Origin of the sequence: Pseudomonas viridiflava (genome assembly GCF_003702045.1) — a bacterium.
Taxonomy (GTDB): domain Bacteria; phylum Pseudomonadota; class Gammaproteobacteria; order Pseudomonadales; family Pseudomonadaceae; genus Aquipseudomonas; species Aquipseudomonas viridiflava_C.
On record NZ_RBTP01000037.1, the window covers coordinates 1 to 57,671 of the forward strand.

Here is a 57,671-nt window from a genome sequence, read left to right on the forward strand (position 1 = left end):
GGTCAGTTCAATGGTCATTTCCGGAACTTGTGGCGGAACTTCCGGTACTTGCGGCTCGGCATTTTGCATGTACCACCACACGGCACCGTGAATAAGTACCGACGCTGCGATCAACACGAACACGTGCGATTTTTTCAGGCCGCCAGGTCGCGAAGTATTGGCCTTGAAGGGAATGCTCTGCCACACCGTCGGACTTTCCTCCGGCGGTGGAGCAGGAACCGCTTTCATTATTACCGCATCATTCATTAACGCTCCCTCGGGTAGTTGAAGGGCAATAAAAGTCCGTTCAAACATTGGCGAATGTTCGAATGATGGAGACCTGTACATTCTGCTAAACACACGACACCGCGGAGCCTGCGGGAGGCGCAGGTTCGATTGGGTAAGTCGCGACTTCACTCAGGGCGATGGCATAGCAAATCCTTGCTTATTAGTTGTGTCCACGCCAAGCAAACTTGATGCTTGATAACAATCTGGCTTTGCAACCCGTGTGCCAAAACTGACGGGTGTGATGCCTACATGCCTCGTTCCAGAGCGGATGTCGCATTCCTGTACCTTTTTTTCGATTGAAGGTTGTTTCGGTTGGAATGGCCTTCAAATGAACAGTGTCTGTACCCATCTAGAGGGCGAAGTACACCCCTCTGAGTCGTCAGACGAATTGAAAAATACATGACCAGTCGGTCATAAAATCACATGCACCAAGACTGTATGGTTCGATTCAAGTTGGTGCGTTAGTTTGTTATTTGTTCACGAAAAGATGCTCCGGTTGTTAAAGGATTGCAGGTCGATCTAAATATAAAGCTCACCACTGGATCGTAGAGTGGCTAAGTGATGTTGGCTGAAATAAAGGGTCGAGCAATACGTGAGGTGGCGAGAATTTCCGTTATTAGTTGATGGATGGCACACAGCACTCCGCAGCCCTAACCGATAAGGCAGAACCAGGTTGTTCAGTTATTCAACCAAAGCTGACGCGTTGTGTTTTGGATCAGTCGGACGGGTACGTCGGTATGGTCAAACATGAAGCCATGACAGCGGACGAGCTCATTGCGAGCGTAGCCATTTGAAGCCGTGATAGGCGTTGCGGTGGTCTGGCATGAGCTGGATGCGGCATGGATAGACTCCTTTCCTGGCAAGGCACACGACTTGTGGTCTGGCGTTGCACTGTTAGTGGACGACTCAGCGTCCGAAAACTGCACGTTGGTGCGTATGGGCACCCCCTTTGTGCAGCACATGCCACTGGTTCATGGCACGACTGTTCCACTTGGAAGATCTGTGCCAATTGTGTCTTTTTGTATCATGAAGATTACAAAGGCCCGGAAACGCTCGGCTGAGCGGCGCTTGTCACTTGGATCGAACCCTCAGCGCTCAGGCGCGTCCACTTTCTTTGGCAAGACAAAAGAGGTGGCCGACATGACAACCGATTTCATCCTGACAAACGAAGTGCCCAAGGAAGATCCTGCCAGTCCGCAGCTAGGCCAGTACGACCGCGAAGCCGATCCGGTGCTGAATATGAATGCAAACAGGCCAGGAGCAGGGCCGGCGCACGGCGACGAGGTGCTGGAGCGCACTCAAGAGGACGAAGCTTACGAAGATGATGAGCCCGAAGTGTATTCGGATGATCCGGATATCGTGGCGGATGAGGGCGGGGGCGTCTCGCCGGGCTAATTGAAGCTGTGCAGCTCAAGCGCCCCTATGACGAGACGTTGAGCTGTTGGCGGTGAAGGCTGGAATTACCAGAACGCAGCTGGCGCGCTGAGCGCCTTGCTGAACACCTCGATGGCGCGTTCGACATCGGCGTGCGTGGTATAGCGACCCAGGCTGACGCGCACGCTGGCCAGTGCTTTGTAGGTTTCAAGCCCCAAGGCAAGCAGGACGTGGGACGGTGCATTGCTTGCCGAGTTACAGGCCGATGTTGAAGACAGCGCGAGGGCGTGCGACAGCTGCGCACTGGTGAATCCGCTGCGCGTGATGCACAGATTCAAAGTGTGCGGAATGCGATGGTCGGGGCAGCCGTTAAGTTGTACGTCGGGCAGGGCCAATAGCCCCTCACGCAGGTGACTGCTCAATTCTGCAATACGACGGTTTTCCGCATCGGCTTTGCCCACCGCCAGCGCAAAGGCTTCGCCCATGCCGACAATCTGATGCGTCGCCAGCGTACCGGAGCGGAACCCGCCCTCATGGCCACCGCCGTGGATCTGCGCCTGCAACAACGAATGCGCACGCGGGCCTACATACAGCGCACCGATACCTTTCGGACCGTACGCCTTGTGAGCCGAGAACGACATCAGATCGACTGCCAGGCTCGCCAGATCCACGTTGACCTTGCCGACTGCCTGCGCCGCGTCTACGTGAAACAGTGCCCCATGTTCACGCACCAGCGTGCCGATGCTCGCGATATCCGTCAGCGTGCCCAGCTCGTTGTTCACCAGCATCAACGACACCAGCAGCGTGTCCTCACGCAACGCCGCCTGCACGGCCTGCGGCTGGATCAGGCCATTGGCGTCAGGTTGCAGCCAAGTCACAGGAAAGCCTTGGCGCTCCAGGGTTTTCACCGTATCGATCACGGCCTTGTGTTCAATGGCGCTGGTAATGATGTGCCGGCGCTGCGCCGTGCTGTCGTGCGCAATGCCTTTGATCGCCAGATTGTTGGATTCGGTCGCGCCTGACGTCCAGATCACGGTATCGGCAGGCGCGCCTACGGCGTCCGCCACCTGACGCCGCGCCTGCTCGACGGCCTGCCGCGCCACCTGACCATAACCATGCCCGCTGGACGCCGGATTACCGAAATGCCCTTCGCGCCCCATACAGGCAACCATCGCTTCAATGACCTGCTCATCGACAGGCGTGGTGGCGGCGTAATCCAGATAAAGGGCAGTCGTGGTCATGGGCAATTCGCTTGGTTATCGGGTCAAGGTTGATGATTGAAAGATTACCGACGCCGACGCGAAAAATTTTTGATATTTGTACGGACTGACTGGCTGTAGGTGAAAAATAATTCGGCTTTAAGCTATTTTTGGTGATTAAAATTTTACAAGTCGATTGGCGGAGGTTAGTTTTATGCCAATTAGCGCGTAAATACCGGTCGTACTGCGGCGCACATGTGACGCGGAGCGTCACGGATGCATGCCCACGTTCTGCGTGGTAACGCCGCCCAGGATGCTCCGCGTCCGATACAGAGCCCGCCCCCGAACCACAGGACCCCACATGGACAAGTTCGACCGAGCCATCCTCGACAGCCTGCAAACTGACTGCACGCGCTCTGTCGCGGACATCGCCGAACGCATCGGCCTGGGCAGCACTGCCTGCTGGCGACGCATTCAGAAACTTGAAGAGACCGGCATCATCGACCGCCGTGTCGCCTTGCTCAATCCGCAGCGCCTCAACGTTTCCGTCAGCGTCTTCGCCGCCATCCGCACCAACCAGCACAACGCCGCCTGGCTTGAACAATTCCACACTGCCGTGGGCGATCTGCCCGAAGTGGTCGAGTGCTATCGCATGGCGGGCGACACCGACTACCTGCTGCGCATTGTCGTTGCCGACATTGCGGGGTACGACGCGGTGTACAAGCAACTGATCAGTATCCCCGGCATCACCGACGTCAGCTCCAGCTTCGCAATGGAGCAGATCAAATTCACCACAGGGCTGCCCCTGCGGTACGCGTCATTTGGTGGGTGAGGCTGACCCGTTTTCGCACGCATCTCTGTCATGGCGGATAAATGCAAACGAACCAATGGGGTCGGGTTCCGTCACATCAGGAGTCGATGTTGGCCGAGTGCAGCGTCGCAGCTTCAGAAATCCGACGCGACGCGCCTGCCTTTCGTACATCACAGCATCCAGAACCTCGCTCGACGAGTCGGCGTTTTCGGCGTCGAGGCGTCAGGAGCCAGGGATGCACGCCTGCTGCCCTGTTCATGATCATTATTTAGAAGAGAACTCCTATGCGCCCGCAGACCTCATTCATATTCGACCTGGACGGGACGCTGACAGACAGCGTTTATCAAAACGTGGCGGCCTGGAAGGAAGCGCTCGACTCGGAAGACATCCCGCTCGCCATGTGGCGCATCCACCGCAAGATCGGCATGAGCGGCGGCCTGATGCTGAAATCCCTGTCCCGTGAAACCGGCCTGGACATCAGCAAGGAACAGGCCGAGCGCCTCAGCGAAAAGCATGCCCGTGCCTACGAGCGGCTTCAGGGCCAAATCATCGCGCTGCCCGGTGCCGTCAAGCTTCTCGAAACCCTCACCCAAGAGGGCCTGCAATGGTGCATAGCCACCAGCGGCGGCGTCGATACGGCCACGATCAACCTCAAGGCGCTTGGACTAGAAGCCGACAAAATCAACATCATCACCCGCGACGACGTCCACTACGGCAAGCCTGACCCGGACCTGTTCCTGGCCGCCGCGAAACACATGAAGGTGCCCATCGACGAGTGTCTGGTAATCGGCGACGCCATCTGGGACATGCTCGCCGCCCGACGCTGCAAGGCAACAGGCATCGGCCTGCTCTCCGGCGGCTACGACATTGGTGAGCTGGAACGGGCAGGAGCGTTGAGGGTGTACGAGGACGCTCAGGATCTGCTTGAGCATCTGGACGAGATTGCTTCGAGGCCGTGATGGCGGCGCATACAGGCACCCGCTCGTCGCTTACCTCTTGGTCGATACCGGGAACGACCCGCTGCGCTTGTGCGTCAGACCTGTATCGACTCACTTAAAGGAGCATCGCAATGGACAAGACCATCACCGTGGACCAACTGGCGACCACCGACCTTGATTCAATCAACGAAATCTGGCTCGGCGGTACTCATACCCAGTTATGCCTGTGGCGCGGCCAACAGGTCGTCACCCACGACATGCTCAGCGAAGGCACCCACGATCAAAATGCCCGCCGCCTGTGCTTGCAGTTGGTGAACCCGGACGACAAGGCTGCCGTGGCCAGCGTCGAGGTAATCGTGCGTGAGCGGCTGGAGGGGAGAGAGGGTGAGTTTTATCCGGCTGAGGATGTGGATACTTATCAGTAGTTGCCCTGATACAAGCTCATGTCAAAGCTTGCCGACAACCTCACAGTTCACTGTGGCAGGCGCCGGCGGCCTGGCAAATCGAAATGTCGACAGGCTGCCTCACACAGAACGCATCCATCAGCAACTTGCATGTTGTGATGAGGGTTGGCTTGATCAAAAAATACACAGCAATCAGCTTTTCAGTGAATTCTGCAGGTCTTGATACCAAAGGCCTGTGTCGTAAGCGATGGTGACTATCGACCAGTCCGCGTACTCGGCAACATGAGCCAAACGTCTTGCCACTGCCAGGCATGCGGCTGCGGTATTACCCACGAAGGTGCCATTCTGCAGGTAGAACCAACGCTGAGCCTCTAACATCTCGGTTAACTCCACATGATTACGGTTGTGTACTAAAGACCAGTCAATGAAAGGCGGCGGGACGCCAACTGCCATGCCCTCAAAACGGTGCTCCGAGAAGATCCCCCCTTTGGAATCACATCCTGAGGGTTCGACCATTATCGTCGAAACGTCGAATCCTTGATCCATCAAGCCGAGCGTGATGCCGGTAAAACTGGCTCCGGTTCCGGCGCAGCCGATGAAAAGCAGTTTCTTGCCTGCACGGCTTTCGCGTAACTGATGTGCGAGTTCTGGTGCCGTCTGATAACGATGGGCGTCAATACCTGCATGATTTCCGAACTGGTCAGTATAGAAATATGATTTTCCCAGAGCCGCCTGATGCTCCAGATGAAAGCTCACGACCTCTTTGGGTGAAGAGCCCGCAGCCAGCATGCTCTTGCCGATCAACTTTGCGCCGAAACACTCCAGTAGGTTTCGCTTGGTCTCGCTGAAACTCAAGCCCACGGCCAGTTCTATTGGAATGCCATGCTTATGGCAGGCTGCGATAAGCCCGAAGCCAAAATTCCCGCCCGTCTTTTCAATGACGGTCGTCACGCCAGGTAAAATTTCTCCGCGACGCAATGCCATCCGAATAATGAAGTCGGCTGCCCGGAACTTGTGACTGCCGCCAGGATTATTCATCTCCATCTTGGTAAAAATACGATCACCGCTTTTGACCAGCCCGCTCATGGGCCCGACTCCTTGGGACGCGAACCCTTTGCAGCGATGCTGTTCAGCGAAGCGCAGGTGACGACCAACAATCCCAAGGAAAGCACCATGCAAATAAAATTGGTGCCGTCCCAGCCGACGTAGACAAGCAGTAGTGAGGGAGAAAAAGCCCCCAGCGTTGCGCAGGTGGCGATAGCCAAATCGTTCTTTCCTTGAACCAGAAAAGCGTGCGGGTTGTTTGCCAGAGATTCTGTAAGCAGCGCACCTCCTCCGACATAGGTCAGGTTCCAGCCCAGCCCTAGAATGATCAATGAGAGAGTCATCGCTGTGTAGGTGCCTGAACCAATATTGATCGCCGCACAGAGGGTGAGCATTACCAGCCCGGAGCAGATTGTAAGTTTGATGCCAAGCTTCTGAATGATCGCGCCAGTTATGAATGAGGGGGCGAACATGGCGATCACATGCCACTGGATGGCTAGCCTGACGTCCGAGAATTCGTGGTGCATATGCTTCATGTGCATAGATGCCTGAATCATCAGCACATTCATGATCCCGTATCCTAAAGCTGCCACGGTCATGGCAATCACTATTACGCGGCCTAAGGGCTTATTCTTTTCTTCAGCTTCAGACCTATGACTTATGTAAGGCGTTGAAGGGTCGCTGGGCAGGCAGAGCGTTATTACAGCCGAGATGAGCGCGAGGCCTATGAAAGCCGCGTAACACAGTGAGAAGGCTTGAAAGCCGTTCAGATCCCTTAGTCGCTCAGTCAGCGCTGGTCCCGCTACCGCCGCGATTACGCCTCCCGCTACGACCAAGGACAGCGCTCTGGGTTTGAGCTTCTGATCAAGGTTGTCAGTTGCCGCGAACCGGTTGAAATTGGCAAACGCTATGTAAACACCTAGCGAGGAATGACTGATGATCAACAAGAAAAAACTGTTTTCCTGAACTCCCCAATAGCCAACCACCCCGGACAGCGCCAACGGGATCGTACCCAGCAGAAAACATCTTTTTCTGCCCAAGCGGCTCATCAGCCACGAAGCAGGGTACGTCGCCATCAATAAGAACAGAAACTGAAAACCGTAGGGAACCGTTGAAAGAGTGATTGCTGGCGCGAGGATCGAACCGACAATTGCGGCCATAGTCACTGACATCACGGCAGTCGTGAGGTTAATGGACTGGGCGGCAAAGTATAGATAGGTCCTGCGTGGTAATCCGGAAGTCATAAGTCGCGCTCATGGTAGTGCGATGTATCGATTACAGCATCGGGAAACTCACAGATCAGGCGCTCTTTTCCTTTGCCCAACCGCTTACGGCGGATCTTTAAATTCCCGATCCTTTGCGGCCTGTCCAGATGGGTCCCGCCGCACGGGATCTGAATACCTTCGTAACTCCACATGCGTGCGTCTTCGAACCCTTGGACGGCGTTATGTCCGATCGCCTGATTTAGGCTTATTAGATAGTTTGCCTGCGATTCGATTGTATGGATTTCGTCGGCACTGAAAGGGTCTTCAACCAAAAAATCAAAGCGGGCAGAGTCTTCCTTGATATGGCAACCGGTGGTCCATTGTTTTAGCTCTTCACGCACGCCCGTTGCTGCCGCATAGAGGAAGTGACTGGCGCTATGTGCCAGTGTCAGACGCTCTCTGCGCAAGGCATCTATCCTGATTCGGACGCGCATGCCTTCAGCAAGGATGTCCAGTAAATGCAAGTCGGCCGGGTGGATAACATGAAGAATAATCCCGCCCAGTTTGCCGCCTTTGAAACCCTGCAAGTGGATAGGCGTGCCGTAGAGTTTTTTTGCACCTACAAATCGCAGGGTTCCCGCAGGACATTCTATCGTGCCGGAGTCCGCCTCCTGACCTCCACCCTCCGGATACGCGACGGTAGCGTCGAGTTCTACCGCTCCAGAGTGAATACGAACGATATTGACGATTGATGACATAAGGTATTGATCGTTGTAATACAATTTTTGTGTGCTGCGCAGCATTTCAAAGTTGTCTTCCATACCGCTCACTCTGGTAGTTGTACTTGTAGCGATGTCTTCACCTGAACTCGAGCGCCAGATGGAACATCTCTGGTAATAACGCAGCCTGGGCCAATGAACGCCCCATCACCCACGCTCACGTTGCCGAGTACATTGGCGAAAGCACCTATTTGTAAGTGGTTGCCGATTTTGGGATGGCGAGGTACTGCGCCGTTGCTGCTGATACCGCGAGCGCCCAGGATGACCCCTCCGAGGATGTAACAGTCATTACCGATGACAGTCGTTTCACCGATCACCGTGCCTACGCCGTGATCAATCACGAATCTGGAACCTATGCGGCTACGAAAATCGATTTCTGCGCCTGACAGCATCTTTCCGCGTCGGGAGATACTTGCGGCGAGCGACTGTGCCGCAGAGTGACAGGCATTGGGTCGGTGGTTCATATGTACCCAATGTGCAACTCGATAATGCAGAACGGCTGCATATGAGGTGTAATTTTTTGCAATATATAAAGGGTCGCCTCCCGCAGCTGGATCTTTTTGTGAGAATACTAGTAGGTCTTCGTAGGACTTTTCGGCAATGTAGTTAACAGAGTCGGTTTGTTGCAGCTCTTTAAGTTCTTCGACCGAGCAGCATTCCAGCAAGGCTGAAGTGACCAGGTTTTTAACGTAAAGCAAGGCTTCCTGGTCGTAATGGCGGAGGGTTCTATGAACCAGCGTGGACAGTGTTTCCATACCGTATTGCCTTAATATCCGTACTATGTTGTAACGTTTGTTTTCGAGCAGTGAATTGCCCCATGTGCACGATGAATATTCACACTTGCACGATCTGAGCGGGCACACAGTCGACACGTTTTTTCATCAACTGTTAGACTCATTTTCCTAACAGTTCTGTGGCCCCGTCATGCTTCCCGATAGCTTTTACGACACCCTCAAACAACGCCTTAAGGCTGGCGACTGGTCGTCTGGAGAGCGTTTGCCTTCAATCCGGAAACTGGCTTCCAGCGCCGGAGTGAGCTACCACAACGTGGTCTCGGCCTATGGGCGTCTGGTGAGTGAAGGTCTATTGGCTTCGCAGCCTGGGCGCGGTTATTTCGTCGCTCATGGCGGAGGGCCGGGTAGCGTATGGCGAGAGCCTGAATGCACAGAGGGTGATCCGCTGTTCAAACTGCTGCAGGCAGGCCCGACCTACACGAAGCTAGGCTGCGGGTGGCTGCCTCCTGCATGGCGGGATACGGCGCTGTTGGCCAAAGCCATTCGTAGAACGGCGCGTCTGGAGCAGAGTTCTCTAGCTGAGTACGGCGACATTCATGGATTCCTGCCATTACGAAAACAGCTTTGCGTGCTGTTGAAAAACCTTACCCGTATAGAGATCCGGCCTGACCAAATATTGACCACGCTGGGTGCCACGCAGGGCCTCGATCTGATCGCTCGTTTACTCATCGAGCCGGGCGATCATGTTTTCGTCGACGAACCGGGAAACGGTAACCTGATCAAACTGATTCAGCTTGCTGGCGGTCATGCGGTAGGCGTTCGAAGGACCCGCGAGGGCCCGGATATCGAGGAAATGGAGCGCTATCTGCTCAAACATTCGGTCAGAGCGTTTTTCTGCAACAGTACTTTTCACAATCCTACTGGCGGCAACATCAGCCCGCACAATGCTTTCAAAGTTCTACGTCTGGCCGTCGAGCACGATTTCTTTGTAGTGGAAGACGACGTCTACGGTGATTTCAGCCCGACAACTCGGCAGACATTTGCAGAGTTGGATAACCTGGATCGTGTCATCTACATCGGCAGCTTTTCCAAGTGCCTGTCGGCATCACTGCGTGTGGGCTACATCGCCTGCGCGCAAGTATTGATTGAGCCACTGGTGCGTTTGAAGCTGTTGACCTGCGTCGCCGTACCTGCTTTTTGCGAGCGGTTCGTGAACACCATTCTGGCCGACGGCACTTACGCTGGGCACATGAAGAACGTCCAGCAGAAACTCGTGACCCAGCAGGCTTTGACGCAACGTTGCCTGCTCGGGCGCGGCTGGCAGTTCGAAATAGCACCGGAGGGCGGCATGTTCGTATGGGCACGCCACCCGGAAATTTCTGATACGCAGGATTTCGTAAGCAAACTCGAAAAGCAGAAAATCCTGTTGATGCCGGGCTCGTCGTTCTCAGTGACGCGAGATTACCGCGCATTCGTTCGCCTCAACTGTTCGCATTTTTCAGCGACGTTTGAGAGTCATTTCTCGGTGTGATGCGTTGCTACCCTGATCGAGTGGGGGCGAGATGCGTATGGCACGTTCTAATAGCTCATTACACATCAAACAGTTACCTGTTTTATTGTAGTCATCATGTGTCGCTTTGACAGTGTTCGTTATGCCTGCCAATGATTCCTTCTAAATAAATCTTCACCCCTCCTCATAAAAAACTGATGTCTGATTAATAAGCTCAGTAAAAAATATTGGTCAGCCATCAATGATGGCCAATTCCAATTAGCGTGTTTTGCTATTGCGGATGGCTAATCAAGCAGTGTGCGTTTAAGTGGAGAAGTGAAAGATGACTTATACCGTAAAACAATACGGCTGGATTCGTGACGTACCGGATCATCGTGATCATTTATACGCAGCCCCCGCAGAACAGCTGTCCTCGCTGCCGCGACATGTGGACCTTCGTCCTCATTGTCCCAAGGTCTACGACCAAGGTCAGTTGGGCAGCTGCACGGCAAACGGGATCGCAGCCGCCATTCAGTTCGACCGTATGAAGCAAAAGCTTGTCCCGGCTTTTGCGCCTTCCAGGCTGTTTATCTATTACAACGAACGCGTCATTGAGCACACGGTGGAATCGGACAGCGGGGCGATGATTCGCCACGGCATCAAAAGCGTTGCCGAACAAGGCGACTGCGATGAAGCCGAATGGCCGTACGACATCACCAAGTTCACCGTCAAACCAACCAAAGCCTGTTATGCCCACGCCAAACGATACAAAGCAGTCTCCTACCAGAAAGTTGCCCAGAACCTGAACCAGATGAAAGGCTGTCTGGCCGATGGATACCCCTTCGTCATAGGCTTCGGCGTCTATGAGAGTCTTGAAAGCGAGGAAGTTGCCAAGACCGGTGTTGTGCCGATGCCCGCGCCTCATGAAAAACTGCTGGGTGGCCATTGTGTGCTTACGGTGGGCTACGACGATGCGAAGCAGGTCTTCATCCTGCGCAACTCGTGGGGCGCCAAATGGGGTATGCATGGTTACTTCACCATGCCGTACAGCTACCTGATGGACCCTAATCTGGCGTCGGACTTCTGGACGATCAGGGTTGTGGCGGGATAAGCACGTGCGACGGGGTGTGCAGGTTTCCACTCTGCACACCTGAGTGATGTGAACGCATACGCCGCACCCGCCTAGAATCAATCGGCGCCCGAACCTTGCATCGCACATGAGTGCGGCTTGAGCACTATAAATAGGCGACAGACAGCTTATCTACGTCCGGCTGGCTGCACGGAGGTTGGCCGGGTTCTTCTAAAATACTTTTTAAAGACTACGAAACTAGACTTCGAAACCTCTGTCTATGATGTCACTAGGCCATAGGTTGCATTCTTCCGAGCCTGGCAAGGAGTCTATCGCATCCATACTTCAATATTTTCATAAGCGAGATTGATAGAGCGCACGCATTCAGTGCATGCGGCGCGAGCCAACTACATCTTTTACGACGCTGCTCGTAAGGACTGTTCATGAAGTTCAAGGCTGTTCTGTTAGGTTCCATCCTGATTGCCGCTACGCTGTCTAACGCGTTTGCAGATTCGTGCAGCTCCAATATTTATGGCGGCTATAACTGCACTTACGATGACGGCACGACTTCCAAAAGCAGCTTCAACAATTCCGGTGGGCAAAACACCGTTTACAGCGACGGTCGTACCTCCAGAAGTGCCAGTAACAATTCGGGTGGCTTGAACACGACGTTCAGCGACGGATCGTCATCCAGAAGCACCGCGAATAACTCGGGCGGTCAGAACACCAGCTACAGCGACGGCTCCTCGTCCCGAAGTTCCTCCAACTACTCGGGTGGGCAAAACACCTCGTACAGCGACGGCAGCTCCTCGCGAAGCCGTTCAAATATATACGGTGGGCAGACGACGACTAACAACGGGCGGTGAGTGGTTGGAGCTGACCAAAGTTCTTTTTCAACTGCATGAGAGGGCGGGCGCAAGCGTAATCAGCTTGTGCTTGCCGTCGGCTCTGCAATCAAAATTACCGGTCAATATGGCCAGGCTCGTCCTGCGTCATTTTCTCCCACCTGTATTTGCTCAAGACCAGAGCACTCGTCCAAAACACAAGCGGCTGACGTCTCTCTGGCTATGAAGAGCGATTGATATATCGTGTTGAGCCGTCGATCCGCCCAACACAGCAAGGACGCCAATGCTCATTTCACTCGTATCAAGGAATCAGCTACACACCCCTGACCCAATTGAGCTTATCGCCCCCTGGTGGAGTTTTACGAAAACGGTCTTGGCTGCGACAGTTCTTTCTTTGGTCCGTGACGGGCTGATCGGATTGGACGAACCGATCCTTGATCAGCCTTTCACACTACGCCAGCTGTTGCGGCATGAGGCAGGCCTGGCGGATTACGGGGAGCTTGCGGAGTATCACGCCGCCGTTGCGAACAGCGAGCACGCCTGGTCGGCCGATGAAATGATGCAGCGTCTTGATGGTACTCGGCTTCGATACAGCCCCGGAGCCGGTTGGCATTACTCGAACGTTGGCTACATGCTCATCGGTAGGCTCATTGAGCGGCTCACTGATCTGACGCTTGATGACGCGGTGATTCAACGGGCGCTTTCACCTTTGGGTCTATCGAACGTTCGCTTTGCTAAAACCCCTTCAGACTTACAAGCGACCCGTCCTGGAAGTGCCGCGCATTATGACCCCGCCTGGGTTTATCACGGCCTGTTGATCGGCCCAATCTCGCAAGCAGCACTGTTTTTGGATCGCCTCTTCTGCGCAGACTTGCTTTCCACAGGCCTGCTTCAGGAAATGCAGACTGCACGAACTTTAGGCGGCCCGATTCCCGGACGCCCCTGGATCACGCCGGGCTATGGCCTGGGTGTGATGCAGGGCGAGATTGACGGCGGGTACTCCCTATGTGGGCATACAGGTTGCGGGCCAGGCAGCGTCATTGCGGTCTACCGCATCTGCGACGGTGACCGGTCGGCTTGCTGCGCAGCGTTTGACGAAGGTGCCAGTCAAGGAGCTGTCGAAACGATCGTTGTTGAGCAACTGCTGCGGGCTTTGCGACAAGAATGTTGAGTCGCAAGCCAATACAAGCATGCGATTAATGAGCAAGGTTGAGTGTATTTACGCCTCACCGCGAAACGAATTCCAGGCTTGGAGGCAAAAATTGAAAATTTACATCACAGGCGCTTCATGTGCAGGCGTCACCACGCTGGGTAACACACTCGTCTCTTTACTGCGCATTCGCCATCTTGATATCGATGACTTTTATTGGATGCCTACCGATCCCCCATATACAACCAAGCGTCCGCCCGAGGAGCGCGTGGTTTTGATCCAGCAAAGCTTAGGTGATGACAATTGGGTGCTGACTGGCTCTTGCATGGGGTGGGGGGACCCGTTGATTAACGAGGCCGACCTGATTGTATTTGTCGTTACACCAACCCCGGTCCGTCTTGAGCGACTGGCCGTGCGTGAAAAGGAGCGCTTTGGAGATCGGATCGCGCCAGGTGGCGACATGCACGAGATCCATGTCGCCTTCAGGGATTGGGCATCGCAGTATGACGTCCCAACTTTCTCTGGACGCAATAGGGGGTGGCACGAAGATTGGCTGTTGAAGCAGAAGGCTCCAGTGATGAGAGTGGATGGGCTGAACAGTGCCAGCGAGGTAGCGGCGGATGTCATGCAAAGACTATTGCAGGTAAGGCAATAACAAAAATTTGGCCTAACTATGCCTAGGCACGTGGCCTAGTCTCGATATTTGAGGCCGATTGAGGCGCGGCAATTTCGGAACTCAATACTTCCCTGCCTATAAGGCCAGCACACACGATCTTTCATGCTGCGCGCTTGCCGCACGACCGTTAACTTTACTTTTTTCGGTGCCTCTTTCTCTTGGTAAGGAGCAGAGTTAATTTGAAAGGCAACGACATTGTCTGCGCCTCTAGGAACAAAATTCTGATCATTGAAGACGTTTTGCTTATCTCTACTGGCTGGTAAGGATATTCCCGATGAGGCCCGAAGCCACGATGATTCGGAGCCTTGCGTCGTGGGCATGCCCGTTGCGCGAGTCAGGTCCACATCTCTTTCAGTTCGGCTCATCGTCTGGCTTTTAGCTGAATCGACGTTGGGAACTCGGCTTATCAACTGAAGCGCACCTACCGTGGTGATACTTCCTATCACCAGACACGTGGTCGTCCAAAAAGCACTATGTTTGGGGTGTCTTCGGGTGATGCGCGCTGGAGCATCACTAGCGTCAGCTTTCATCCATTCTCCGGTTCGTCCTTGGGGAGCTAAAATCTTCCCTCTCCTATGGAATCAGCCCGCACGAGGCGGGCTAGGGGATGCAACATGTTTCTTGGTCGGATTGAATCATACCGCACCGATGCGAGGTGGCAGGTTTTGGCGCTAAAGCACTAGCCCATCTTCACGCCCCTGCGCTGCCAGGCAACTGAGGCGTTGGGCCTGTTGCACCCGTCCAAGGATAGCCGTTTTCGACCCACCGCTTTCAGATCCAATGGTACGGAGCAAAAAGTAGCTAACGGGCTTGAGGGTGAAAAAAAGAGAGTGCCCTGCTAACCTCGCCACCAAAGTCGGTGGCCGTTAAATCTGTCGGGCACCTTTTAATATTACACCGCCAAGAAAACGTAATCAGAAACATCACCTAGCAAGGGATTACAGCTATGAAGATGCGGTGCCCCAACTGTGGCCATATCCCCGTCAAGCTCTCGCCTACCCATAAGTGCTCCGAATGTGGCGTCTTTTCTCATGAGTGGCTGATTTATGACTGGGAAAGCTTTGCCTCCGCCAGACGAGGGCACCTCAAGTTCAATATTCTAATACTCAGCGTGCTGGTCATTAATGTCGTCGCCTTGGTGACGTTTGAATCCAGCAACGTCTTTTTCTGGGCGCTAAACGTGCTATCGATCCCGGCCGCGATCAGTTTATCTATGTGCCGTAGTGACCTTCGAGGTGAGGCGGAGTACGAAGGGCATGACAGTAACGCTGTTTCACCTTGGTTTGCATCGTTCATGTGACTCTGGACGGTACGGCCGCTGCTGGCTGAAAAAAGATCAGGCCTGCAGAGGCGCTGATGCTTTGCCTTCAGATCCTGCTGAATGACGCTTTTTACGTATTCATGGCCTCAACGTAACTTGCCTTCAGGGAGTGGCAGCTGATAATGCTTTTGTTGGTTGGGTGCTGCGAGCTAAAACGCCAGAATCAAAAAAGCCCGCACAAATGGTTGGCTCTCTACAAATTTTTTCGGACCGTCCGAAACAATCCAAACCAGGCGTCGTTTGAACTGGGTCGTCAGAGGCCCGGTTTATAAGGGCTCTGCTGACAGCCCCTCAGTCAGGCATACACGTGGGCATACAGGGCCACGGCTGCTTGAGGCTAAAAGATCCCGAGAATAATTTCTAAGGATTCGCTCCTGGATGATCGTGCCAGTCACAGACGCCACAGCTGAGATAGGAGTCGCCCTCAGGCGGGATATTGATATCGAAGTGCTTGCGGACGTCACGTGACTTACAGATCGGACACAGGTCCGTTTGATCCTGCTGCTCCCGCTTAAGTACCTGCATCATATGACCTACAACAGTCTGACAAGTGTGGATAGCTATCGACGAGGCCGTTCTGCTCGCGCTCTTCGTATGGGTCAACCAGTTCGATAGTTGCCAAGCCTCCTTGGAGAGGTTCTTCAAATGTTGACGCAATTCCTTGTTGCTTCCGCCCCCACACAGGTGATTCATCAGCAGGTCAATCCATGCGATGAAATTGGCATCTTGTGGGCGATCTACTTCTTGGGGGATTTCGCTCAAACGCCTTATGGCACCTATCAATGAGATCAGAGCCTCGCGCAAGAGCATGCCGACAGCCTGGAAATCTTCTGCTTCGACGGCAGCATCGTGGCGAGCATCGGCCTGGTCCATGCGTCTAAACACTTCGTCAAACGGTGTTGGATCTGAGCTATCAATTCGATCAGGCCGGCTCCTTAATCTCATCATCAGCCCAATATGAAAGGAGATGGTGTAGTCGAGTGTAGGGAAGTGCTTCTGGGAATAAAGATTCGTGAGGTTTGTGATAACCCACCAGCGATCCTTGTCGGTCGTCACGTCCCAGATTTCATAAATACCCCCCAGCACGATTTCCTTTTTGATTCGCTCTACGTGCTGAACGATCTCATCCGGAGCTTGCCCCTCGACATAATTAGCGATGTCTCGCTCAGCATGAAGGTCACTCTCAACGCTATAACGCGAAAGCTCGTCGGCCGGTACGGGATGGGATGGGATGGGATGGTGCAATCCCCTTCAACAGGTAAATCTCGTTCGTCACTCACTATTGCTTTCCTTGCAGGTCGCCCGTTCTTTCAACCTCAATAGCACCGCTATCGCGCGAGCGCTAGCAGAAAACCGTGAGGTGGTAGGCTGAGTTCAAAACCTGCTGGGACCCTGGAGATTTACTGACCATACGGGGCATGAAACCCGCGTGGATTTGGTAGCTGCTGATCGGTTGACGTTGGTTGACAGTTGACGGGTTGACGGCAGCAGATCAGTAGCTGAAGGAATGAACATTTGGGTTCACCACCTGATTGGATGAGTTCACCGGGTTCACCAGTTCACTAAGCTGTGGAAACGTCGGCTAATCAAGATGCGCGGGTTCCCTGCCCCGTATGCAGCGGAAGTCCTCAGGGTCCCCCGGCTTATGCCGGATTCAATTCGCTGATGGGGCTCACTTCACGGGGAGTTTCTATGTATTTGATGTAACAATACGGAACTGTGTAACGCTGTCGCTGCCTCTGGGCCGTACGGGCAATGGGCCGCTATCGACCAGAAGCAGGCGTCAAGAGGCAGTCTGCGCAGATCCCGTGGTGTAGTCAGCTTCGGTAAATCTCGACTTGGAACATGCGGATCACGGCCGTCTTGGCAAACCGCCCGACCGGCGTGAGGCCGGTCTTTGTACGCAACGCCTCACGGCGCGAGCGTACCGGGAGCCAGCGACTACCAACGCCTGCGATGCGGATGGCCAACTTCCACGTCTCGCTATGACGGCTGAGCAGCGCGTCGCTTAAGGGGCCGCTCTAGTGCGTGACGCGTAGAGGTTTTTCGGAATACGACGCTGCATGATCAATCCAGCGCCCGCAAGCGGGTGGTGAAATCACTCACCTACTCAGGCGACAGGCAGTTCAACTCACCGAAGGTTTCCAGGTGCTGAATCATGACTTCGTGACTGCCGGGCTGACGCGCCAGGATGCGGTGGCAGGTGGTCTCAATGATCAGTCGGGCCATGTGCGGGTTCTCGACGGCCGAGGCGTCAAAGGCCAACGCGATCGAGGACGCCAGTTCGGGGGCCGTGCCCTCAAGGCGTTCATTTGCCGGGCGGTGATGGGTAACGACACGGGGGACCTCCTGGAATGCGGTCGGCAGAAAACCATACGCGGGAATAATGGTAGACCAGTCCCTGCACTTCTGGCGTCCATCAGTCGCAAAAAAGCCCACCTCGGTGGGCTTTTTTGTGGGGGGGCATTTAACGAATGTCCCGATACGTACATCAGAATGATCTGAGTGAAACTCACCACAGCAATCCCAACAACCAGCAGCGTTAACCTCAAATTGAGCGCTGATTTACGCGAGCCATGAGTTGTTCGGCGGTTTCCTTGCGTTCGGAGTAACGGTCGACCAGAAACTCCTGACGGTCGCGCAGCAGCACGGTGAACTTCACCAGTTCTTCCATCACGTCGACGACGCGGTCGTAAAACGCCGACGGCTTCATCCGGCCTGCTTCATCGAACTCCATGTATGCCTTTGGGACCGAAGACTGATTGGGGATGGTGAACATGCGCATCCACCGCCCCAGCACACGCAATTGATTGACAACATTGAAAGACTGCGAGCCGCCGCAGACCTGCATTACTGCAAGTGTCTTGCCCTGCGTAGGGCGGACGGCTCCAAGCTCCAAGGGTATCCAGTCGATCTGGGCCTTGAACACGGCAGACATTGCACCGTGTCGTTCCGGAGAGCACCAGACCTGACCTTCCGACCACAACACCAGCTCGCGCAGTTCCTTTACCTTAGGATGATCTACTGGGGCGTCGTCGGGTAGGGGCAATCCTGAGGGATTGAAGATGCGCGTTTCCGCGCCCAGGTGTTCAAGCAGACGCGCCGCCTCTTCAACCAACAGGCGGCTGAAAGATCGCTCGCGAGTCGACCCATAAAGCAGCAGGATGCGCGGCTTGTGATTAATCGACTCGGAAGAGATTTGCGTGCTGTTGAACAGCGAAAAATCTAGGTTAGGGAGTTGCTCTGACATATGTCCTCCTGTCAAAGAGCGCCGACGCGGTCGAGCTCGGATTTGAGCTCATCGCGGCTGAGGCTATCAAAGGGAAGAGCGAGAAACGCATTGCAGCGTCGTTCAATGCGCGCAAGAGTGGCCCTGAACGCAGCGTCAACCGTTGATTCGTCGCCTACCACGTCGGAGGGATCCTCCAGACCCCAGTGGGATTTGAGCGCCGAGCCGAAATAAACCGGGCAGGCTTCACCGGCCGCTCTGTCGCAGACGGTAATGACGATATCCGGCAGGTCATCCTCAAAGGCATCATTCCCCTTGCTGTATAAACCCTCGGTGGAAATGCCTGCTTGCTGCAAAGTGGTCAGACTACGCGGCAGCACTTGCCCCTTGGGAAAGCTTCCAGAGCTCACCGCCACGAACCCCTCCAGCGCTAAGTGGTTGAACATTGCTTCTGAAAGGATGCTACGGCAGCTGTTGGCCGTACACATGAACAGGACTCGCATAGGTTGCTCCGTCAGCTTATTGATTGGTGCCGCCAAAAGTGTGGCCAGCAGAGGTCAGTAACAGGCCACATCACTCACAGGACGACCTTCCATGTTGAGAAGGCGTGAAATGTTGTCCTGCAGCCAAATAGCGTTGGCTTGCAAAGTCGTCTCCAGCATCTCTTTCACCCATGCGGGTAGATCAGGATTTAAACGGTAGTAGACCCACTGCCCCTGACGGCGATCCAGCAGCAGCCCGCTGCTGCGCAGTTGCGCAAGATGGCGGCTGACCTTTGGCTGGCTATCCGCGAGAGCGCACATCAATTCACAGACGCAGAGCTCCCCATGACTGGCAATCAGCAAGGTGGCACGGGCGCGCGTTTCATCGGCCAGGCTTTTGAACACTTCATGGGGGGAGATCATGGCGGCACCATCTACATACGAATAAACAAATATACGGATATCCATATGTTAAAGGCAAGCCTGGCATTGGCATTGGCAGCCGTCCGCCATCTGCGAGCTCGGCTCATCAACAGCCCGGCTCACTTCAGCGGCCCCTGCCTGGCCCACGTAATAAAGGTCATCGATGTCGCCTTAGGTGCGGCCTGCAGGGATATGACACGTAATAAGAAAACTTATAACTCTATGATTTATAAGTTAAAAAAACCTCCTTGTAATTAGTTGCTCTCGAGTTTGATTTTGATACCGAATGGATCTCTTCACTTAGTAATCCCCGAAAAGGTGGTCCTCCCCCTAGGGCCGATTGGGTTGGCGCGAAGGACAGCAAACGGCCAATCTTCCCGTCGCGAGCGGCCACTTTGGGCCTGGTCTTGATTTATCGCCCTGCTACGATTGACCACAAGCAGGCCTTCGCGAAAGGCAGCAATCGGCCAAAAGCAGCCACTCAAGGGCGTCTAAGAAAGTTGGTGAAATTCCCCTATGCGTGGCAATCCCCTCAGTGATTCCCGCATGAAGCCGCCCTCTTGTCTAGCACCTAGTCTGAAAGCTTATGTGCAATCCGGCCAATACGCTGGCAAAAGGCCTTGCCGGGTCGGAGCATAACTCTGTTGTCGGCGCGGAAATCGCGTCCCAGAGCTGTCCGCGCTGCCTGCAAGAGAATTTTTCCCACCAATTGGCAGTGTTTATCCACCAATTGGTGTCTATTTATAGTTATGAAGCAGAGCAATGATCACATCAAGCACTCCTGAAAACTGGAATGATCTCCAAAACGAGGTAGGCTGCCTGCTAGAAGAGTGCGGATTCTCGGTGGAGATTTGGAGCGCAGCGGTAAACTTGTCCAGCAGCACTTTGTTAGCCGTATTCGTGCCTTTGTGCTATATCAACGCACGCATCATGTGTGAACAAGTCTGTACACTGAATCATTGAGTATTCATCTAGCTGATGAACAAATAATCTCGCATTTTCTCTTGGATCTCTAGAAATTTGAAACATATCGCCGTGATCCTCAGCGATGAAGCTCAGATCGGTTCGCTCAACAATTTCGTCCTTAACACCCGCATGTCGATAACGAACAGACTCAAGATACACCACTCCACCACTATGCGTAATCTTGATTGAGTGAAAGTCGGGTTTTAGATAGCCTGGGTATTTTTTCTTCAGATCAGGAAGAATTTCCACACCTCCGTCCGCCCCGACACGAGGCACAACAAACCCGACAGATTCTTCCATTACGCCCCGAATGGCTTCTCTAATGGGAATCTGAAAAAACTCTCTGTTTGGCTTATAACGATATTCATCGAATCTTTTGTGAAGTCGTTTTTCAATTAACTTACAATCAGTAAGAAACTCATCATAAACAACTATAAAGTCGTCTGGAACTCCTGTACCTCTCAACCCCTTTGTACGTTCACCAGATGATTTCTTGGTTAATCCAATTTTTACTAGCCCCTGCATTGCAGGGTTAATCATTACATAAACAAAACCTGTACTCATACTATTCCCTAGCTAACACCCGAATTAAGCCGCGCCGCTAAGCGGTGTCGGCTTGAATGAATTGTTAGAACTCAGCTGCACGTTTGGGGTACACGTGGTGGCCAAGAGTCCCAGTGCGCTCCACTACTACTGAGTCGCCCACTTTGAGTTGATGCGTAGCGAAGAACTCCCTAACCCACGCTCGTTTACGAAAGATTTTCTTGTCATCTGCGATGTCAGTCAATACGGGGGCGCCGCTGCCTGAGTGAACCTCAAGCAGTTGCGAGGCGCGATTTGCTTCCGAGCTGCCACCGACAGAAGCGGCGGGAAACAGCTCCATTATGCTTGTCAGGTACAGATGATCGTTGTTGAGGTTGCCCTGAGTAAGCTCGATGGTTCCGTAGCGCAAATTTCCCCCTGAGTTCTAACGTTCGGTTGCCGTGCGGTAGGCATAGGTCCGCTGAGGTCGAGCGACTACTCTTTTCTAATCCCTGCTCTTGACTAACGGCTGCTTGCTTTGGGTCGATTAGCGACGGTCTGATCTCGACCGTCGCTATGCACCTCAAACCTCAGTCTGTTCCGCCATCTCCAGAGCGTCATCGACCTCAATACCCAGATATCGAACGGTGCTCTCCAGCTTCGTATGGCCGAGCAGCAGTTGAACCGCCCGCAGGTTCTTTGTCCTGCGATAGATCAGTGACGCCTTCGTACGTCTCATGGTATGAGTACCATACATGGCTGGATCAAGCCCAACGGTCTCCACCCAGCCTTTGACGATGCGAGCGTACTGCCGAGTGGATAGATGGTCTGAGTTATGCAGTCGGCTCGGGAAAAGGCAGTCCTCGCTGCGTAGCTGGGCCTGACGTATCCAGGCCGCGAGAGCGGACCGTGTTTGTTCAGTAATCTCGAATTGCACAGGCCGCTGCGTTTTCTGCTGCATAACCATGGCTCGTGATGATACGTGCTCGCCATGAGCGACGTCGCGCACGCGGAGCTTGGTTAAGTCGCAAGCCCGAAGCTTGCTATCGATAGCCAGATCGAAGAGAGCCAGATCTCGAGTTCTTTCTGCAATTTGAAGCCTTACTCGGATAGCCCAGATATCTCTCAGTTGTAGCGGGGGTTTCTGTCCAACCAATTTCCCTTTGTTCCAGGGCTGACGGCTGCGGGTAGCGATAATGCTCATGACATGTCCTCCACATGTGGAAGGACAAGGATGGCTAACCAAAGCAACGGCCGCTAACCGACCCAAAGCAGACGTTGAGGGCCCTAGTTATGCGCCGCTCAGAAAACGATTTCGCACCATGCTTCAACGGCCTGTACTCGTAATGTCAGACCAGACTCGAAGCGCATGACAAGATGATGATTTGGTTGGATATTATCTGTGAGGTAGAAGGTTTGTGTTTCAGCAATGGACTCTACCGCTCCAATCGAATGAAGAACATTATCGTCACTGTCAGTCGAGTTTTCATCCCGCCCACTCGCTGAAAAGTAGTCAACCTCATGGAAGCTGATAGTAATCTTGCGTGCTTCTTCAGTCGGCACCCAAGAGTCACTCCGTCGAGTAAAGCTAACTACAGCCGACCGATCCAAGATGTCGTAACTGATGGCGCTGGCTTGGTAGAAGTTATGCAGATCGTATGCACGGCTGTGAATCTCAACCTCGATATGCCCGAATACGAAACCCTGGAATTGCATGGGTTAGCCCTAATGATCTACCGGTAGGCATGCATCGTACTGCATCATCGCGATGACCGCTTCTGGCCTAAAGCACCCGGTCATGAGTCGGGTGTTGGCAGCGCAGGGCAAGCTGCAGCTCTTAAGACCTTGAGTGACCAGCAACTTATAGGCGCTAAAGGTTATCTATCTGTTGATTGAGGAGGCAGGCGCAAAGGCTCATAGATCTTGAAGCGCTTGCGCGCTGTGGCATCTCCATAAAGTCATCAATCATCTGGGGCATCGGTCAGCAAAGTCTCTAGGGAGTTGCTGGCATGGGGTCTCGGGGCGTAGCCCTGAGCAGGGCGGTAGGCATCGTAAGGAAGTGAAACGACTGCAGCGAGGCCGGTTGTGAGGACGCCATTTATGGCGGGAGTACAAACCCTACCCTGTCCCAGTTCTTATCTACCAAATGGTTGCCGCCGTTGTGGACGATTTTGATCAGAGAAGTTGTCTGGACGTAGGTGCTGGATTTCTTGGTCCTTGATGAATAAAAGCATCGTTGAGGAGGGGGCAGGGGAATCGTCCAATGACTCGATAAACACAAGAATCAGGCGCCATCGGCCTAACAAAATTGATCATCAAAATATTTTGCGAAGTGAGCGCGGTAATTTTCAGAAAACACCGCAACACGACGCTGTACAAAGCACGGCGTTGGCTGTGATGGTGTCGGTATTGTGAAGTGCGCGCAGTTGCCGTTGGTGACTGTGCCTGGATCACTCGGGTAAAGAAGAGAACAACATCTGGGAGCACAGGGAAAGGTAGATCCGGTGATGCTGAGGGAGGCATTCGGTAGGCAAATCTGGATACGTCATCCATATCTGGAGTAAACGCTATGAGTGAAAGCTGGCTGAAGAAAATGTGGTCGCTCGCACTGCGACGGAAATCTGCAGAAGCGATGAACGGGCGTAAGCCGTTTACCAGGTGCGGAACCCTCATGGTCTATGCGGGAGAGCTCAAGCTGATACCTGAACTCATTCCGGAGTCAAAACCTGCCAGAAGCTCCACGCCGCCCGATTCAGATTGAGTGCAGCATCTCAGGGTGGCTGAACGCCTGTCAGTAAAAGTGGAACGCCTTAACTGATACGCACTTTGGGTCGCCGGTACGCAGGGCTAGCTGCTCAGACTACCTTCCTGATCAAACAGCGCTCTGGCTGAGGGGCCATAGGTCGCGATGACATTCTCGACGGTATCCCGGTCGTTACAGTTCAAACTGCGGGTCAGGTCGAAGAGGGTGTTTCGCTCGGCTTTCCACAAGCTGATGATTTCAGCATTCGGCTGGGCTTTCTTCCGCTCGTAGAAAATCGACTCGGAACGGAGCGCTATTAAGCAACCCAATGCGTCCTGAGCGATTTCCAGTCTATGAGCATCTGATGGTTGGATCATCGTTGAGACCTCCTTCTGATCAGTATCAGTACGTCGCGTGGTAGTTTCTGGATTTTTGAATGCTTCGTAATCGATGCTCATCGGGGCTGTCGCTCGGCTGGTGTGGAATGCGTCGACTGTCAGCTGGGAGGCATCCCGCGATCCAGGATACGTTTTTGACAGGTGCTGCTGTTAGCTGAAGAATGGCTGCATGCAAAAAACAGAATCTGAACCCTTGGGTGTTGAGGAGTATGAAGCATTCGAGCTTATGGCTCGGGAGCTCCACGCCCATTTTTTAAGCGAGCGGAAAAATTTTGTGGTGCGAGTGCCCCTAAATTTAGTGAGCTATTTGGTCACTGGGATTTTGCGGAAATCACGGTTGCCGAAAATTCAGCTTGAATGTGCCATAGCGGAATTAGAATTTGCTGTCGAGGCCAGGACATTTCGCCGTTACATCAGCGGTCATACCCGGATGACATGGAGGACGTTTCAGCGATTGGTTTTCTGGGCGCTGGGGCAGCAATGGATCAGCGCGTGGATGTGCCGCGATTTGATGTCAAAAGCCCATCTATGCGAGGTCGCTCAAATCAGTGCACGCGAGCTATTGAACGAACGTAAGCGCCTCGTATCAGCGACAGAAATACACAGAGAGGAAATGGTTATGCGCTTTTATGAAAATCTAGCACTCAAGGACTTGGAAAGAGAAGAAGAAGCACTCCTCTCTATTCGAAGAAGCGATGAAGCGAGGGAGCTCGCACGCTCCCTGGGATTGGATATAGCTGATTAGCCTCAGGCCAGCTTGACCACCAGCGCTTCGGCCCTGTTGTAGTAACCCTCCAGCGTGTTTATCTCGAAATGCCCGGTGACACTGGCAAGCTCGATCAAACTCTGTAGCTTGCGTAGCAAGCCATCAAGTCGCTTAATCGCGCCATGACTTACAGTTGGGATAGCTGCCGCGATCGAGCTAATGCCATTACCAATCAGGCTCTAGCTCTGTGCTGAGGTGAATGCCCATGATCCTGGCCTTACGGTACCTCAACGGCTCTGCATTGATCTCCAAAGCAACGAGACGATTTGCCGCGACCACTAGACTGTTGAATCGCCCGTTGTGAATAGCTACATACGCAACCAGTCTCTTGCCAGACGCCTGCATTGAGCCGATGCAGAGAGGTGCTGCCTTCCCGTCTAGGAGTAGCGGGTCAACGTATAGGTAGCATTCCAATGTCGGATATTTGAACGCTTGGGGATATCGGATGGAGCCGTGCAGCTTCATCGAAGCATGCTCTGAATAATGGTCACCGATTAGCCTGGTATCGGCATGCGTAGCCATGCCAAAGGACCACGACATATCCCATTGCCAAATCCGGGCTTGTACGGTTATTCGATCAATGACTGCATGGCTTCGACCAGCCATAGCATTCCTCCTCTCGAGCTGGACTGAACTCTGCCATGAACTTATACCTGCTGCTTACGGTGAACCGGGTCTATTCAGATGTTCAGCCAGATACATGGTTAATGCCATTGCGTCCTGCGGTTTAGCCGATGCAGATCGATACCTTTCTGCCATCGCACTGACGACAAGCTGAGCCCCATTTCGAAGCTTTCCCGTGGTTTTCGCCTTCACAAGCGCTCTGTGAACATCCGTCCGATATTCTGTGGGGATTCCGGACATATCCAGCTCATTGGAAGCAAGATGCGACGTTTGGGTTTCAGTTAGTAGTTTAGGTTGAGGTTTAGTGTTAAGCCGAACTTGGTCCGATACGGTATCGATACCGCATCCGTGGGGTATCGATATCTCTTCCAAACCTGGGTCTGAGCGCGGACGGAGGGCCTCATTAATCCAGCGTTGCTGATCCACCGTCAGTCTTTCTTTAAAGTCGCGCAAGAAATCGTCAAGCCACTCGCTCGGAATCCGCCGAATTTCTTCAAGCGCTCTCGCTCTCAGCTTTGGCCCCGTCACCTGAGTAGCGGTGTGGTGATCCCACCAGATACGTACCCAAACGACGTATCTGACGTGATCATATCTAGCCAGGCCTTCATCTTGTAGTCGATGAATGACCTGTAACCATTGCTCTGCCGTCCAGCCAATTTCAGCTCCTGCAATGCGGGGCACGAGTGGGTATACGCCCGTGATATTGCTGTCAGGAGCTGTGAGAAGGTGCAGCAACGCAACTTTGTCCTCAGTGGTGCAATTCAGCAGGCGCGGGGAGCGCCAAAAATTCTGATCCCTGATGGTTCGTTGTCTGCCCATACTCACGGCTCCTGGTGCAAACGTACGGGGATGACGTAAGGGACGATCATTGTCGCGCCTCCACCTGCGCTTTCTTGGTTGGCCTCCCTGTGTGTTTTGGTTTTGATGAGGCATTTGTCATGGCGGGGCGAGGAGGACTTTCGGTATTGCCGGTGCGCATCCACGCTCTTAAGTCACCTAGCCTCCATCGCAGCCTTGATAGGCCTGGTACAGGCTCAAGCCCGGGCAACTTGCGCTGACGGACCGTAAGCACGCTGAATCCCGTCAACGCAGCAACTTCAGACACGCCGATCAGGACATCGTCGCCAAGCTTCTGTATTTTTTGGATGGTTTCATAATCTACTGGCATCGGGTTATCGCTCGATTGATCTGTTCGACACAGATTTCGTCAGTTGAGCGGTTGGCAGCTAGGACATCTTTTTAACAGATGGGTTGTGAGGGCGGGAGCGGGAGCCGTGGGGTGCTTTGAAAAACGACCGTTCAGACGTGCGTAATTGCACGTTACCTGATCACCTTTCCACGTCTGTCAAGCTGGTCATATGCACCCACGTTGTATAACTTGATTTGCGGCAATGATCGGCAGAAGTCGGCCAGAAGTGGCCGTTAATCAGCGCATGTCCCCAATTTATACAGAACTGTGCGTGGCCTCTGAAGCTAGCGAAAGGCTATCGATTGCTGAATGTGCCCACTAGACAAAAAATTCGACAGTCAGGGCCAAAATCGCAGCAGTACCAAAAGACGTGCGAACAGATCTGTCTCCTGCTCGGCCTTGGGCTCTATGGTTTTGAAGGACTGCTTCACTTGCCGTTGATAGGATTACGTTCGTCTCTTGCATTTTCAACTGCTACCATTACGGGATTACCGTACCCTTAATTCCTGTAAGGAGGCACGGGCACAATATTTTCCCCCTATCCCGAGCCTCGCGTCGTCGCAATAGCCACGGATTAGGCCTATTTTGCAGAGAATCGGATAATAGAAATGGCTAGCGCCGAACAGCTTAAAGCGCTCGTAAAGTCCCACATCGAGCGGGATGACAGTCAATTCTATTCTGTGGCGATGCAGGTTGCTGCCCGTGAGGCAAAATCGGGGCATGGTAAGCTCGCTACCGATCTGCGCGACATGATTGACGCTGCGAAGAGCAGCGTCAGCCTTGAGGGTCGACGCAACAATCCCGTTCCCCTAGCCAAGCCACGCGGTGAGATGGCTGGCTTGCTCGGCGTCTCCTATCCTAAGGACCGCTTCGTCGATATGGTTCTCGACCAGGTTGCTTCGGACCAACTGCGACGTGTTCTCAAGGAGCAGCGCATGTTCGCTAGGCTTCGGGAGCATGGTCTGTCACCCCGCCGTAAAGTTCTTTTGGTCGGCCCTCCAGGTACCGGCAAAACAATGACCGCTGCTGCCCTTGCTGGCGAGCTTGGAATTCCTCTGTTCCTGGTACGACTTGATACGCTCATCACCAAGTTTATGGGCGAGACAGCAGCGAAGCTTCGACAGGTCTTTGATGCCATGGTTGATATCCGCGGCGTTTATTTCTTTGACGAATTCGATGCCATTGGTTCCCAGCGAGGAATGCCCAATGATGTAGGTGAGATTCGCAGGGTCTTGAACAGCTTTTTGATGATGATCGAGGAGGATCAGTCGAACAGCCTTATCATCGCAGCGACCAATCACCCCGAAATTCTGGATTACGCTCTGTTTCGTCGTTTCGATGACGTGATCGAATATCATCTGCCAACGGCCGAACAGGCCTCCAGCCTGATTCGCACACGGCTGGGAAGTTTTGCACCGAAGCCCTTTTCAGCCAAAAAAGCTGGGGAGCAGGCTGTCGGGTTGAGTTATGCCGAAATTCGCCGTGCCGTTGATGATGCAATTAAAGATGCCATCATGCATGACGAAGATCGCGTCAAAGGACAGACGCTGGGCAAGGCATTGATGGATCGCCGGCTGCTCAGCCAAAAATTGGCAAAACAGCGAAGCAGTGAATCATGCCGGATAAACGAGACCACCAGCGTTCCCACCTAATTCTTCAACAAACATCAGAGCTTAAGCCCTACAAAGCGCACACACCTAACGGGGGCACCAAGCCGAAAATTCCTAACCTGCCGAGGCAGAAGCACGGGAAGGCATTGCAGAACCAACTGCAAGGGCTGAAGTCTGTTGCTGACTTGGCTAGGGCATTTCAGGAGCAGGCAGGAGTTGAAAGCGGTCTTGGGCTGCAAATTCAATTTGTCGGCCAGCCTGATGTGGAGATGGCTTTCCAAAGTTTGGCTGATGAGCGACAGAAAATTGAGCTACTTAGCATTTGCCAGGAAGGCGAGCAGACGATTGCCAACGTCTTTGTCCCCGATGGAAAACTCGTACATTTCGAAAAGATTGTGCGTGAATATTTGGAGGAGAAAAAAGACAAAAATGACAAACCCCTCGATCACCGCAATCTCATAAATACCATTGAGTCTATACGCAGTGCCGAATTGAAGGCGCTCTGGACGGATGACCCAGATCTGTTGCCTCAGGATAAAAATGAGGAGTTTTGGTGGGAGGTTTGGCTGCCGGTTCGAGGGGATCGCCAAACAGTCGTTGAGGATTTCCAGAAAATCGTTGAGCTTTGCGGATGCGAGGTTAACGATGATCAGGCCAACTTCCCGGAGCGGACGGTGGTGTTGATGCGAGGCTCTCAGCGGCAATTATCTGGCTCGGTCCTTGGGCTCAACTGTGTTGCAGAGCTGCGCCGTGCTAAGGAAACCGCAGACAGCTTTGATGATCTAGCAGGTGAAGATCAACTTGAATGGGCCAATGAGCTATTGGAGCGAACAGATTTTGCACCAGCGCGTAAGAGTGTTCCGCGCATTTGTCTGCTGGACTCTGGTGTAAACCGCGCCCATCCTCTGATCAGCCCTCTGATGAAGGAGGTCGATACTCACTCTGTTGATCCTGAGTGGGGAAGGCATGATGTCGAGAACCACGGCACGGGTATGGCTGCGCTTGCGGCCTACGGCGATCTAACGGACTGTCTAGAATCCTCAGACCGAATTAGTATTATGCATCGGCTCGAATCGGTGAAGCTCTTACCGAATCACGGTGGTAACCCTGGAAGTGCAAATTTGCATGCTTCGCTTTTTGCTGAAGCTGTGTCCCGGCCGGAAATCAGCCATAGTCATCGCACCCGAATCTTTAACTCCGCGGTGAGTGCTGAAGATTACCGGGATCGAGGTCGTCCATCCTCATGGTCATCTAAGCTCGACAGCTTGGCGTCCGATGCGGATAACGAAGGTGAGTTCCCCCGCCTTTTCGTTCAGTCGGCCGGTAATATCAGGGATAACAATGCGTGGTTCGAGTACCCTGCAAGCCTCAGTTCGAATCTCATCCACGATCCAGGGCAGGCTTGGAATGCGCTAACGGTGGGGGCATGCACTCGGAAAGTTGATGCAGGTCCGACCGATTACGCCCCCATTGCCGAAGAAGGTGGTCTAAGTCCTTTCACCACTACCTCAGCAACTTGGGACAGTGTTTGGCCGTTTAAGCCAGACGTTGTGTTCGAAGGTGGCAATGCCGCAAAGGATCGGTATGGCGCCGCTGGAATGGCCAGCTTAAGCCTACTGACAGCGCGTAATGAATTCGAAGCAAGGCGATTTTGCACCTTCAACGCAACTAGCGCAGCGTCAGCTCTTTGCTCGCGAATGGCAGCGCAGATTTTGGTTCAGTACCCTTCTCTTTGGCCGGAAACATTGCGAGCGCTAATCGTGCATTCTGCTGAGTGGACGGAAGCGATGCGAGGAATGTACCTGCGCGGTCGTTTTCCTTCGAAAGCAGATTACGTTAGCCTCATAAGACATGCGGGGTGGGGTGAGCCCTCTCTAGATCGTGCGCTATGGAGCGCAAGCAACTCCCTTACGTTGGTGATTGAGGATCAGCTCCACCCTTACCAAAAGAGTAACGGTAAGATCGGAACCCGTGAGATGAATCTCCACAACATCCCTTGGCCAAAGGATGAGCTTGAAGCTCTTCAAGACACTGAAGTGGAAATGCGTGTCACCCTTTCTTACTTTATAGAGCCCAATCCATCAGCACGAGGGTCAGTCTCCAAGTTTCACTACCCTTCCCACCGGCTTCGCTTTGATGTAAAGCGCCCGCTAGAGAGCATCAGCGATTTCGTCGCGCGTGTGAATGCAGCGGCAGAACAGGGGAATGATGGTCCTAAACCCAAGGATCCGGATTGGCTTATAGGAGAGGGGAACAGAAATAAGGGTTCGCTACACCAGGACGTGTGGAAAGGCTCCGCCGCAGACTTGGCGAGTAGAGGCGTGCTAGCAGTCTATCCGGGCATGGGATGGTGGAGAACTCGCCAGAGTTTGAAGCGATATGACCTACCTGCTCGCTATAGCTTGATTATCTCTATTAGGACTCCGGAAACGGATGTCGACCTTTACGCAGCGATCGAGCAGAAACTAGTTGTTGAGGTGTAGCACACCTCAAAAGTGGTGCAGAGCGGAGATGTCGCGTGGGCAGGTTCGGCTCGACTTTACGCTTATAATCACCAATGACAGCAATGGGCTCTCTTCTGCCGGGTGAGTTCCTTAACTGTAATGGTCAAGTCCGATGCAAACGACTGGCCAAGTCGAGTGCAAATGATGGCCCGTCTGTGGAGTTAACCACCGACGGGTGTGGTTCGATCAAGCTAGCTTTGCTGCGAGCTCTTCGGCAGTGATGTTGTAGTAACGCTTCAGCATGTTTACCTCCCTATGTCCCGTCACGCTGGCAAGCTCGATCAAATTCGGCAGCTTGGTTGCCAGCCGACAGGTCGCTTCATGCCGTAGATCGTGAAAGCGCAGATTGATCAGGAAGTCTTCCTGAGGCGTTACCTGCGCAGCCCCGCAATCGACCAAGTATTTCAGCCTCGCACGCTCCAGACCTCGCACAAAGGCCTTCTTGAGCGCATCAGCGGTGGTGGGGAAGACGCGACCGCACAGCGAACGCGGCAAGCCCTTCAGAAGCTGGATGGCCTTCGGCGAAAGCGGCACGGTTCTGGGCAGTCCGTTCTTGGTCGCCGGGAGGTGCGCGGTTCTACGTTCCAGGTTCACATGCTTCCAGCGCAGCTCGAAAATCTCGCCACGGCGCATGGCGGTCTCAATCGCCAATTGGACGATGGGCCGTATCCAGGGATTGTGTGATGCATCGGCGTAGGTCCCATCAGCACGTCGCTCGCGAAGCTCTAGCGCGCCGAGCATGTATTGCTCTTCAATTGGATCGAGCCGTCGAGAGCGCTCGTCGTTGTAGCTGGGGCGGCTGACCATCCTGACTGGATTCTCGGCCAGATGAATGCCCCACTCACGGCGAGCGACTTCAATCACGCATTGAAACAACGCAAGCTCACGCTTGACCGTGTTGCCTTTGCGGATCTTCAGGCGCTCGTCACGGTAGCGGGCAAAATCTGAAGAGGTGAGGGTGGCAACGATGCGTGTCGCCAGCGGATGACGCTTGAGCGCTTCTAGGCGTTTGACTTCCGAATACGCGCCTTTGTGCTTAGGGGCTATCTCGGAGATGTAGCGATCAATGAGTTGATGAAAGGCGGTGCGTTCAGCCTCGACGCGAGAGACAAAGATGCCCCGGTCGATTTCGCTTTCGATCATGCGTGCCCAGGCTTGGGCATCGGATTTAGTTTCGAAGGTTTTGCGCTGGGCTGGATAGCCCTTACGACGAATTTGCGCTTCCCACTGATACTCGCCGCGATTCCTGATTGTTGCCATTTCGACCATTCCCGCCACACCTGAGTGTGGCAAATTTGTGGCAAAAACGACTTTCAGGACTAGGACAGGTTTCTGGCAGTGGAGCTAACCCCTTGTAATACAGGGGATAGAAGATGGTGCACCAGGCGGGATTCGAACCCACGACCCCTGCCTTCGGAGGGCAGTACTCTATCCAGCTGAGCTACTGGTGCAACGCGGGCGCCATGATACTCATCTGATGGGCGGGCGTCCATGCTGGCGAGCGGCTGTTGTCGATTTCGCACGCTTTACCCATCGTCCCCACTCAAACCCCAGAAAACCTTCAACCTGCCTCATTACACCGTTCTTTTTTTTGAACAGCCTATTGTCCTTTAACCCCGCAGTCCCTAGGATTCGTTTGAGATTTCAAACGCTCTTGTTCGGTCTTCGTGCTTTTTTCGCGACGCGCATCGCTCAGGCCGATGGAATGTTTTCCCGGCGATGACTTCCAAATGGGGTGCATCGATATTCATTTGTTCGCTCCGCCCTTGTGCGGTGCTGTTTAGGAGGCCGACATGCAGCTCAAAGATTCCAAACTGTTCCGCCAGCAAGCCTACATCAACGGCCAGTGGCTGGATGCGGACGGTGGCCAGTCGATCAAGGTCAACAACCCTGCTACTAACGAGATCCTCGGGACTGTGCCGAAAATGGGTGCGGCCGAGACGCGTCGTGCGATTGAGGCGGCTGACAAGGCGCTGCCGGCCTGGCGTGCGTTGACCGCCAAGGAGCGGGGCAACAAGTTGCGTCGCTGGTTTGAGCTGATGATCGAGAACCAGGATGACCTGGGTCTGTTGATGACGCTGGAGCAGGGCAAGCCGCTGGCCGAGGCCAAGGGCGAGATCGCTTACGCCGCTTCCTTTATTGAGTGGTTTGCCGAAGAAGCCAAGCGCGTCTACGGCGACGTGATTCCCGGTCACCAGCCAGACAAGCGCCTGATTGTGCTCAAGCAGCCGATTGGCGTGACGGCTGCCATTACGCCGTGGAACTTCCCGGCCGCGATGATCACCCGTAAAGCCGGTCCTGCTCTGGCAGCGGGTTGCACGATGGTGCTCAAGCCTGCTTCGCAAACGCCTTATTCGGCATTGGCGTTGGCTGAACTGGCCGAGCGTGCGGGTATCCCGGCTGGCGTGTTCAGTGTGGTAACCGGCAGCGCTGGCGATATCGGCAGCGAGCTGACGGGCAACCCGATCGTGCGCAAGCTGTCCTTCACCGGTTCGACCGACATTGGCCGTCAGTTGATGGCTGAGTGCGCCAAGGACATCAAGAAAGTTTCGCTGGAGCTGGGCGGCAACGCGCCGTTCATCGTGTTCGACGATGCCGACCTGGATAAGGCGGTTGAAGGCGCGATGATTTCCAAGTACCGCAATAACGGCCAGACGTGCGTCTGCGCCAACCGCATCTACGTGCAGGACGAGGTGTATGACGCGTTTGCCGAGAAGCTCAAGGTTGCCGTGGGCAAGCTCAAGATCGGTAACGGTCTGGAAGAGGGCATCACCACTGGTCCGCTGATCGACGACAAGGCCGTAGCCAAGGTCAAGGAACACATTGCCGATGCCGTGAGCAAAGGCGCGACCGTCCTGTCCGGCGGCAACAGCATGGAAGGCTCGTTCTTCGAACCGACGATTCTGGTCAACGTGTCGAAAGATGCAGCCGTTGCGAAGGAAGAAACCTTCGGTCCGCTGGCACCGCTGTTCCGCTTCAAAGATGAAGCCGAAGTGATCGCGATGGCCAACGACACCGAGTTCGGTCTGGCGTCGTACTTCTATGCTCAGAACATGAGCCGCGTGTTCCGTGTGGCCGAGGCGCTGGAGTACGGCATGGTGGGTATCAACACCGGCCTGATCTCCAACGAACTGGCACCGTTCGGCGGCATCAAGTCCTCGGGCCTGGGCCGTGAAGGCTCCAAGTACGGCATCGAAGATTATCTGGAAATCAAATACCTCTGCCTGTCGGTCTGATCCAGACTGCCTGACCAGAGTGATTGCAGCCGATGGCGCGCGAGAGCGACGTGTCATCGGCTTTTGCGGCACCCGAAACTTATTGGTGGCTTGAAGGCTGCAGCAGTCGATCATCGTATGCTGTTGCGGTTTGCCCAGACCACTTGATCCTTGAGCTACGTCGACCGATGAGCGGCGAATGAGGAATACATGAGCAAGACAAACGACTCCCTGATGCAACGCCGCCATGCTGCCGTCCCGCGTGGCGTGGGTCAGATTCACCCGATCTTCGCTGCTTCGGCGAAGAACGCCACCGTGACCGACGTTGAAGGTCGTGAGTTCATCGACTTCGCGGGCGGTATTGCAGTACTGAACACCGGTCACCTGCACCCGAAAATCGTTGCCGCCGTGCAGGAACAGCTGACCAAGCTGACCCACACCTGCTTCCAGGTGCTGGCTTACGAGCCGTATGTTGAGCTGTGCGAGAAGATCAACGCCAAGGTGCCGGGTGATTTCGAGAAGAAAACCCTGCTGGTCACCACCGGCTCCGAAGCGGTTGAAAACGCCGTCAAGGTTGCCCGTGCTGCCACTGGCCGTGCTGGCGTGATCGCGTTCACCGGCGCTTACCACGGCCGCACCATGATGACCCTGGGTCTGACCGGCAAGGTCGTGCCGTACTCGGCGGGCATGGGCCTGATGCCAGGCGGTATCTTCCGCGCGCTGTACCCGTGCGAGCTGCACGGCGTGAGCGTTGACGATTCCATCGCCAGCATCGAGCGCATCTTCAAGAACGACGCCGAGCCGAAAGACATCGCGGCCATCATCATCGAGCCTGTGCAGGGCGAAGGTGGTTTCTACGTGGCGCCGAAGGCCTTCATGCTGCGTCTGCGCGAGCTGTGCGACAAGCACGGCATCCTGCTGATCGCTGACGAAGTGCAGACCGGCGCTGGCCGTACCGGCACTTTCTTCGCGATGGAGCAGATGGGCGTTGCAGCCGACCTGACCACCTTCGCCAAGTCCATCGCAGGCGGCTTCCCGCTGGCGGGCGTGTGCGGCAAGGCCGAGTACATGGATGCCATCGCGCCGGGCGGTCTGGGCGGCACCTACGCCGGTAGCCCGGTGGCCTGTGCGGCCGCGCTGGCGGTGCTGGATATCTTCGAAGAAGAGAACCTGCTGGAGCGCTGCAAGTCGGTGGGCGAGCGTCTGGTCACTGGCCTGAAAGCCATCCAGGCCAAGCACCCGGTTATCGGCGAAGTCCGTGCGCTGGGCGCGATGATCGCGCTGGAGCTGTTCGAAGACGGCGACTCGCACAAGCCGAACGCGGCGGCCGTGGCTCAGGTTGTGGCCAAGGCGCGTGACAAGGGGCTGATCCTGCTGTCGTGCGGCACCTACGGCAACGTTCTGCGCGTACTGGTTCCGCTGACCGCCGAAGACGAACTGCTGACCAAAGGTCTGGCGATTCTCGAAGAGTGTTTCGCTGAAATTGCCTGATCCACTGTGCGGTCGCAGATTGGTTGATTTGTGACCAAACAGACAAAAAAAGCCCGTTTCGACGGGTTTTTTTTCGTCTGGACGAAGGTATTTCACTGTTTTGGCTATATCCGGACGAAGGCTTTGGCTAAGGTGAACGCATCGATGTCGGAGAGTCCTGATGACTGCTGTAGTTTTGCCCGCGGTACCTCGCGTATTGATTGCTGAGTCTGATCCGTGGGTTCGCGAAACACTCAGCGAGCTGGTTTTGAGTGTGCGTGCTGATGTCGAACTGGAGATGTGTACCGACGGTAGGCAAGCCATCGAATGGATGAAGAAACACCTGCCGGATCTGGTCATCGCTGCCCGTGAATTGCCCGCCATCGATGGGTTGAGCCTGTTGCGCGGCATTCGCAACCTGCGCCGTCAGCCACCGATTCCGTTCATTTTGATCAGCAACCGTAGCGATGCAGCCAGCGTGCGTGAAGTCCTGCCGCTCGCGCCGACGGCTTATCTCACCAAACCCCTCGACACCGTGGGCCTGAAGCAGCGTCTGGAAGGGCTGTTGCTGGGTCGTCGTGCGTCTGCGCCGGGCGACATGCCTGCACTGACGCCAGGCCTCACGCTCATGAAATTTCTGGAAAAGCGCCGCGACGTGGCCGATGGCGCGCCGCTGTTTGTCGACGTGCCCAACGCCATTCAGCTCAGCCAAGGGGCAACGGGCCTTGATGCGACGCTGCTGGAGCAGGAGTTGCGCAACGACCCGCACATTACAGCGGTGCTGATCGCGGCGGCGAATACGGCGGCCCAGCATTTGGGAAAGCCCGTGCAGACGTTGGGCGGCGCGATGGCGGTACTCGGCGCGCCGCAGACCGCAACCATCGCGTCGGGTCTGGCCAAAAAGCGTATGGCGGTGCTGACCAGCGACGCGCTGTTGGCCAAGGCCAGTCAGTTCTGGACCTTGTCGCAACGCACAGCGGATTACGCACGCATTCTGGGCGGCATGCTGGAGCTGGATGTCGAGCGCTGTTTCTGCGCCGCAATGCTGCAATCGCTAGGAGATCTGGCGGTGTTGGGGTGTTTGCAGGAATGGCTGCTGGCGGGCGGGGAGCTGAATGAGCAGGCCATTGATCTGGCGCTGGAGCAGTATTCGGCCTCTTTCGGTTCTGCGCTGCGCACTCGTTGGCGTCTGCCGCTTGAGCTGCGCGAGCTGATTGCCGCGGTGTATCAGTACAACACCGGCATCTACAAGCGCGAGGTGTTGGCGATGAATCTGGCGGGGCAGATGGCTCAGTTGGGCGAGGAGGAGAGCGTCACTCAGTTGCTCAAGACCAAATCGGCCAAGCTGTTGAAGCTCAGCGTCGGGGATTTGCAGCGGTTGCGCAAAAAACTGACGGGCGTGACCGATCCGAGTTTGTTGGCGCCTTTGGTGGTGGAATCTGAGGAGGGTGAAGAAGAGGGTGTTGAGGATGACGGGCCTGATCTTCTGGACCTGACACCTGAGCCGCCAGCGGCTGAAGAACCGGAGCCCGAGTCCGAGCCGACGATCGAGGATGTGCCGAAGGCCTAATGTACGTGGCGTACTGCTGGATGAACGCAAGATCCAGAGCAAGCTCACTCTTATCAATACAACACATAATCCGCTGAATAGACACTTTTCGTGGGAGCGGACCGGGCGGCGTTCCGTTTGTCCGCGAATGCTGCACTTCGTCCACTGCATCTTCATCGGATGGACTGGCCTTTTCGCGGACAAGTCCGCTCCCACCAAGCTTGCTGCGCGACAGCACTACGCCGAAGACAGGGTGGGGTCCACCACAGTCCAATCACCGCGAATATTCAAGCTGTTGTCAGCCAGACCCGTCAGCAAAGGAGCCGTTTGATGCCCACCCTCGACCTGCAACATCTCTACAAAAAAGCCTGGCTGTTCGCGTCTCACGCTCATGTCGGGCAGACGATGGCCAGCTCGGATCTGCCTTACACCACCCACGTGGCGATGGTGGCCAATGAGCTGATCTTCGCCCACCGCGAAGAGCCCGTGGGTGCATTCGAGATCGCCCTGCCTGCTGCGTTGTTGCATGACGTGGTGGAAGACACCGATGTGACGACGTCGCAGTTGCAAGAGGTGTTTGGCGAACAGGTTGCATCGACTGTCGCCTGCCTGAGCAAGAACCTGATCGTGCCGTTTTCCGAAGCGCGTTATTTTCAGGGTATTGCCGAGCATTCTCGCGAAGCGGCGGCGGTCAAACTGTGCGACCGCATCACCAATTTGCAGTCAGCACCAGCCAAATGGACACACGCCAAGCGAGCGTCCTATCTGGTCGAGTCTGAGCAGATCCTGAATGCACTGGGTCATGCGAACGGCTACCTGAGGCAGCGGCTCAGCGACGCCATGACGCGCTACCAGGCCCTGTATGTGGAGGGCTTTGAGGCGGTGTGACACCCAAAATCGGAACGGGGAGCGTCCCGGGCTGCATGCCGATGCGCAGCATCGGCACGATCAGATCACGCATGCAGCCTCAATGACTGTGACTGCGGCCCACATGCGAGGGTTCGCCTTCGGGTGAGGCGACGGCGCCGGTCACTTCCAGCCTTTCCAGAATTGCGCAGTGATCGGCCGCGCCGCTGCCGCAACGCTGGCGCAAGTCGAGCAGTTGCTGCTGCAGGGCTTGCAGGCTGGCGACACGAGCGTTGACGTGTTCTATGTGCTCATCAATCAGCGCATTCACGCTTTCGCACTGGTCTTGCGGGCTGTCGCGCAGGTTCAGCAGGCTGCGGATTTCTTCCAGCGTCATGTCCAGGCTGCGGCAGTTGCGGATGAATGACAGCCGCTCCACATGGGCCTGGGTATACAGGCGGTAATTGCCATCGCTGCGCGCAGGCGCGGGCAACAATCTTTCGCGTTCGTAATAACGGACGGTTTCAACCTGGGTGTCCGTCAACTTCGCCAATTCACCGATCTTCATGGGCTTCATCTCGTGTTAGCGCTTGACCCTATAGTGGCTACAGGGTGTTCACTTGGCAACACGCAGAATCCAGGAGCGCGCCAAATGGGCCCCATCAGCAAAACTACGCAGACACACGGTCATGCCGAGCATGAAGACACGCACGCAGAACACGCGCATTCCTGCTGTTCCAGCAAGGCGGCGCCTGCCGTGGTAAAGCTTGACACCCCCTCGTCAGCCGATGCGCGGCTGAGCAGTTTCCGTATTGAAGCGATGGACTGCCCGACCGAGCAGACCCTGATCCAGAACAAGCTGGGCAAGCTGGCGGGCGTGCAGAAACTGGAATTCAACCTGATCAATCGCATCCTCGGTGTCTGGCATGACCTGCCTTCTACCGACCCGATTCGCGACGCCATCGGTTCGCTTGGCATGCAGGCCGACCTGATCGAAGAGGGTGCTGATTCAGGCGCTGTTGCTGCACCTGCGCCGAAGAAACACTGGTGGCCACTGGCGCTGTCTGGCGTCGCGGCGCTGGCTGCCGAAGTCGTGCATATTGCTTCGCTGGGTCCGACTTGGGTCGTCGCGCTGCTGGCGCTGGTGTCGATCTTCAGTTGTGGCCTTACGACCTACAAGAAGGGCTGGATTGCGCTCAAGAACTTCAACCTGAACATCAATGCGCTGATGAGTATTGCGGTGACCGGCGCTGTGCTGATCGGCCAATGGCCTGAAGCGGCGATGGTGATGTTCCTGTTTACCGTGGCCGAGCTGATTGAAGCCAAGTCGCTGGACCGTGCGCGTAATGCGATCAGCGGCCTGATGCAGTTGACGCCGGAGCTGGCAACGGTTCGTCAGGCAGATGGAAGTTGGCTGGAAGTGGACGCCAAAAAAGTCGAGCTGGATGCCATCGTCCGTGTAAAACCGGGCGAGCGTATCGGGCTGGACGGTGAGGTCGTGTCCGGGCAATCGACCATTGATCAGGCCTCGATTACCGGGGAAAGTCTGCCGGTCGAGAAGGCCGTGGGCGACAAGGTGTTCGCGGGCACCATCAATCAGGCGGGCTCGCTGGAGTACCGCGTTACGGCAGCGGCGAATAACTCGACGCTGGCGCGCATCATTCATGCCGTAGAGGCCGCACAAGGCTCGCGTGCGCCGACTCAGCGTTTTGTCGATAGCTTTTCGCGCATCTATACGCCGGTGGTGTTCGTGGTGGCGTTGGCGGTCGCGCTGATTGCTCCCTTGTTCTTCGGTGGCGCGTGGTTCGACTGGATCTACCGGGCGCTGGTGCTGCTGGTCGTCGCGTGCCCGTGTGCGCTGGTGATCTCCACCCCTGTGACCATCGTCAGCGGCCTCGCGGCTGCGGCGCGTAAAGGCATCCTGATCAAGGGTGGCGTGTATTTGGAAATGGGCGAGAAGCTGGATTACCTGGCCCTCGACAAGACCGGCACCCTGACCCACGGCAAGCCGGTGCAGACTGACTATGTGACGTTGCACGCTGAGGCAGCCGACACCGCCCCGGCCATCGCCGCGAGCCTTGCAGGCCGCTCCGATCACCCGGTTTCCCAAGCCATTGCCAAGGCGGCCGAAACCGGTGCTGCCGTGCATGAAGTGCTGAACTTCGAAGCCTTGGGCGGGCGTGGCGTGAAGGGCGAGATCAATGGTTGCCTGTACCATTTGGGCAATCATCGTCTGGTGGAAGAGTTGGGGCTGTGCTCGCCTGAACTGGAAGCCCGTCTGGACGCGCTGGAAATGCAGGGCAAGAGCGTGGTGTTGCTGCTCGACTCAACCGGACCGCTGGCGCTGTTTGCGGTTGCCGATACGGTCAAGGAAAGCAGTCGTCAGGCCATCGCCGAGCTGCACGAACTGGGTATCAAGACGCTGATGCTGACTGGCGACAACCCGCATACCGCCAAGGCGATTGCTGATCAGGTAGGCATCGATCAGGCGCAGGGCAACCTGCTGCCAGCGGACAAGCTGGCGGCGATTGAAGGGCTGTATGCGCAGAACCATCGCGTCGGGATGGTCGGCGACGGCATCAACGATGCGCCTGCACTGGCGCGTGCCGAGATTGGTTTTGCGATGGCAGCGGCGGGGACCGATACGGCGATTGAAACGGCGGATGTCGCCCTGATGGACGATGATCTGCGCAAGATCCCGGCCTTTATTCGCCTGTCTCGCCGGACCTCGACGGTGCTCAAGCAGAACATCGTACTGGCGATTGTCACCAAGGTGCTGTTCATCGGCATCACCTTCGCCGGGCTGGCGACCATGTGGATGGCGGTGTTTGCCGACATGGGGGTCAGTTTGCTGGTGGTGTTCAACGGGTTGCGATTGCTCAAGAAGTGAGCAACTTTCAAAACTGAACCACGCAGGAACGAGGGAATGATCAAGCTTTTCGGGGGCAGTCTCATTCGTGGGAGCGGACTTGTCCGCGAAGGGGGCGGTACAGTCAGGCGAGAGGTGGCGTCTGAGCACAAGCCTTCGTGGACAAGTCCACTCCCACATTCGTGTCGGTTCTACCGTTTACCCATTCACCGACCAAACCGCTCCCGTCCCCAGGCGATGAAGGTTTCGAGCAGCGGCCTGAGCACGTGGCGGGTCGGTTCGGCCAGGTCCGGGCGGTAGTGGAAGGGGGCGAACTCTTCCATGTAGGTGCTTTGCGCCAGCTCCAGTTGAACGGCGTGGATGTTGTTCGCCGGGTCGCCGTAATGGCGGGTGATGTGCCCGCCCTTGAAGCGACCGTTCAGCACATGGCTGTAATCCTTGGCCGCTGCGCAGACTTGCTCCAGTCTGCTGGCCAGTTCCGCGTCGCAGCTGGCGCCGTTGAAGGTGCCGAGGTTGAAGTCCGGCAGGCGACCGTCGAACAGGTGCGGGACATGGCCGCGAATCGAGTGGGCGTCGAACAGCAGCGCGTAACCGAACTCGTCGCGCAGGCGTTGCAGCTCCTGCTCCAGTGTCCGGTGATAAGGCGCCCAGATCTGCTCCAGATACTTCGCCCGTTCCTCGGCGCCCGGCGTCTGGCCTTCCTTGAACAGCGGCACGCCATCAAACAGGATCGACGGAAACAGCCCCGTGGTCGCACCGGCATACATCGGTTTGTCGTCGGCAGGACGATTGAGGTCAATTACAAAGCGCGAATACTCGGCCGCCAGCGTGCTGGCGCCCAGTTCGGCCGCGAAGTCGTACAAACGCGGAATGTGCCAGTCGGTGTCGGGCAGGCTCAGCGCTTCGTCCACCAGCCCGGCTTCCACCGCAGAGGTGAGCTTGAGGCCTGCGTGGGGCATGCTGATCAGCAGCGGAACATGGCCGCGAGTGAATGTCAGAACGTTGTCCACAATCTTCTCCTTTAAACCAGTGATTCGACGCCATGACGCACGATGCGTTTGTCCAGATCACCGCCCAGCCAGTAGGCCAGATCAGCCGGTCGCTCGATGTCCCAGGCGACGAAGTCCGCCGTCTTGCCGACTTCCAGTGAACCGTGTGTATCGCCCATGCCAAGCGCTTTGGCCGCATTGAGCGTGACGCCTGCCAGTGCTTCTTCAGGCGTCAGACGAAACAGTGTGCAGGCCATGTTGAGCATCAGGCGCAGCGACAGGCCGGGCGAGGTGCCGGGGTTCATGTCGGTGGAAATCGCGATGGGCACGCCGTGTTTGCGTAGCGCCTCCATCGGCGGCAGTTGCGTCTCACGCAAGAAGTAATAGGCGCCCGGCAACAGCACCGCGACGGTTCCCGCCGCAGCCATAGCGACAGCGTCGTCTTCGCTCATGAACTCCAGATGGTCCGCCGACAGGGCCTTGTAGCGCGCCGCCAGGCTTGAACCGCCCAGCGACGAGAGCTGTTCGGCATGCAGCTTCACCGGCAGACCAAGCTGGCCCGCGGTGATGAACACCTGCTCGACCTGCGCCGGAGAAAACGCCAGGTACTCGCAAAACGCGTCCACGGCATCCACCAGCCCTTCGGCGGCCAGCGCCGGGAGCATTTCGGTGCAGATATGGTGGATGTAATCGTCGGCGCGATTGGCGTATTCAGGCGGCAGCGCATGGGCAGCCAGGCAAGTGCTGCGCACGGTGACCGGCTGGGTATTGCCCAGCCGGCGAATCACGCGCAGCAACTTGCGTTCGTTTTCCAGATCCAGCCCATAGCCGGACTTCATCTCTACGGTGGTCACGCCATCCTTGAGCAGGTGCCGCAACCGACGTTCAGCGCTGATGTACAGCTCGTCTTCGGTCGCCGCACGGGTGGCGCGTACGGTGCTGGCGATGCCGCCGCCTGCGGCCGCGATGTCGGCGTAACTCACGCCTTGCAGCCGCTGCTCGAATTCGCCGCTGCGGTTGCCGCCGAATACGGTATGGGTGTGGCAGTCGATCAGACCGGGCGTGACCCATGCCCCGCCCAGGTCGACGCAACTCTCAGCGTCCTGCTCTGCCAGTTGCGCCTGAGGCCCGATCCATTCGATGCACGCTCCGGAAGTCACGATGGCGGCATCCTCGATGATCGAGTACTTGCCGTGGGCCATTGTTGCAATGTGACAGTTCTTCCAGAGCGTTTTCATCCGGGCCTCCTCAGGCTAAGGGACAGGTTTTAGCGATTTGGGTTTGACCCATAGACGGTAGGCGATGACCAGCAGCACGATCCACACCGCGCCGACGATCAGCGCGGCACGGTTGTCCGGGAAGTACCCCAGCACGCCGAAGATAAACAGCATGAAGACGATGGCGGCGACTGGCGCAAACGGCCAGAACGGCACCGGAAATTTCAGTTGGGCGGCTTCTTCGCGGCTCATGGCGCGGCGCATGGCGACTTGAGTCAAGAGGATCATCAACCAGACCCAGACCGTGGCGAAGGTGGCCAGCGAAGCGATCAGCAGGAACACGTTTTTCGGGATCAGGTAGTTGAGTAGCACACCGCCCAGCAACGTCACGCCCATCACCAGCACCGTCATCCACGGTACGCCCTGACGCGAAAGGCGTGCAAAACTGGCCGGTGCCTGACCGTCGCGAGCCAGGCCGTACATCATGCGGCCTGCGCCGAAAATATCGCTGTTGATGGCCGACACGGCGGCAGAAATCACCACGATGTTGAGGATGGTCGCAGCCGACGCGATGCCCAGATTGTCGAAAATCTGCACGAACGGGCTGCCCTGTGTGCCGATTTGCGGCCACGGGTAGATGGACATCAGCACGAACAGCGTCAATACGTAAAACAGCAGGATGCGCAGTGGCACCGCATTGATCGCACGAGGCAGCGTGCGTTGTGGGTCTTTCGCTTCACCGGCGGTGATACCGATGATCTCGATGCCGCCGAAGGCAAACATCACCACGGCAAACGAGGCGATCAATCCCGCGACACCATTGGGCATGAACCCGCCATGCGCCCACAGGTTACTGATGCCGACTTCGGTGCCGCTGGCCGAGGTGCCGATGCCGAACAGCATGATGCCGAAACCCGCCAGAATCATCGCGATGATCGCCCCGACCTTGAGCAGCGACAGCCAGAATTCGGTTTCGCCAAAGACTTTGACGTTGCACAGGTTCAGCGCGCCGATCAGGAACACGATGCCCAATACCCAGATCCAGCGCGGCACTTCCGGAAACCAGAAACCCATGTAGATCCCGAACGCTGTAACGTCGGCCAGGCAGACGATGATCATCTCGAACGCGTAGGTCCAGCCCAGTACGAAGCCTGCCAGCGGACCCAGATAGCGCGTGGCGTAATGGCTGAACGAGCCTGAAACAGGGTCGTGTACGGCCATTTCGCCCAGCGCACGCATAACCATGAACACCGCCGCGCCGCCGATCAGGTAGGCCAGCAGCACGGCCGGGCCCGCCTGTTGGATCGCCGAGGCCGAGCCGTAGAACAACCCTGTGCCGATGGCAGAGCCCAGGGCCATGAAGCGAATGTGGCGGGCGGATAACCCGCGTTTCAAACCATCTTGTGACGTCATTTCAGGTCCATTTCATTACTGGTATGGCTATAGCTGCGAGAACGCCTGCATCCGGCTTCCCGCAGCGATAGACCATTGCGAGCCCTGCCAGGCTCGCGGTGCATCACAGACTCGGTAGCAGACGTGCAGGAACCAACGGGTTCAGGCAAGTGGAGGACAACAGCTGGCTGGCAGCTTCGATGTCCGGTGCGAAAAAGCGGTCTTTGTCGTAGGACGGGACCTTACTGCGCAACAGGGCACGGGCCTGCTCCAGTTTCGGAGAGGTTTTCAGGCCATTGCGCAGGTCCAGACCCTGACACGCAGCCAGCCATTCTACGGCAAGAATCCCGCGAACGTTTTCTGCCATTTCCCATAACCGCTTGCCAGCGGCTGGCGCCATCGACACATGGTCTTCCTGATTGGCCGACGTCGGCAGGCTGTCGACGCTGTGCGGGTGCGCCAGCGCCTTATTTTCACTGGCCAGGGCGGCAGCAGTGACCTGGGCGATCATGAAGCCCGAATTGACGCCGCCGTTGGCCACCAGGAACGGCGGCAACTGCGACATGTGCTTGTCCATCATCAGCGAAATGCGCCGCTCACTGAGCGAACCGATTTCGGCGATGGCCAGCGCCAGGTTGTCGGCCGCCATCGCGATCGGCTCGGCGTGGAAATTGCCGCCGGAGATCACGTCGTTTTCGGCGGCGAATACCAGCGGGTTGTCGGACACGGCGTTGGCTTCGATTTCCAGCACCTCGGCGGCCTGTCGCAACTGAGTCAGGCACGCGCCCATCACTTGTGGCTGGCAGCGCAGCGAGTAGGGGTCCTGCACCTTGTCGCAGTTGCGGTGCGACTCCGACACTTCGCTGCTTTCACCCAACAGGTCGCGGTAGCAGGCGGCCGAATCGATCTGACCACGCTGGCCGCGCGCGGCATGAATACGTGCGTCGAACGGTGAGCGAGAGCCCAATACCGCTTCGACCGTGAGCGAGCCGCAGGTGAGGGCGGCGGCGAACAGGTCTTCGCCTTCGAACAGGCCGCGTAGCGCGTAGGCGGTCGACACCTGTGTGCCGTTGAGCAGCGCCAGGCCTTCTTTGGCAGCGAGGGTCAGCGGCGTCAGGCCTGCAATGTTCAATGCATCGACGGCATTGAGCCATTCACCCTTGTAGCGCGCCTTGCCTTCCCCCAGCAGCACCAGCGACATGTGCGCGAGTGGCGCAAGATCTCCCGACGCACCCACCGAGCCCTTGAGCGGGATGTGCGGGTAAACCTCGGCATTGATCAGCGCAATCAGCGCATCGATGACCCCCCGACGAATCCCCGAGAAACCCCGGCTCAGGCTGTTGACCTTGAGCACCATGATCACCCGCACCAGTTCATCACTGATCGGCTGGCCGACACCGGCGGCATGGGACAACACCAGCGAGCGCTGCAGATTCTCCAGGTCTTCGCTGGCGATGCGCGTCGAGGCCAGCAGACCGAAACCGGTGTTGATGCCGTAAGCGGTGCGGTTCTCGGCCAGGATGCGCTCGACGCACGCCACGCTGTCGTCGATCGGCTGATCAGCGCTGGCATCGAGCGTCAGGGTTACGGGCTGCCGATAAATGGCGCGCAATTGCGCCAGTGTCAGTTGGCCGGGAATCAGGTTGAAAGCGTTGGCAGATGAGGTGGTCACGATGCAGCTACTCCTTGATTGATGTCGGGCGTGCGCGCTTCTTGAGCGCGCCGCCTTTGGCCCTGCGTGTGTGACGCCGGGCCTGGACCGCTTTTTATAGGTTTGCCGCGTGTTCGCGGCAGTGCTGGAAAACCCTTTCCAGCGTTTGTTGTTCGGTGATCAGTGCCGCGCTGCTGGCGATGTCCGGCGCCAGCCAGCGGTCTTCGTCGTAGGCAGGTACCCGTTCGCGTAACAGTTGCCAGGCGAGGTGCGTCCCGACGCCGAAACGCTGGGCTTTAAGAAACTCGAAAGCTTGCGCCGCCAGCAGGTATTCAATGGCCAGAATCTGCGTCGCATTGCCCAGCACCTTGTGCAGCTTCAACGCGGCGCTGGTGCCCAGGCTCAGGTGATCCTCCTGAAGGCCCGACGTGACGTAGTTATCCACCACCGCTGGCTGCGCCATCTGACGGTTTTCCGCGCACAGCGACGCGGCGACGTACTGGACGATCATCATTCCCGAGTTGACGCCCGGCTGGCTGACCAAAAATGCTGGCAGGCCGCTGACCATCGGGTTGATCAGGCGGTCCAGACGACGCTCGGCTATCGAGCCCAGTTCGGCGACGGCCATGCACAAAAGGTCCGCCGCCATCGCCACCGATTGGCCGTGCGGGTTGGCCTGGGACACCACGCGATAAGCGTTCGGTGTGCCGAGCAACAGCGGGTTGTCGGTGACTGAATTCAGTTCGGTTTCGACCTGCCTGACGGCATGCGCCAGTTGGTCGCGGGTTGCGCCATGCACCTGCGGAATCGAACGAATGCTCAACGCGTCCTGAGTCCGAATGCCCTGGCTGCTGGCGAGCACTTCGCTGCCCGCCAGCAGGCTGCGCAGGTTGTTGCCGACGGCTTGCATGCCCGGATGCGGCTTGAGGGCCAGAATGGTTTCATCGAACGCATCCAGTTGGCCGCGCAGGGCTTCGAAGGTCATGGCACCGATCACGTCGGCCCATTGGGTCAGGCGCTCGGCGTCGGCGATGGCCAGGCAGCTTAAGCCGGTCATGCAGGGCGTGCCGTTGACCAGACACAGCCCGTCCTTCGCACCGAGAATCACCGGTTTCAGGCCTTCCTCATCCAGCGCCCGCTGTGCCGAAACGATTTGCCCGTGATAACTGACCTGCCCGATGCCCAGCAAAGCCACGCCGACATGGGCCATGTGAGTCAGGTAACCGACCGAGCCTTGCGCCGGGACCTGTGGCGTGATGCCGCGATTGAGCAGGGCCAGCAGCGCTTCGACCACTTGCCGATGAATGCCGGATTTACCCTGGCAGTAATTGAGCAGGGCGGCGCAGATGATCGCTCGGGTCTGCTCGTCGGCCAGCGGTGTGCCCACACCACAAGCATGGCTGAGCAGGGTGTTGCGCGACAGACGACTGAGCTGATCGCCTTCCAGCGAGACATTGCACAGCGCACCCAGCCCGGTGTTCACGCCATAGGCACGCTCGCCGCTGGCGACGATCTGACGGACGATGGCCTGAGCGTTATCGATCCTCGCCCATGCGGCGTCGGACAGCACCAACGGCGCACCGTGCCGGGCGACGGCGACCACATCCTGCCAGCGCGCCGGGGCGTCGCCGAAAACGATCTGTTCTGCTCGCGACATCTACGACGGTCCTTAAAGAGTGGCCACGCGGCGCTGAACGAAACGGTCGACGTAATCGTCGGCGGGCGAGTGCAGGATTTCTTTCGGCGTGCCGACCTGAATCAGCCGCCCGTCCTTGAGAATCGCGATCCGGTTACCGATGCGCACCGCCTCGTCCAGATCGTGGGTAATGAACACGATGGTCTTGTGCAGCTTGGCCTGCAGGTCGAGCAACTGGTCCTGCATTTCGGCGCGGATCAGCGGGTCGAGCGCGCTGAAGGCTTCGTCCATCAGGATGATGTCGGTGTCGGCCGCCAACGCACGCGCCAGACCGACACGCTGGCGCATGCCGCCGGAAAGCTGGTGCGGGTACTTGTTTTCGTAGCCGCTCAGGCCGACCGTGGTGATCCAGTGCCGGGCGCGTTCATCGCACAGCGCCTTGGTTTCGCCGCGCACTTTCAGGCCGTAGGCCACGTTGGCGAGCACGGTTTTGTGTGGCAGCAGGCCGAAGCTCTGGAACACCATGCTGATCTTGTGTCGGCGAAACTGGCGCAGCGCTTCCATGTCGTAGTGCAGGATGTTTTCGCCATCGACCAGAATCTCGCCGCTGGTAGGATCGATCAGCCGGTTGAAGTGCCGCACCAGCGTCGATTTGCCCGAGCCGGACAAGCCCATGATCACAAAGATTTCGCCACTGGCAATCGACAGCGACAGGTCGTTCACGCCCACTACGCAGCCGGTCTTGGCCAGCACCTGATCCTTGCTCTGATGCTGCTGGACCATCGCCAGCGCTTCCTTTTCCCTGTTGCCGAAAATCTTGAACACGTTTCGTACGACGATCTTGTTCTGCTCTGCGCTCATCATTTCTGCGCCTCATGCCGTGGGCGGCCGTAGGCCTGCGTGATGCGGTCGATGACGACCGCCAGAATGACGATGGCCAGGCCCGCTTCCAGCCCGCGCCCGACGTTCAGGGTCTGGATGCCGACCAGCACGTCTTCGCCCAGGCCGCGAGCGCCGATCATCGAGGCGATGACCACCATCGACAGCGCCATCATGGTGGTCTGGTTGATCCCGGCCATGATGCTAGGCATGGCCAGCGGCAGTTGCACGCCGAACAGTTGCTGCCAGCGATTGGCGCCGAACGCGTTGATGGCTTCCATGACCTCGCCATCGACCTGACGAATGCCCAGGTCAGTCAGGCGGATCAGCGGTGGGGCGGCGTAGATCACGGTGGCGAAGATCGCCGGAACCTTGCCCAGGCCGAACAGCATCAGCACCGGGATCAGGTAAACGAAGCTGGGCATGGTCTGCATGATGTCCAGCAGCGGCATCAGTACCGAGCGCAGGCGATTGCTGCGCGCCGAGAGAATGCCCAGCGGAATGCCGATCAGCACGGCGATGATCGTGGCGACCAGCATCAGCGCCAGGGTCTGCATCAGCTTGTCCCACAACCCGACCGCGCCGACCAGAAACAGCAAGCCGACGATCACCACCGTGGTGACGATCTTGCGCGTGGCGTGCCAGGCGATGCCACCGACGATCAGCAGCATCAGCCACCACGGCGCCATGCGCAGCAGGCCTTCCAGGTTGACGATGGCCCACAGCAGCGTATCGGAGATGTGCCGGAACACGTCGCCGTACTGGGTCACCAGCGAGTCGACGCCGTCGTTGACCCAGTTGGCGATCGAGAAAGTGAAGCTTTCAGGAAACATAAGCGGCTCTCAAATAAAGGTGTATCGGAGCAACGAAGGGGCAACCGGACCTGCACTGTCAGCCCGGTTGCCCAGACGTTTACAGCGAGGCGTCCACCTTCTTCGCGGCGTCTTCACTGACCCACGCGTGCCAGACTTCCGGGTGTTCTTTCAGAAAGATCCGGGCAAGTTTCGGCGATTCGATCCGGTCTTTGGCCATGCGCCCCAGGTTCTGGTTGAGCAGGTCGATCGGCAGGTTGACCTTCTCCAGCATCGCAACCAGCTCAGGTGCCTGATCGTGGAACACTTTGGACACGCCGACCTTGATATCGATCGTCTTGTTCACCCCGGCCTTTTCTTCCAGGCGCACCAGATCCACCTGACCCATCAGTGGCGTGGGCGACCAGTAATACGTCAGGATCGGCTCGCCACGCTTGTAGCTGGACAGGATAGCCGCGTCCAGCGCAGGGCCGGTGCCCGGGCGGAAATTGGTGTACTTGCTTTCCAGGCCGTAGCTCTTGAGCATCTCGCTGTTTTCCAACTCACACGTCCAGCCGGCCGGGCAGTTGTAGAAGCGGCCCTTGCCGGGTTCTTCCTGATCCTTGAAGACCGCCGAATACTGGGCCAGATCGCTGATGGATTTGAGGTTTGGTGCCTTGGCTTCCAGCTTGCGCTTGGCATCGCCTTCGATCACGTAGCGTGGCACGTACCAACCTTCGACCGCACCGACGATGGGCGAGCCGACACCAACCACTTTTCCTGCGGCCGCTGCCTTGTTCCACACCTCGCTTCGGCCGACCCATTCTTCGGCGAAAATCTGGATGTCATTGGTGCTCAGAGCATTTTCCATCGCGATGGAATTGCCGGGCAGCGCATCCACGGTGCAGCCATAACCCTTGTCCAGCACGATTTGCAGGATGTCTGTCAGCAGCATCGCGCTTTCCCAGTTCAGGCCTGCAAATTTCACCGGCTTGCCCGATTCACACCAGTTGGCGGCCTGACTCGCTCCTGCGCTGGCGAGCAAGCCAGCGGATACCAGAGTGGTCAACAGGGCCTTTTTCATATTCATTGTCGATGCTCCTACGCCTGAAAGGGATGGTGGCAGCTTCATCAAAACAGGCATCCGGCCTCTGAGCGTTTTCACGCCCGTCCCCAAGGTCTGCCGGCCTGATGGCCGACCGATCCCTTAACGTCCGATCATCGGCAGGTTCAAGCCCTGCTCTTTGGCACAGTCGATGGCAATGTCGTAGCCCGCATCGGCGTGGCGCATGACGCCTGTGGCCGGGTCGTTGTGCAGCACGCGGGCGATCCGTGCAGCGGCTTCGTCGGTACCGTCGCAGACGATCACCATGCCGGAGTGCTGCGAGAAGCCCATGCCGACGCCGCCGCCGTGGTGCAAAGACACCCAGGTCGCGCCGCTGGCGGTGTTGAGCAGGGCGTTGAGCAACGGCCAGTCGGAGACGGCATCGGAGCCGTCGCGCATGGCTTCGGTTTCGCGGTTGGGGCTGGCGACCGAACCGGAGTCCAGATGGTCGCGACCAATCACGACCGGTGCCGACAGCTCGCCACTGCGCACCATTTCATTGAACGCCAGACCCAGCTTGGCGCGCTGACCCAAACCCACCCAGCAGATACGTGCGGGCAGACCCTGAAAGCTGATGCGCTCGCGGGCCATGTCCAGCCAGTTGTGCAGGTGGGCGTCGTCCGGGATCAGTTCCTTGACCTTGGCGTCGGTCTTGTAGATGTCCTGCGGATCGCCCGATAGCGCTGCCCAGCGGAACGGGCCGATGCCACGGCAGAACAGCGGGCGGATATAGGCCGGCACGAAGCCGGGGAAATCGAAAGCGTTGGTGACGCCGACTTCCTTGGCCATCTGACGGATGTTGTTGCCGTAGTCGAAGGTCGGAATACCGGCTTTTTGGAAGGCCAGCATGGCTTCGACGTGTTCGGCCATCGACTGCTTGGCGGCCTTGACCACATTGGCCGGCTCGCTGGCCGAACGGGCGCGGTATTCGTCCCAGGTCCAGCCTTTTGGCAAATAACCGTTGAGCGGGTCGTGGGCGCTGGTCTGGTCGGTGACCATGTCCGGGCGCACGCCCCGGCGGACCATTTCCGGCAGGATGTCGGCCGCATTGCCGCACAGGGCGATGGAGATGGCCTTGCCTTCGGTGGTGTATTGGGCGATGCGGGCCAGTGCGTCGTCCAGATCGGCAGCCTGTTCGTCTACATAGCGGGTCTTGATGCGGAAATCGATGCGGCTCTGCTGGCATTCGATATTCAGCGAGCAGGCCCCGGCCAGTGTTGCTGCCAAGGGTTGCGCGCCGCCCATGCCGCCCAGACCTGCGGTCAATACCCAGCGGCCTTTGAGGTTACCATCGTAATGCTGGCGACCGGCTTCGACGAAGGTTTCGTAAGTGCCTTGCACGATGCCCTGGCTGCCGATGTAGATCCAGCTGCCAGCGGTCATCTGGCCATACATCGCCAGGCCCTTTGCATCCAGCTCGTTGAAGTGTTCCCAGCTCGCCCAGTGCGGCACCAGGTTGGAGTTGGCGATCAGTACACGCGGCGCATTGCTGTGGGTCTTGAATACGCCGACCGGCTTGCCGGATTGCACCAACAACGTTTCATCGTCATTCAGGTGGGTGAGGCTCTCGACGATCTTGTCGTAGCATTCCCAATTGCGCGCCGCCCGCCCGATGCCGCCGTACACCACCAGCTCATGGGGGTTCTCGGCCACTTCCGGGTCCAGGTTGTTCATCAACATGCGCAACGGCGCTTCGGTCAGCCAGCTCTTGGCCGTCAATTGAGTACCACGTGCAGCACGTACCTCGCCTTCACGATGGCGGGTCCAGTCCTGCTTCAGGTCTTGATTCTCGGTCACAAGTTTCTCGGTCACAAAAAAATCCTCAGCGATCAGTCCAAGCCAGCCCGTGCGGGGCGCTTCAAGCAATGTCGTAAAGCTTAGGTGATTAACCTGTCTCTACTTGTACATACAAGCATATGCAATCTGAAGACCAACTTTTTTAGAGCGCGGTCAAAGCACGTCGAAAATTGGCGGTAAGGCTTGTATTGAAGGTGTCTGGAGGGCGAGGCGATGTTGACGAGTAAGGTGCGGCGGTAGGCTTCGGTTGTTACTTAAGACGTTTTTTGCGCGTTTTTGGGGCGGTGGGTAACACGCTGGTGCAGATTGGGGTTGATGGATCGTTTCCACGCTCTGGGTGGTAATGCCACCCGGCACGCGGAGCGTCCTTAGGTACATTCCCATGCAGAGCGTGAGGAACGATCAGCGCAAGGCTTTACTTATACGCCTCAAATCACCTTCACCGCTCGACCAATGAACTGAATCGGCCCGGTTGGTTTGCCGATGGGCGAACCCGTGGATTTCTCCAGCGTCAGCTCAAACAGCTGATTGGGTTGCAGGGGCGGCAGTTTGTCGAGGGGGATGTTCAGGCTTTGTCCCGACTTGACCAGCCCAAGCGATACCGGGCCTTGCCAGTCGTCGCCCTTGGTCCAGAATTCCAGCGCCTTGTCAGTCGGGACCTCGAACGCCCCCAGCGGGATCAGCTGGATTTCCTGTCGATTGCTGGCCTGCACGACCCAGCCGGGCGATTTGTCCTGTGGGCCGACGAGCACCACCAGATAGGAGGGAGGTGCCGGAGCGCGGGTCAGCAGCGTCATGCCCAGCACCAGCGAGGCCGCAAGACCTGCGCCTGCCAGGCCGCGCCAGATCGCCAGATTGTCCCACCAGCGCATACGCTGCTCAGGCTGCGTTTGGGGTGCTATGTGATCAATCAGGTTGCGTTCGATGCGCCCCCAGAGTCCTGGGGATGGTTTGACGGGCTCCGCCAACTCGGTCAGCGGCAGCAGGCGTTGTTCCCAGGCGTCAATTGCCGCCTGAAGATCAGGTTCGTGGGGCAGGCGACGCTGGACGTCGAGCCTTTGTTCAGCCGACAGGGTGCCGAGCACGTACTCGCCTGCCAGTTCGTGAATCATGTCGTTCGAAGGTCGGGTCATCCCATGCACTCCCGCAAAGCCGTCAGGCTGCGCTTGATCCAGGCTTTGACCGTACCCAATGGCGCGCCAATTTTCTGCGCGATTTCCTGATGCGAATAGCCGTCTACGTACGCGTGAAATACACAGTTGCGTCGCACCGGTTCGAGCTGTTCCAGGCACGACGTGATGCGCCCCGGATTGACCCGCCAATCGAAGGCATCACCGGTTTCCTGCCACCCCTCCAGCGTCGCCTGCTCATGATGATCTTCGCTGCCGTCATCCTCAACGCGAACTTCCCGGGCCGTGTTGCGCAGGGTGTTGAGCGCCAGGTGGCGGGCCACGCTGAATATCCAGCCACGTGCCGAACCGCGCGAAGCATCGAAGCTTGCCGCACGCGTCCAGATCTTCAGAAAGGCATCGTGAACGATGTCTTCGGCCTGTGCCCGGTCGCGGACCAGCCGCATGACTACACCGAGCAGCCGTGCGCTTTCCTGTTCATAGAGACGATGCAGGGCCTGTCGCTCACCGCGAGCACAGGCGTGCAACGTACCTTCGTAATCAAAGAGAGATTCGTATGAGGACAAGATGATCCGCCGTCAGTGGACTACTGCCTCGTTGATATCACGAGGACCCGCGCAGCAGCATAGCTCACTGACTGCGCGGTGCCCGATGGGCTGGCTGTAATCAGTTGGCTGCCCAGAACAGATAGTCAGCCTGGTACTTGACCACTTCCTTGGCGCCCTTGTTGCTGGCGTTGCAGGCGGTGGCCGGGGCGACGCCGCCTTTCAGGGCGGTGCGCTGGATGTAGGCAACGCCGCTCATGGCACCTTTGCCTTCAGCCGGGTTGGCCTTGACCAGTTGGTACGGCAGGTTGCCTGCGCTCGACGGGGCCACGGCGACTTGAGTGCCGGTCACTTTCGAACCGTCTTTGGCTTCCCAGGTAGCAGGCGGGCCGTAGTAGGTGCCGACCTGTTTGCCGCTCTTGTCATTGAGCACGGCCTTGGGACCGACGAACGCCCATTCCATTTCGTTAGGCATGTTGGCTTTGGCGCGGCACTCGTAGGTAATTTCGCCGACCCCGGTGGTTTGCATGCTGATCTTGTGGCCAGCCGGAACCTGAACGCTTTCAGGCAGATCGGTCTGGGCCAGGGCGACGGACGACAGGCAAGTGAAAGCCAGGGTACTACCTGCAAGGCAGAGCAAGCGTTTTGCGTTCATGCAGAAATCTCCAGATTGTTTAACCGCGCTCAGCAACTCGAAGTGGCTGCTGCATGTACTACCCGCGAGAAAACAATCTGGATGCAGTGATTTGAAACTTTTTTTTCAGGGCCTGCTCAGGCGGCTGCGCAACAGGATGATCCCGACGATGGCGGCAAGTCCCGAACCGATCAACACGCCGACTTTCACCTCGTCGATCAGATGCTGCTGGCCCGGAAAGGCCAGGTTGCCGATGAACAGGCTCATGGTGAAGCCGATGCCGCACAGAATCGCCACGCCATACAACTGCACCCAGTTACTGCCTTCCGGCAACACCGCAAGCCCGGCACGGATGGCCAGCACGGCGGCGAGAAATACACCAATCTGCTTGCCGACGAACAGCCCCAGCGCCACACCGAGCGGCACCGGATCGACGAGGTTTTCCATTGAAATCCCCGACAGCGAAACGCCTGCGTTGGCGAAGCCGAAGACCGGCACCACCGCAAACGCGACCCAGTAATGCATTTTTTCTTCAAGAAACAGCAGCGGCGAGCGCGCTTCCTCTTCAGGCTTGCCCATCGGTATGCACAACGCTAATGCCACGCCTGCGAGCGTGGCGTGAACACCCGATTGCAACACGAAGAACCACAGCAGACCGCCCAGCAGCAGATAGGGCAATAGACGTCGTACATTGAGGCGGTTCATGACGATCAGCACGGCCAGTGTGGCGAGCGCTGCTCCGAGCATCGGCAGATTCAAGCCCGAACTGTAGAAGAACGCGATGATCGTGACGGCGCCCAGGTCATCGAGAATGGCCAGTGCGGCGAGAAACACCTTCAGCGAGGTCGGCACCCGGTTGCCCAGCAGCGACAGCACACCCAGCGCGAAGGCGATGTCTGTGGCGGCAGGAATGGCCCAGCCGCTCAAGGTCTGCGGGTTGCTCCAGTTGACGGCGATGTAGATCAACGCAGGCACCAGCATTCCGCCCGCAGCGGCGAAACCGGGCAGGGCACGCTGGCCCCATGTGGCCAGCCCGCCGGCCAACACCTCGCGTTTGATTTCCAGGCCGACCATCAGGAAGAAGATCGCCATCAGGCCATCGTTGATCCACAGCTCGACCGAAAGGCCCAGCCATACACTGTGCAGAATCGAGAAATAATCAGCGGAGAGTGGCGAGTTGGCGACGATCAGAGCGGCCAGTGCTGCGAGCATCAACACAATGCCGCCCGCCGATTCGGAGGCGAGAAAACTGGCGAGGATGGCGACGGCTCGGGGTGTTTCCTTGTGAGGGAATTGAGTCATGGTCGTCCTTGAGCGAGTAGCTGATGTTTATGGGGCGCCCAGCATACCGTCATTGCCTATGGCGTTCAGCTCAATCAGGCAGCAACGGCTGGCACCTGATGATTGCAGCTCGACTTCCATGAGCCCGCCCGTGTTGTCCACTTGAGCGCAGTCATGCTTGCCGAGAATTTCCCAAGCTTGGCCATTGAGGCTCAGTGCAATCTGCTCGGCCATGCTGAACAGCACGAAGGTGCCGGCCGAGCTGAACAGCCGTTGCGGCTGGCGCACATCGATCCACTGCACGCGTGCGCTGTACCGATGCGCCGCGTAAATCAGATTGAAATCCCGGATCGGCCCGTCGAGCAAGGTGCAGTCCACGTGACTGTCACCGCTGAACGCAAAGGGATCGGATGGCAGCAGCGGGCGGCTGGCGATGCCGTCCACCGACAGCATCATGCCCGCGCCTTGCAGCACGGTGATGATGCGTTGATAACCGGCGAACACTGAAAAGCCGCCCGAGTGTTCAATGTCGGCAATCGAGAGCCGCCAGCCGAAGCCGTCCAGATCCTGACCGGCGTCGCGGGCGATTTCTTCAGTGCTGCCACCGCCGTTCTTCCACGGCATGCGTGGATAATCGATGGCGCGCAGGATTCGGGTAGGGGTCATTTGGTGAAGCGCCCTTCAAGACGATGACGGGAGCCGGGGTGGATAAGGCGTGCGGCGGTCACCGGTTGACGGCCCGACCAGGTGCGGCGCCGAATCAGCAAACAAGGCTCGCCTGCTTCGATCTGCAACAGTTTGCATTCGTCGGCTTCAGCCAGAATCGCTTCGACCACATGCTCGCCCTCGGTCAGCGGTGCGACCTGCGACAGGTAAGCGTAGGGCGTCTGTTGAGTGAAGTCCTGCTTGAGGTAGTCCGGTGCCACCAGCGCGTTCACGAATCGGTCTTCGATCTGCACAGCGATGTCGTTCTCGTAATGCACGATCAGCGAATGGAATACCCGCTGGCCTTCGCGCATGTCCAGCGCCAAGGCCCGTTCCGATCCTGCGGCCTCTTCTTTAAGGACGATGACCTTGCAGGAATGGCGGTGGCCTCGTGCGGCGATCTCGTCAGCGATATTGTGGACTTCGAACAGCGCCGACTGACTCTTGGGCTCGGCCACGAATGTACCGACACCCTGCATGCGCACCAGCAGACCTTCGGCGGTCATTTCGCGCAGTGCGCGGTTGATGGTCATGCGGCTGAAACCCAACTGGGTGACCAATTCGCTTTCCGACGGCACGCGATGGTGCGGCGGCCAGGTGCCGTTCTGAATCTGCAGAGCGATCATGTGTTTGACGCGGGCGTACAAGGGTGCGGGACTTTCGCCCATCTGGGCTGCCAGTGAGGAAGAGGCGGGCGGCGTCGGCACGTGTGAGTCCTTGTTGTCGAGATGATTCAGGCGCTCAAGCTAACCATTAAGCGGTGGCACGGCAAGTTTGCCGAAGGTTTACCGGCTGGCTAAACGTCTGTATATGTATATACAAATTACAGTGATGAGGTGCGAAGTCAATGTCAGCCTTCTTTGCCGAGCGTGCGCTGCTGCCTGACGGCTGGGCCAACGATGTACGTCTGGAAGTCAGCCCTGAAGGAATGCTCACGCATATTCAGGTCAGCGCGGATCGGCAGGGTGCTGAAGTCGTCAAAGGTCCGCTGCTGCCAGGCATGCCGAACCTGCATTCCCACGCGTTTCAGCGTGCAATGGCGGGCCTGGCAGAAGTCGCGGGCAACCCCAATGATAGCTTCTGGACTTGGCGCGACCTCATGTATCGGCTGGTCGGGCGCATCAGCCCGCAGCAACTGGGAGTCATTGCCCGACAGCTGTACATAGAAATGCTCAAGGGCGGCTACACCTCGGTCGCTGAATTTCATTA

The 57,671-nt window shown here is 56.9% G+C and carries 51 protein-coding genes, 1 tRNA gene and 2 pseudogenes (1 of these 54 running past the window's edge); 19 read left to right on the forward strand and 35 right to left on the reverse strand.

The features are described 5' to 3' along the window. Window positions 1-246 (reverse strand): annotated as a pseudogene (locus ALP40_RS12480) (energy transducer TonB); the annotation flags it as partial. Window positions 247-1,407: 1,161 nt separating this feature from the next. Between ALP40_RS12480 and ALP40_RS12485 the strand changes: the two are divergent. After that, the gene (locus ALP40_RS12485; protein WP_122208578.1) at window positions 1,408-1,662 is read left to right on the forward strand and encodes a hypothetical protein; all 255 of its coding nucleotides are present in this window, start codon (window positions 1,408-1,410) and stop codon (window positions 1,660-1,662) included. Window positions 1,663-1,727: 65 nt separating this feature from the next. Here ALP40_RS12485 and ALP40_RS12490 read toward each other — a convergent pair whose 3' ends face one another. Next, window positions 1,728-2,882: a cysteine desulfurase family protein gene (locus tag ALP40_RS12490; protein WP_122208579.1), complete on the reverse strand. Its 1,155-nt coding sequence runs from the start codon at window positions 2,880-2,882 to the stop codon at window positions 1,728-1,730. Window positions 2,883-3,201: 319 nt separating this feature from the next. Here ALP40_RS12490 and ALP40_RS12495 point away from each other — a divergent pair, with 319 nt between their 5' ends. The 3 genes from ALP40_RS12495 (at window position 3,202) to ALP40_RS12505 (ending at window position 5,014) form a co-directional block, all read left to right on the forward strand. Then, window positions 3,202-3,672, forward strand: a complete 471-nt coding sequence (locus tag ALP40_RS12495; RefSeq protein WP_122208580.1) for an Lrp/AsnC family transcriptional regulator — start codon at window positions 3,202-3,204, stop codon at window positions 3,670-3,672. Between the two features lie 263 nt (window positions 3,673-3,935). Then, window positions 3,936-4,610 (forward strand): HAD family phosphatase, encoded by a 675-nt coding sequence (locus ALP40_RS12500; protein ID WP_122208581.1) that lies wholly within the window; start codon window positions 3,936-3,938, stop codon window positions 4,608-4,610. A gap of 110 nt (window positions 4,611-4,720) precedes the next feature. Continuing rightward, window positions 4,721-5,014 (forward strand): hypothetical protein, encoded by a 294-nt coding sequence (locus tag ALP40_RS12505; RefSeq protein ID WP_122208582.1) that lies wholly within the window; start codon window positions 4,721-4,723, stop codon window positions 5,012-5,014. A gap of 171 nt (window positions 5,015-5,185) precedes the next feature. On the opposite strand, the gene ALP40_RS12510 is transcribed toward ALP40_RS12505, so the two are convergent. From ALP40_RS12510 to ALP40_RS12525, 4 genes are read right to left on the reverse strand one after another with little or no spacing between them, the layout of a single operon-like run. After that, window positions 5,186-6,079 (reverse strand): pyridoxal-phosphate dependent enzyme, encoded by an 894-nt coding sequence (locus ALP40_RS12510; RefSeq protein ID WP_122208583.1) that lies wholly within the window; start codon window positions 6,077-6,079, stop codon window positions 5,186-5,188. Continuing rightward, window positions 6,076-7,281, reverse strand: coding sequence for an MFS transporter (locus ALP40_RS12515; RefSeq protein WP_122208584.1), 1,206 nt, complete (start codon window positions 7,279-7,281; stop codon window positions 6,076-6,078). Before ALP40_RS12515 ends, ALP40_RS12510 begins: the two co-directional genes overlap by 4 nt. Further along, a complete protein-coding gene (locus ALP40_RS12520; protein ID WP_122208585.1) occupies window positions 7,278-8,063 on the reverse strand; it encodes an alanyl-tRNA editing protein in 786 nt (261 codons plus the stop codon). The genes ALP40_RS12515 and ALP40_RS12520 overlap by 4 nt, the downstream gene beginning before the upstream one ends. A 5-nt stretch (window positions 8,064-8,068) precedes the next feature. Continuing rightward, a complete protein-coding gene (locus tag ALP40_RS12525; protein WP_122208586.1) occupies window positions 8,069-8,776 on the reverse strand; it encodes a serine O-acetyltransferase in 708 nt (235 codons plus the stop codon). A 169-nt stretch (window positions 8,777-8,945) separates the two neighbouring features. Between ALP40_RS12525 and ALP40_RS12530 the strand changes: the two genes are divergently transcribed. From ALP40_RS12530 to ALP40_RS12550, 5 genes are all read left to right on the forward strand, one after another. Further along, on the forward strand, window positions 8,946-10,286 hold the full coding sequence (locus tag ALP40_RS12530) for a PLP-dependent aminotransferase family protein (RefSeq protein ID WP_122208587.1): 1,341 nt from the start codon (window positions 8,946-8,948) through the stop codon (window positions 10,284-10,286). Window positions 10,287-10,587: 301 nt separating this feature from the next. After that, entirely contained in the window at window positions 10,588-11,355 is a 768-nt protein-coding gene (locus tag ALP40_RS12535) for a C1 family peptidase (protein WP_122208588.1), read from the forward strand. A 401-nt stretch (window positions 11,356-11,756) separates the two neighbouring features. Further along, a complete protein-coding gene (locus ALP40_RS12540; protein WP_122208589.1) occupies window positions 11,757-12,179 on the forward strand; it encodes a hypothetical protein in 423 nt (140 codons plus the stop codon). A 262-nt stretch (window positions 12,180-12,441) separates the two neighbouring features. Next, window positions 12,442-13,329: a serine hydrolase gene (locus ALP40_RS12545; RefSeq protein WP_122208590.1), complete on the forward strand. Its 888-nt coding sequence runs from the start codon at window positions 12,442-12,444 to the stop codon at window positions 13,327-13,329. Window positions 13,330-13,420: 91 nt separating this feature from the next. Continuing rightward, window positions 13,421-13,963: an adenylate kinase gene (locus ALP40_RS12550; protein ID WP_122208641.1), complete on the forward strand. Its 543-nt coding sequence runs from the start codon at window positions 13,421-13,423 to the stop codon at window positions 13,961-13,963. 1,702 nt (window positions 13,964-15,665) lie between these two features. Here the strand turns inward: ALP40_RS12550 and ALP40_RS12565 are convergent. From ALP40_RS12565 to ALP40_RS12610, 9 genes and pseudogenes are all read right to left on the reverse strand, one after another. After that, window positions 15,666-16,550 carry a gamma-glutamylcyclotransferase gene (locus ALP40_RS12565; RefSeq protein ID WP_259640701.1) on the reverse strand — a complete coding sequence of 295 codons (885 nt, stop codon included), beginning with the start codon at window positions 16,548-16,550 and terminating at the stop codon, window positions 15,666-15,668. 861 nt (window positions 16,551-17,411) lie between these two features. Continuing rightward, window positions 17,412-17,644: pseudogene (locus ALP40_RS25980) on the reverse strand (hypothetical protein). 209 nt (window positions 17,645-17,853) lie between these two features. Beyond that, on the reverse strand, window positions 17,854-18,555 hold the full coding sequence (arsH, locus tag ALP40_RS12580) for an arsenical resistance protein ArsH (protein ID WP_122208594.1): 702 nt from the start codon (window positions 18,553-18,555) through the stop codon (window positions 17,854-17,856). 11 nt (window positions 18,556-18,566) lie between these two features. Then, window positions 18,567-19,037, reverse strand: coding sequence for an arsenate reductase ArsC (locus ALP40_RS12585; protein WP_122208595.1), 471 nt, complete (start codon window positions 19,035-19,037; stop codon window positions 18,567-18,569). Between the two features lie 54 nt (window positions 19,038-19,091). After that, window positions 19,092-19,439, reverse strand: a complete 348-nt coding sequence (locus tag ALP40_RS12590) for a metalloregulator ArsR/SmtB family transcription factor (RefSeq protein ID WP_122208596.1) — start codon at window positions 19,437-19,439, stop codon at window positions 19,092-19,094. A gap of 888 nt (window positions 19,440-20,327) precedes the next feature. Continuing rightward, window positions 20,328-20,969 (reverse strand): GIY-YIG nuclease family protein, encoded by a 642-nt coding sequence (locus ALP40_RS12595; protein WP_122208597.1) that lies wholly within the window; start codon window positions 20,967-20,969, stop codon window positions 20,328-20,330. Between the two features lie 64 nt (window positions 20,970-21,033). Next, window positions 21,034-21,357 carry a hypothetical protein gene (locus ALP40_RS12600; RefSeq protein ID WP_122208598.1) on the reverse strand — a complete coding sequence of 108 codons (324 nt, stop codon included), beginning with the start codon at window positions 21,355-21,357 and terminating at the stop codon, window positions 21,034-21,036. Between the two features lie 153 nt (window positions 21,358-21,510). Beyond that, a complete protein-coding gene (locus tag ALP40_RS12605; RefSeq protein WP_122208599.1) occupies window positions 21,511-22,131 on the reverse strand; it encodes a tyrosine-type recombinase/integrase in 621 nt (206 codons plus the stop codon). A gap of 98 nt (window positions 22,132-22,229) precedes the next feature. After that, window positions 22,230-22,643, reverse strand: a complete 414-nt coding sequence (locus tag ALP40_RS12610) for a hypothetical protein (RefSeq protein ID WP_122208600.1) — start codon at window positions 22,641-22,643, stop codon at window positions 22,230-22,232. A gap of 853 nt (window positions 22,644-23,496) precedes the next feature. Between ALP40_RS12610 and ALP40_RS12615 the strand changes: the two genes are divergently transcribed. Beyond that, window positions 23,497-23,688 (forward strand): hypothetical protein, encoded by a 192-nt coding sequence (locus ALP40_RS12615; RefSeq protein WP_054071573.1) that lies wholly within the window; start codon window positions 23,497-23,499, stop codon window positions 23,686-23,688. Window positions 23,689-23,774: 86 nt separating this feature from the next. Here ALP40_RS12615 and ALP40_RS12620 read toward each other — a convergent pair whose 3' ends face one another. Next, window positions 23,775-24,128, reverse strand: a complete 354-nt coding sequence (locus ALP40_RS12620) for a hypothetical protein (protein ID WP_259640703.1) — start codon at window positions 24,126-24,128, stop codon at window positions 23,775-23,777. A gap of 109 nt (window positions 24,129-24,237) precedes the next feature. Between ALP40_RS12620 and ALP40_RS12625 the strand changes: the two genes are divergently transcribed. Further along, window positions 24,238-24,813, forward strand: coding sequence for a hypothetical protein (locus tag ALP40_RS12625; RefSeq protein ID WP_122208602.1), 576 nt, complete (start codon window positions 24,238-24,240; stop codon window positions 24,811-24,813). 681 nt (window positions 24,814-25,494) lie between these two features. Here ALP40_RS12625 and ALP40_RS12635 read toward each other — a convergent pair. After that, window positions 25,495-26,277: a hypothetical protein gene (locus tag ALP40_RS12635; protein WP_122208604.1), complete on the reverse strand. Its 783-nt coding sequence runs from the start codon at window positions 26,275-26,277 to the stop codon at window positions 25,495-25,497. 978 nt (window positions 26,278-27,255) lie between these two features. Here ALP40_RS12635 and ALP40_RS12645 point away from each other — a divergent pair. Together ALP40_RS12645 and ALP40_RS12650 are read left to right on the forward strand one after the other, a co-directional pair. Continuing rightward, entirely contained in the window at window positions 27,256-28,299 is a 1,044-nt protein-coding gene (locus ALP40_RS12645) for an AAA family ATPase (protein ID WP_054071569.1), read from the forward strand. Beyond that, a complete protein-coding gene (locus tag ALP40_RS12650; protein ID WP_122208605.1) occupies window positions 28,263-30,740 on the forward strand; it encodes a S8 family peptidase in 2,478 nt (825 codons plus the stop codon). Before ALP40_RS12645 ends, ALP40_RS12650 begins: the two co-directional genes overlap by 37 nt. Window positions 30,741-30,947: 207 nt before the next feature. Here ALP40_RS12650 and ALP40_RS12655 read toward each other — a convergent pair whose 3' ends face one another. Continuing rightward, window positions 30,948-32,030, reverse strand: coding sequence for a site-specific integrase (locus ALP40_RS12655; protein ID WP_004662930.1), 1,083 nt, complete (start codon window positions 32,028-32,030; stop codon window positions 30,948-30,950). A 105-nt stretch (window positions 32,031-32,135) separates the two neighbouring features. Then, a tRNA-Arg gene (locus ALP40_RS12660) sits at window positions 32,136-32,212 on the reverse strand. A gap of 342 nt (window positions 32,213-32,554) precedes the next feature. Here ALP40_RS12660 and gabD point away from each other — a divergent pair. The 4 genes from gabD (at window position 32,555) to ALP40_RS12690 (ending at window position 37,883) form a co-directional block, all read left to right on the forward strand. Continuing rightward, window positions 32,555-33,997, forward strand: a complete 1,443-nt coding sequence (gene gabD, locus ALP40_RS12665; RefSeq protein ID WP_122208606.1) for an NADP-dependent succinate-semialdehyde dehydrogenase — start codon at window positions 32,555-32,557, stop codon at window positions 33,995-33,997. Between the two features lie 189 nt (window positions 33,998-34,186). Beyond that, window positions 34,187-35,467, forward strand: a complete 1,281-nt coding sequence (gene gabT, locus ALP40_RS12670; protein ID WP_122208607.1) for a 4-aminobutyrate--2-oxoglutarate transaminase — start codon at window positions 34,187-34,189, stop codon at window positions 35,465-35,467. A gap of 160 nt (window positions 35,468-35,627) precedes the next feature. Next, the gene (locus tag ALP40_RS12680; protein ID WP_122208609.1) at window positions 35,628-37,016 is read left to right on the forward strand and encodes an HDOD domain-containing protein; all 1,389 of its coding nucleotides are present in this window, start codon (window positions 35,628-35,630) and stop codon (window positions 37,014-37,016) included. Between the two features lie 309 nt (window positions 37,017-37,325). After that, complete coding sequence (locus ALP40_RS12690; protein ID WP_122208611.1) at window positions 37,326-37,883, forward strand: HD domain-containing protein; 558 nt, start codon at window positions 37,326-37,328, stop codon at window positions 37,881-37,883. A 79-nt stretch (window positions 37,884-37,962) separates the two neighbouring features. Here ALP40_RS12690 and cadR read toward each other — a convergent pair whose 3' ends face one another. Beyond that, complete coding sequence (gene cadR / locus ALP40_RS12695; protein WP_122208612.1) at window positions 37,963-38,409, reverse strand: Cd(II)/Pb(II)-responsive transcriptional regulator; 447 nt, start codon at window positions 38,407-38,409, stop codon at window positions 37,963-37,965. Window positions 38,410-38,493: 84 nt separating this feature from the next. On the opposite strand from cadR, the gene ALP40_RS12700 reads away from it, so the two are divergent. After that, complete coding sequence (locus ALP40_RS12700; RefSeq protein WP_122208613.1) at window positions 38,494-40,731, forward strand: heavy metal translocating P-type ATPase; 2,238 nt, start codon at window positions 38,494-38,496, stop codon at window positions 40,729-40,731. A gap of 185 nt (window positions 40,732-40,916) precedes the next feature. On the opposite strand, the gene hutG is transcribed toward ALP40_RS12700, so the two are convergent. The 15 genes from hutG to hutC form a co-directional block, all read right to left on the reverse strand. Next, window positions 40,917-41,720 carry an N-formylglutamate deformylase gene (gene hutG / locus ALP40_RS12705; protein ID WP_122208614.1) on the reverse strand — a complete coding sequence of 268 codons (804 nt, stop codon included), beginning with the start codon at window positions 41,718-41,720 and terminating at the stop codon, window positions 40,917-40,919. An 11-nt stretch (window positions 41,721-41,731) separates the two neighbouring features. Further along, entirely contained in the window at window positions 41,732-42,937 is a 1,206-nt protein-coding gene (gene hutI, locus ALP40_RS12710; protein ID WP_122208615.1) for an imidazolonepropionase, read from the reverse strand. Between the two features lie 15 nt (window positions 42,938-42,952). Beyond that, window positions 42,953-44,329 (reverse strand): amino acid permease, encoded by a 1,377-nt coding sequence (locus ALP40_RS12715; protein ID WP_122208616.1) that lies wholly within the window; start codon window positions 44,327-44,329, stop codon window positions 42,953-42,955. A gap of 103 nt (window positions 44,330-44,432) precedes the next feature. Further along, complete coding sequence (gene hutH, locus ALP40_RS12720) at window positions 44,433-45,980, reverse strand: histidine ammonia-lyase (RefSeq protein ID WP_122208617.1); 1,548 nt, start codon at window positions 45,978-45,980, stop codon at window positions 44,433-44,435. A 94-nt stretch (window positions 45,981-46,074) separates the two neighbouring features. Continuing rightward, complete coding sequence (hutH, locus tag ALP40_RS12725) at window positions 46,075-47,616, reverse strand: histidine ammonia-lyase (RefSeq protein WP_122208618.1); 1,542 nt, start codon at window positions 47,614-47,616, stop codon at window positions 46,075-46,077. Window positions 47,617-47,628: 12 nt separating this feature from the next. Next, on the reverse strand, window positions 47,629-48,459 hold the full coding sequence (locus ALP40_RS12730; protein ID WP_122208619.1) for a glycine betaine/L-proline ABC transporter ATP-binding protein: 831 nt from the start codon (window positions 48,457-48,459) through the stop codon (window positions 47,629-47,631). After that, the gene (locus ALP40_RS12735; RefSeq protein WP_122208620.1) at window positions 48,456-49,307 is read right to left on the reverse strand and encodes a proline/glycine betaine ABC transporter permease; all 852 of its coding nucleotides are present in this window, start codon (window positions 49,305-49,307) and stop codon (window positions 48,456-48,458) included. The genes ALP40_RS12730 and ALP40_RS12735 overlap by 4 nt, the downstream gene beginning before the upstream one ends. Before the next feature lie 79 nt (window positions 49,308-49,386). Further along, the gene (locus ALP40_RS12740) at window positions 49,387-50,355 is read right to left on the reverse strand and encodes an ABC transporter substrate-binding protein (RefSeq protein ID WP_122208621.1); all 969 of its coding nucleotides are present in this window, start codon (window positions 50,353-50,355) and stop codon (window positions 49,387-49,389) included. A gap of 117 nt (window positions 50,356-50,472) precedes the next feature. Then, window positions 50,473-52,149, reverse strand: a complete 1,677-nt coding sequence (hutU, locus tag ALP40_RS12745) for a urocanate hydratase (RefSeq protein WP_183136037.1) — start codon at window positions 52,147-52,149, stop codon at window positions 50,473-50,475. A gap of 446 nt (window positions 52,150-52,595) precedes the next feature. After that, a complete protein-coding gene (locus ALP40_RS12750) occupies window positions 52,596-53,300 on the reverse strand; it encodes an anti-sigma factor domain-containing protein (protein ID WP_122208623.1) in 705 nt (234 codons plus the stop codon). Further along, the gene (locus ALP40_RS12755; RefSeq protein ID WP_122208624.1) at window positions 53,297-53,863 is read right to left on the reverse strand and encodes a sigma-70 family RNA polymerase sigma factor; all 567 of its coding nucleotides are present in this window, start codon (window positions 53,861-53,863) and stop codon (window positions 53,297-53,299) included. The genes ALP40_RS12750 and ALP40_RS12755 overlap by 4 nt, the downstream gene beginning before the upstream one ends. A gap of 100 nt (window positions 53,864-53,963) precedes the next feature. After that, entirely contained in the window at window positions 53,964-54,497 is a 534-nt protein-coding gene (locus ALP40_RS12760; protein ID WP_122208625.1) for a DUF3455 domain-containing protein, read from the reverse strand. 105 nt (window positions 54,498-54,602) lie between these two features. Further along, window positions 54,603-55,778: a Na+/H+ antiporter NhaA gene (gene nhaA / locus ALP40_RS12765; RefSeq protein WP_122208626.1), complete on the reverse strand. Its 1,176-nt coding sequence runs from the start codon at window positions 55,776-55,778 to the stop codon at window positions 54,603-54,605. A 27-nt stretch (window positions 55,779-55,805) separates the two neighbouring features. After that, on the reverse strand, window positions 55,806-56,423 hold the full coding sequence (locus ALP40_RS12770; RefSeq protein ID WP_122208627.1) for a HutD family protein: 618 nt from the start codon (window positions 56,421-56,423) through the stop codon (window positions 55,806-55,808). Continuing rightward, window positions 56,420-57,130: a histidine utilization repressor gene (hutC, locus tag ALP40_RS12775; protein ID WP_181115126.1), complete on the reverse strand. Its 711-nt coding sequence runs from the start codon at window positions 57,128-57,130 to the stop codon at window positions 56,420-56,422. Before hutC ends, ALP40_RS12770 begins: the two co-directional genes overlap by 4 nt. A 179-nt stretch (window positions 57,131-57,309) precedes the next feature. Between hutC and ALP40_RS12780 the strand changes: the two genes are divergently transcribed. Beyond that, on the forward strand, window positions 57,310-57,671 hold the 5' portion of the coding sequence (locus tag ALP40_RS12780) for a formimidoylglutamate deiminase (protein WP_122208629.1). It continues 1,006 nt past the right edge of the window; the window shows 362 of its 1,368 coding nt (coding positions 1-362); its start codon is at window positions 57,310-57,312; its stop codon lies off the right edge, out of view.

Bases quoted from the DNA above. Each gene is read 5' to 3' on its own strand.
- ALP40_RS12485 (WP_122208578.1), top strand. From the start codon at position 1,408: ATGACAACCGATTTCATCCTGACAAACGAAGTGCCCAAGGAAGATCCT.
- ALP40_RS12490 (WP_122208579.1), bottom strand. From the start codon at position 2,882: ATGACCACGACTGCCCTTTATCTGGATTACGCCGCCACCACGCCTGTC.
- ALP40_RS12495 (WP_122208580.1), top strand. From the start codon at position 3,202: ATGGACAAGTTCGACCGAGCCATCCTCGACAGCCTGCAAACTGACTGC.
- ALP40_RS12500 (WP_122208581.1), top strand. From the start codon at position 3,936: ATGCGCCCGCAGACCTCATTCATATTCGACCTGGACGGGACGCTGACA.
- ALP40_RS12505 (WP_122208582.1), top strand. From the start codon at position 4,721: ATGGACAAGACCATCACCGTGGACCAACTGGCGACCACCGACCTTGAT.
- ALP40_RS12510 (WP_122208583.1), bottom strand. From the start codon at position 6,079: ATGAGCGGGCTGGTCAAAAGCGGTGATCGTATTTTTACCAAGATGGAG.
- ALP40_RS12515 (WP_122208584.1), bottom strand. From the start codon at position 7,281: ATGACTTCCGGATTACCACGCAGGACCTATCTATACTTTGCCGCCCAG.
- ALP40_RS12520 (WP_122208585.1), bottom strand. From the start codon at position 8,063: ATGGAAGACAACTTTGAAATGCTGCGCAGCACACAAAAATTGTATTAC.
- ALP40_RS12525 (WP_122208586.1), bottom strand. From the start codon at position 8,776: ATGGAAACACTGTCCACGCTGGTTCATAGAACCCTCCGCCATTACGAC.
- ALP40_RS12530 (WP_122208587.1), top strand. From the start codon at position 8,946: ATGCTTCCCGATAGCTTTTACGACACCCTCAAACAACGCCTTAAGGCT.
- ALP40_RS12535 (WP_122208588.1), top strand. From the start codon at position 10,588: ATGACTTATACCGTAAAACAATACGGCTGGATTCGTGACGTACCGGAT.
- ALP40_RS12540 (WP_122208589.1), top strand. From the start codon at position 11,757: ATGAAGTTCAAGGCTGTTCTGTTAGGTTCCATCCTGATTGCCGCTACG.
- ALP40_RS12545 (WP_122208590.1), top strand. From the start codon at position 12,442: ATGCTCATTTCACTCGTATCAAGGAATCAGCTACACACCCCTGACCCA.
- arsH (WP_122208594.1), bottom strand. From the start codon at position 18,555: ATGTCAGAGCAACTCCCTAACCTAGATTTTTCGCTGTTCAACAGCACG.
- ALP40_RS12585 (WP_122208595.1), bottom strand. From the start codon at position 19,037: ATGCGAGTCCTGTTCATGTGTACGGCCAACAGCTGCCGTAGCATCCTT.
- ALP40_RS12590 (WP_122208596.1), bottom strand. From the start codon at position 19,439: ATGATCTCCCCCCATGAAGTGTTCAAAAGCCTGGCCGATGAAACGCGC.
- ALP40_RS12595 (WP_122208597.1), bottom strand. From the start codon at position 20,969: ATGAGTACAGGTTTTGTTTATGTAATGATTAACCCTGCAATGCAGGGG.
- ALP40_RS12605 (WP_122208599.1), bottom strand. From the start codon at position 22,131: ATGAGCATTATCGCTACCCGCAGCCGTCAGCCCTGGAACAAAGGGAAA.
- ALP40_RS12610 (WP_122208600.1), bottom strand. From the start codon at position 22,643: ATGCAATTCCAGGGTTTCGTATTCGGGCATATCGAGGTTGAGATTCAC.
- ALP40_RS12615 (WP_054071573.1), top strand. From the start codon at position 23,497: ATGAGTGAAAGCTGGCTGAAGAAAATGTGGTCGCTCGCACTGCGACGG.
- ALP40_RS12620 (WP_259640703.1), bottom strand. From the start codon at position 24,128: ATGAGCATCGATTACGAAGCATTCAAAAATCCAGAAACTACCACGCGA.
- ALP40_RS12625 (WP_122208602.1), top strand. From the start codon at position 24,238: ATGCAAAAAACAGAATCTGAACCCTTGGGTGTTGAGGAGTATGAAGCA.
- ALP40_RS12635 (WP_122208604.1), bottom strand. From the start codon at position 26,277: ATGGGCAGACAACGAACCATCAGGGATCAGAATTTTTGGCGCTCCCCG.
- ALP40_RS12645 (WP_054071569.1), top strand. From the start codon at position 27,256: ATGGCTAGCGCCGAACAGCTTAAAGCGCTCGTAAAGTCCCACATCGAG.
- ALP40_RS12650 (WP_122208605.1), top strand. From the start codon at position 28,263: ATGCCGGATAAACGAGACCACCAGCGTTCCCACCTAATTCTTCAACAA.
- ALP40_RS12655 (WP_004662930.1), bottom strand. From the start codon at position 32,030: ATGGTCGAAATGGCAACAATCAGGAATCGCGGCGAGTATCAGTGGGAA.
- gabD (WP_122208606.1), top strand. From the start codon at position 32,555: ATGCAGCTCAAAGATTCCAAACTGTTCCGCCAGCAAGCCTACATCAAC.
- gabT (WP_122208607.1), top strand. From the start codon at position 34,187: ATGAGCAAGACAAACGACTCCCTGATGCAACGCCGCCATGCTGCCGTC.
- ALP40_RS12680 (WP_122208609.1), top strand. From the start codon at position 35,628: ATGACTGCTGTAGTTTTGCCCGCGGTACCTCGCGTATTGATTGCTGAG.
- ALP40_RS12690 (WP_122208611.1), top strand. From the start codon at position 37,326: ATGCCCACCCTCGACCTGCAACATCTCTACAAAAAAGCCTGGCTGTTC.
- cadR (WP_122208612.1), bottom strand. From the start codon at position 38,409: ATGAAGATCGGTGAATTGGCGAAGTTGACGGACACCCAGGTTGAAACC.
- ALP40_RS12700 (WP_122208613.1), top strand. From the start codon at position 38,494: ATGGGCCCCATCAGCAAAACTACGCAGACACACGGTCATGCCGAGCAT.
- hutI (WP_122208615.1), bottom strand. From the start codon at position 42,937: ATGAAAACGCTCTGGAAGAACTGTCACATTGCAACAATGGCCCACGGC.
- ALP40_RS12715 (WP_122208616.1), bottom strand. From the start codon at position 44,329: ATGACGTCACAAGATGGTTTGAAACGCGGGTTATCCGCCCGCCACATT.
- hutH (WP_122208618.1), bottom strand. From the start codon at position 47,616: ATGTCGCGAGCAGAACAGATCGTTTTCGGCGACGCCCCGGCGCGCTGG.
- ALP40_RS12730 (WP_122208619.1), bottom strand. From the start codon at position 48,459: ATGATGAGCGCAGAGCAGAACAAGATCGTCGTACGAAACGTGTTCAAG.
- ALP40_RS12735 (WP_122208620.1), bottom strand. From the start codon at position 49,307: ATGTTTCCTGAAAGCTTCACTTTCTCGATCGCCAACTGGGTCAACGAC.
- ALP40_RS12740 (WP_122208621.1), bottom strand. From the start codon at position 50,355: ATGAATATGAAAAAGGCCCTGTTGACCACTCTGGTATCCGCTGGCTTG.
- ALP40_RS12750 (WP_122208623.1), bottom strand. From the start codon at position 53,300: ATGACCCGACCTTCGAACGACATGATTCACGAACTGGCAGGCGAGTAC.
- ALP40_RS12760 (WP_122208625.1), bottom strand. From the start codon at position 54,497: ATGAACGCAAAACGCTTGCTCTGCCTTGCAGGTAGTACCCTGGCTTTC.
- nhaA (WP_122208626.1), bottom strand. From the start codon at position 55,778: ATGACTCAATTCCCTCACAAGGAAACACCCCGAGCCGTCGCCATCCTC.
- ALP40_RS12770 (WP_122208627.1), bottom strand. From the start codon at position 56,423: ATGACCCCTACCCGAATCCTGCGCGCCATCGATTATCCACGCATGCCG.
- hutC (WP_181115126.1), bottom strand. From the start codon at position 57,130: ATGGGCGAAAGTCCCGCACCCTTGTACGCCCGCGTCAAACACATGATC.